This window comes from Methylobacterium sp. Leaf465 (assembly GCF_001424705.1).
Lineage (GTDB): Bacteria > Pseudomonadota > Alphaproteobacteria > Rhizobiales > Beijerinckiaceae > Methylobacterium.
The window spans coordinates 1-55092 of record NZ_LMRA01000048.1 but is presented as its reverse complement, the minus strand read 5'-3'; the positions used below and the strand labels follow the sequence as shown (position 1 = coordinate 55092).

Genomic DNA, 55092 nt, shown 5'->3' with positions numbered 1-55092 from the left:
AAGAGGCTGGCAAAGAACCCCTTGATGCTCTGCCCGTCGTCCTCGTCCATTTGCGCCACCTCGGTGACCCCAAGAACGGTTCCGCCGCGCGAGAGGATTTCGGAACGGGCCATTTCGTAGCCGGGCAGGGGGCGATTGTCCGAGGGCAGGTGAACGGTCTTTCCATCCGGAAATAAACGGGCCAACTGATCGTGCGTCATACGCGGCCATGAGCGGACCGAGCCAACGTCGAGGTGCACGAAGGGGGAGCCGGAGCGGGGATACCAACCGACGCCGCCCCTCTGCATTCGCATGCCGATGGCCCGGATTTGGTCGATCGACACATCCGGCAGGTAGAAATCCATCGCCTTGCCGAGCATGTGCTGACTGTACTCGGCGACCATCTTGGATCGCCGGCGCAGCATCGCGTTGGTGCCGGGCGAGCGATAGGCAGAGACGACGTTGATCGGTTCCTGCGAACCCACCGACCGGTAGGCTTCCCAGACCGTGTCGAACAGGCGAGGGTCCATCTTGATCGGCTCATCGGATCGCCAGTCGCGCAAGAGCCAATTCAATTGCTCCAGAGCCGCCCTGTCGTAGCGTCCGTCGCGCTTGAAGGTGACCGTCAGGCTTTCCTTGGTATGGGTGTGATAAATCGAAAGAGTCCGCGTATCACCGTTGGCGACGGCGTCCTGGGTGCCGCGGGTTCCACCCGCCAGAGCCAGACCGAAACTGGCACCGAAGACGGTCAGACGTCCGGCCCGCTTCCAAGAGCCGGGGCGATGGGTCGTCCGGCCGTTCCGCAGAAGCTTACCCACGGTGGTCTCACCCTCTATCCATTCGCGCGCGGGGCACGGATCATGGTGAACGCAAGGTTGCCGAAAACCGTAAACGTCCGGTTTACCGGGTCCTCGACACTTCGCCGCTCTACGTTCAACGGCTAAGTCTGAACCGTGGCGAAATCGTGCCAGGGTGTGCGAGGGCGCACAGGGCAGATTTTGTTCCTAACTCCTCTGGGGCAAAGGTAGGCGCTCCCGCTGCACGAAGCGATTCCTCCACGCCCGCCCGTGTCCAAGGTGTACCAAAGCCTAGGTGCGGCGTACGCGATTTGGGCAGAAACGTGGACGAAGGGCTGATCGATGCGACGGCCGCGCGCCGATGTGTCGAGATCGTCACGGAGGGTTCGCCGCTTCGCCCCCTTGGTTCGCCAGGAGAGGACATCCCCATCCGTCGATATCAACCGCTGGAAAGCCAACGCAAAACGTCGTCGCGCGAGCCAACCCGCACCAAGCAACCGATCAATCGGCCTCGTTCGGACCCTCGGCAAACGATGGAGAAGTTTTCATGCCGCTTCAGCGGCGTCGGATTCAGAAATCGGATGGAGCGGGTACCGGGAATCGAACCCGGGTATTCAGCTTGGAAGGCTGCTGCTCTACCATTGAGCTACACCCGCATCGCCGACCTTTGTAACAGGTCGCCGAGGCTAGAGACATCCCGGAGAGTTTCGGGATCTCGGTAAAGATTTGGTGGGGGAAGTAGGACTCGAACCTACGAAGCTTACGCAGCGGATTTACAGTCCGCCCCCTTTGCCGCTCGGGACATTCCCCCAAACCGACCGTCTTTCGACGGCGCGCCGTCCTTATGATGACCGCCCGGGCGGGAGTCAACCGCATCGCTCAATCGAAATATGCGAGATCGCAGATGCGCATTTGGGCACGCTCAGCGCCACGCCAGGTATCCACGGACAGCGTCCCAGCGACATGCACCTCTCGGCCGACGCTGGATAGGATTGCCTGTCCGAGAGGACCCTGTGCCGAACGGAATGCAATGGCGCCGATGGCCTGGCCATCCCGACTTCGCAGACGGGCTCGAACGTGCCCATGACCGACGACCGCGGCGTCCACGATGCGGTGTCGCGGCAGGACGAAGGTCGGCTCCGGGGCCGCGGATCCGAATGGGCCGGCCCGGTGAATCGTGCGCACGAGTTGGGCGGTGACACCGCCTGCGCTCATTGCGCCATCCACCTGAAGCGCTTCGACAGCGCGTGCTTCGGCAACGGTCTCGGACAGAACAGCCGTGAGGTGATCGCGAAAACCCGTAACGTTCGGACCAGGCAGCGTGACGCCCGCCGCCATAGCGTGGCCGCCACCCTTCAGGGCAACCCCTGCCTCGACCGCCGTGCGGACCGCGTGCCCTAAATCCACACCCACGATCGATCGACCCGAACCGGTTGCGGTGCCGTCCGGCCGGAGGGCGAAAGCGAAGGCCGGGCGGCCGAAGCGCTCCTTCAAGCGCGCCGCGATGAGCCCGACGACGCCGGGATGCCAGTCGGTGGACGCGACCACCAGCACCGGTTGCTCGGGATCGAGACTGAGCGCGTGGTCCATCTCGGACTCGGCGGCGGCGACCGCTGTCGCCTCGATGACCTGACGTTCGCGATTAAGCCGATCGAGTTCCGCCGCAATCCGTACAGCCTCGGCCGGGTCGGCCGTGGTGAGGAGGGTTGCCCCGAGAGCCGCATTCCCGATGCGTCCCCCGGCATTGATGCGCGGGCCGACAAGGTAGCCGAGGTGCCAGGCCTCTGGCGGCTCAGTCAGAGACGCAGCATCCAGAAGCGCTGCGAGACCAATGCGGCCGCGGGCGCGCATCACCTTAAGGCCTTGCACGACGAAGGCGCGATTCAGGCCAACCAGCGGGACGACATCCGCGACGGTGGCCAGGCCAACGAGGTCGAGCGACTCGGCGAGGTCAGGCAGCCGATCGACGAATTCCGGTTCTCGCCGAAGGCGCCGGTTTAGCGCAACGAGCGTAAGGAAGACGACCCCAGCGGCGCAGAGATGGCCGAGCCCCGACAAGTCGTCGAGGCGATTCGGGTTCACGAGCGCACGGGCCGGGGGCAGGTGCTCTGGGGCGCCATGATGGTCGAGGACGACGACATCGAGGCCGACTGCCGCTGCGGCCTCCAAGGGCGCGTGTCCGCTCGTGCCGCAATCGACGGTGATCAGCAGTGTAGCGCCGTCCTCCCGCAGAGCCTCGACGGCGGCGACGTTGGGGCCATAGCCTTCGGTGATTCGGTCAGGAATGTGGACTTGGACGATCAGGCCGAGGCTACGCAGGTAGCCGGCCAGGAGCGAGGCGCTGGCTGCACCGTCGACATCGTAATCTCCGAATACCGCCACTCGCTCGCCGGTCAGAACAGCGCGCGCGAGCCGCTCGGTAGCCGTCGCCATATCGACCAAGCAGTTCGGGTCCGGCATCAGGTCGCGCATTCGCGGCTGCAGATACGCCTCCGCTTCGGCCGGTCGGATGCCGCGCCCGGCCAGGACCCGGGCCAGCAACTCGGGCAGGCCATGCGCCTGCACCATCGTCGCCGCGTAAGCCTGGAGGGCCGGATCGGCGCAGCGGTCGCGCCAGGGCCGGCCGAGAACCGAGTGGGAGACGTCGAGGAACGCGCGAGGCGCGTCGAGGGCGAGGGCGGCTGACACGGGGGGATCATAGCGCCATCTGGGACGCAGGACTGCATCCGAAACGACAAAGGGGCCGGCGAACATGCGCCGGCCCCTCGAGGAAGGTCCCGCGGGCCATCGCCCGCGGTCGCATCAGAGATTCTTGAGGATGTTGTCGACCACCTTCTTGGCGTCACCGAACAGCATCATGGTGTTGTCGCGGAAGAACACCTCGTTCTCGACGCCGGCGTAACCTGAGCCCATGCCGCGCTTGATGAACAGGACGGTCTTGGCCTTCTCGACGTCCAGGATCGGCATGCCGTAGATCGGCGAAGCTTTGTCGGTCTTGGCCGCCGGGTTGGTGACGTCGTTGGCGCCAATCACGAAGGCCACGTCGGCTTGCGGGAACTCGCCGTTGATGTCCTCCAACTCGAAGACCTCGTCGTAGGGCACGTTCGCCTCGGCGAGCAGCACGTTCATGTGACCGGGCATGCGGCCGGCGACCGGATGGATCGCGTACTTCACGTCCACACCTTCCTTCTTGAGCATATCGACCATCTCGCGAAGGCTGTGCTGGGCCTGGGCTACAGCCATGCCGTAGCCCGGCACGATGATGACGCGCTCGGCGTTCTTCATGATATAGGCCGCGTCGTCGGCCGAGCCCTGCTTGACCGGACGGGTCTCGACAGCGCCACCGGCGCCGGTTGCTGCGGCGTCACCGCCGAAGCCACCGAGGATGACGGAGACGAACGAGCGGTTCATCGCCTTGCACATAATGTAGGACAGGATCGCACCGGACGATCCGACCAGCGCACCCGTGATGATGAGCGCGAGGTTGCCCAGGGTGAAGCCGATACCAGCCGCGGCCCAGCCCGAGTAGGAGTTCAGCATCGAGACGACGACGGGCATGTCCGCGCCGCCGATCGGAATGATGAGGAGGCCGCCGAGTACGAAGGACAGCAGCACGATCAGCCAAAAGATCGCCTTGCTCTCGTTGCCGATGAAGATTGCGATTAGCACCACCAGGGCGACGCCGAGGCCGATGTTGATGAGGTGCCGCTGCGGCAGCATGATCGGCTTGCCGGACATACGGCCATCGAGCTTCAGGAACGCGATGACCGAGCCCGTGAAGGTGATGGCGCCGATGGCGACGCCGAGCGCCATTTCGAACAGCGATTCCTTGTGAATGTGGCCGTTCTCGAGGATTCCGACCGCCTGCGGCGCGTAGAGCGTTGCCGCCGCGCCCATTACGGCCGCAAGGCCGACGAGGGAGTGGAAGGCGGCCACGAGCTGCGGCATCGCCGTCATCGGCACACGCTTGGCGATGACTGCGCCGGCACCGCCGCCGATGGCGAGTCCTAAGATGACAATGACCCAGGCGCCGAGCCCGGCTGGCGGATGGCCGACCAGGGTGGTGAGCATGGCGAGGCCCATGCCGATCATGCCGTACAGGTTGCCCTGTCGCGAAGTGGTCGGGTGCGAGAGCCCCCGCAGCGCCATGATGAACAGGACGCCGGAGACGATGTAGAGAAGGGATGAGACGTTCTGGGACATGTCTCAGGCCTTCTTCTTGTACATGCCGAGCATGCGCTGAGTGACAAGGAACCCGCCGAAGATGTTCACGCTGGCGAGGATGATGCCGACGAAGCCGAAGAAGCGGGCCCAGCCGGTGCCGTGCTCGACGTAAGGCACGCCGGCGGCGAGCAGGGCGCCGACGATGATGACCGACGAGATCGCGTTGGTGACGGACATCAGCGGCGTGTGCAGGGCCGGGGTGACTGACCAGACAACATAGTAGCCCACGAAGATTGCCAGGACGAAGATCGCGAGCTGGAAGACCGTCGGGTCGACGGCTCCGTGAGTCACGGCGCTGAGGCCGTGACCGAGGCCGTCGGCGTATTTCTGCGCCTGGAGCGCGTGCTGCTGCGCGATGTCAGCGGCAGTTCGGGCCGCGGCGGCGGCGGCGCGCGCCTGCTCGGCGGCCTGATCGGGGGGAAGCATAGCCATCGTATCCTCCGGCGGGATCAGGATTGGGGCTGGAACGAGGGGTGCGAGACCTGACCGTCGCGGGTCAGGTTGGTCGCCTTGACGAGTTCGTCGTCCCACTTCACCGCCAGGGCCTTGGACTCCTTGTCGACCAGGGTCTCGACGAAGGCGTAGAGGTTGCGGGCGTAGAGGCTGGAGGCCGTCGCCGCGAGGCGGCCGGCCACGTTGAGATGGCCGACGATCTTCACCCCCTTGTCGGTCACCACGACTTCGCCGGGCTTGGCGCCCTCGACGTTGCCGCCGCGCTCGACTGCAAGGTCGACCAGGACCGAGCCGGGCTTCATGGAGGCGACCATCGCCTCCGAGACAAGCTTCGGCGCCGGCCGGCCCGGAATCAGCGCCGTGGTAATGACGATGTCCTGTTTGGCGATGTGGGTTGTGACGAGGTCGGCCTGCTTCTTCTTGTACTCGGTCGACATCTCCTTGGCGTATCCGCCGGAAGTCTCGGCCTGCTTGAACTCCTCATCTTCGACCGCGACGAACTTGGCACCGAGGGATTCGACCTGCTCCTTGGTGGCCGGGCGCACGTCGGTGGCGGTGACCACCGCGCCCATCCGGCGGGCCGTTGCGATAGCCTGGAGGCCGGCAACGCCGACGCCCATGACGAAGACGCGGGCGGCCGGTACGGTTCCGGCGGCGGTCATCATCATGGGCATGGCACGACCGTATTCGGACGCGCCGTCGACCACGGCGCGGTAACCCGCAAGGTTGGCCTGGGACGACAGCACGTCCATCACCTGCGCGCGGGTGATGCGGGGCATCAGCTCCATAGCAAAGGCGTCGAGACCGGCCTCCGCCATGGCGCCGAGTTCGGCCTCGTGGCCGTACGGATCCATGATGGCGATGACCGTGGCGCCGCGCGGCAAGAGGGCGATCTCCTCGGCCGAGGGACGCCGGACCTTCAGAACAAGGTCTGCGGACCCGGCGGCCTCGGAGGCCGATCCGGCGATGGAGGCCCCGGCGGCCTCGTAATCGGCATCCCGAACGCCGGCCTTCAGACCGGCACCAGACTGGACGGTGACGTCGGCCCCGAGGCCGATGAACTTTTTGACCGTCTCTGGCACCGCCGCGACCCGCGGCTCCGCGGGATCGGTTTCCGATAATATAGCGATGCGCATGCAGGAATGCTCCTTAAAGGACGGCCCGAAGGCGACCCGCAAATCAGTCAAGTTGTGGTTGGAGAGGGATCAGGCGAAAGCGAGGTACAGCGCCAGCAGGATGCCGACCGCCAGGGGGGCCTTCCAGCCGATCGCGGGGGCGAGAGCACCCACCGCACCGGCGATACCGGAGAGGATCACACCGAAGATCGCCGTCAGCCAGGCCTCGCGGATACCGCCGACCGCCAGGGCCAGAACCCAACACAGCACGACACCGGTGCCGATCTCTACGAATCGAACGAAGCCGCGATAGGTCTGCTCGTGGGTCTTCTCATCCATCGCCGGGCTGTAATGTGCGCCGGACACGGTCTTGGTATCAGCCATCTTGTGGGCGTCCCCTTGGGCATCATCTTGATTTGTTCCAAGGGGATTTAGCGCAAGCCAAGGTCGCTCGCAATCGACATGCGGGCCCGGCAATCGCCTCGAACGGCTTTTTGTGGCCACGCTTTCAAGCCGGAGAAGCAAGTCCTGCCTTTGCCAGTGCCTCGCCCTGTCGCTCTTCGAGATCCGCGAGGGAGAAACGGTCGATCTCGGCCTCGAACAACTGGTGATAGTTCAGCTCCGACCGGAGATGCAGGAAGACGGCGCCGAGGCCGACCGCCGCCCGGTCCATGAAGACGAATTCCTGCGGGATCGTAACCGGACCGCGTGCCTTCAGGGCCTGATGAACCTCGAAGGCTTGTCGGCGCCCATACTCGCCGGGCTTGACCCCGTCGGCCACGGTTCGCGTGCGATCTTCCAGGATCGGCCCATAGATAAAGCGCGCCCAGATATTCAGGATTTCGACGAGTTCCTTGTTGAGATTCTTGAACCCCCAGGTCTCGTAGGCATGGACGATGCGTGCGTTGTCGTTGGTGAGCAGGCCCCGATACAGGTCGACGACACCGCCGACGAAGCGTGGATGGAAGATGCGGACGCAGCCGTAGTCGAGCAGGTTGATCCCCCGCGCTTCGCCCCCTTCTGAGAAGACCGTGTAATTGCCAAGGTGTGGATCGCCGTGAATGACGGCGGCACGGCTGAACGGATGCCACCAGGCCTTGAACATCGACCGGGCCAGACGATTGCGGACGTCTACTGGACTCTCGGCGAAATCGAGGATGCGCTGCCCGTCGAGCCAGCCGAGCGTCAGGAGACGCTTCGTCGAGAGATCCTTGTGGATGGCGGGCACGCGGACCGCATCGACGTCGCGAAGGACGTCGCCGTAGAGGACGGCATGCTTGGCCTCGCGCTCGTAGTCGAGTTCCTCGCGGACACGGGCACCGATTTCTTTTGCGATCTCACGGGTATCGAGCCACGAGGACATCCGCCGATGCAGGGCGAATGCGACTTCAAGCTGTTTAAGGTCGGCCTCTACGGCCGATTGCATATCCGGGTACTGAAGCTTGCAAGCGAGGTGCGTGCCGTCGAGGGCCGTGGCGCGGTGGACCTGACCGAGGGAGGCAGCTGCCGCCGGTTTGAGGTCGAAGGTCCGGAATCGGGTCTGCCAATTGGCCCCCAGTTCGGCGATCATGCGTCGCTTGACGAAAGCGGCGCCCATCGGAGGCGCATCGGCCTGAAGCTTCTGCAGTTCGGTGGCGTAATCGGGCGGCAACAGGTCCGGCACCGTCGCCAAAAGCTGCGCCACCTTCATGATCGGGCCCTTCAAACCGCCTAGGGCCTGCGCCAGGGCTGCCGCATTGGTCGGAGCCTCCTTTCCGCCGAACAGCTTCGCGCCGGCCATGCGCGCCGCCACCCCTCCGACATTGGCGCCGACGCGGGCATAGCGACTTGCGCGGGCGGAGAAGCGGTTGGCTTCACGATCGGTGTCGGCCATCGGGATCAATCAACTCGTCGGGAGAAACTTTTTTCGGAGATAAGCGCAGTGATCGATCACGCCAGGGCAGCGGGCTCATGGGTCGCGGCTCGACAGTCCAGTGCCGGGCCGATCGTCGAGAATTGGGCGTTTCAGTCAGCCGACGTCACTCTCACCGGTGGCGAGCTCGCGAATTACCCTTACAGCTCCGGCATGTTCCACTTGGATCGCCCTTCGCGATGCCACGGGACGAGTTGGTCAGCCCGGGACGAGCGAGGCGCCGGGTCCACCGACGAACCACCCCCCGTTTGTCCAGGACGAACACCGAAAGGCGTCCTCCTTCCATCGCTCATATCGTTGAGCGCTTATGCAGCCTCCATCCCTTCAAGTTCGACTATCATGCCCTCGATCATCGAGAGTCCGATCTGCCAGAAGCCAGGGTCGCGGGCGTCAAGGCCGAAGGGGCCCAGGAGTTCGCCGTAGGGCTTGGCACCGCCAGCCGACAGGAGGGCGAAGTAGCGCTCCACGAACCCGTCTTCCGCCTTGGCGTAGACGCCGTAGAGCGAGTTCACGAGGCAATCGCCGAAAGCATAGGCATAGACGTAGAATGGCGAATGGATAAAGTGAGGGATGTAGGCCCAGAACGGCTCGTAGCCCGCATCAAGCGCGATCGCCGGACCAAGGCTCTCGGACTGAACCGACATCCAGAGGCCGTTGATCTGCTCGGCGGTCAGCTCGCCCTGTGCCCGGGCGAGGTGGACCTTCCGCTCGAAGGCGTAGAACGCGATCTGGCGCACGACCGTGTTGATCATGTCCTCGACCTTCGCCGCCAGCATGGCGCGGCGCTGGTTCGTGTTCGTGGTGGCGGCTAGGAGGCGGCGGAAGGTCAGCATCTCACCGAAGACGCTGGCAGTCTCGGCTAGGGTCAGAGGCGTAGGCGCCATCAGGGCGCCGTTCGGGCCGGCGAGAACCTGATGCACGCCGTGGCCGAGCTCGTGCGCCAGGGTCATCACGTCCCGCGGCTTGCCCTGGTAGTTGACCAGGACGTAGGGGTGGGCCGAGGGCACGGTCGGGTGCGCGAAGGCGCCGGGCGCCTTTCCGGGGCGGGTCGGAGCGTCGATCCAGTTGCGGTCGAAGAACGTCCGGGCGATGTCGGCCATCTGCGGAGAGAACGCCTGGTAGGCGTCGAGGACAGTGTCACGCGCTTCGCTCCACGGAATGGTGCGCTGATCGACCTTGGGGAGAGGAGCGTTTCGGTCCCAATAGGGCAGAGCCTCGACGCCGAACCACTTAGCCTTCAGGCGATAATAGCGGTGCGACAGCCGCGGATACGCGGCCTGGACAGCCTCCACCATCGCGGCGACCACCTCGGGCTCGACGCGATTCGAGAGATGACGCGCATCCGCGACGTCCTTGAAGCCACGCCAGCGGTCGGAAATTTCCTTGTCCTTGGCGAGCGTGTTGGTGATCAGCGTAAAGGTGCGCAGGTTCGCACGGAAGACTTCGCTGAGAGCGCCCGCAGCGTCCTGTCGAATGACGCCATCCGGATCCTGAAGCTTGTTGAGGGTCGGCTCCAAGGTGAGCTGCTCACCCTGCACGGGAAAGCGGAGTGCCGCGATCGTACCGTCGAAGAGCCGATTCCAGGCCGAGCGCCCGGTGACGGACTTTTCAAGGAAAAGTTTCTCGGTGCGATCGTCGAGTTGGAACGGTTTCTCGCGCCGCAGGTCTTCCAGCCAAGGCGCGTAATGGTTGAGCGGCCCATCCGCCATGGCCCGATCCATCGCCTCGTCGGAGATGCGGTTCAGTTCGAGGGCAAAGAACAACAGATGGCTGGAGGCCGCCGTCAGCCGCTCCTGCGTGTCTCCGTAGAATTTTTCCCTGAGCTCATCGGTGGTGTCGCCGGAATAGACCAAGCCCGCGAAAGACATCAGGCGTCCGAGCAGATCTTCGATGCCTTCGTATGTCGCGACCGCCTCGGCTAGCTGGGCCGAGGCATCCGGCGCGGCCGCCATCTCGGCGAGGCGACCGGCGTAGCGCTCGTAGAACCGGGCACAATCCGCTTCGGCTCGGACCAGGTCAGCCGAGAAATCGGCAGAATCGATCCCAGCATACAGGTCGGCAAGGTCCCATTCCGGCAAAGCCCCCAGATCGGCCGCATGCGCGGCGGCTCTGGCAGCGCTGGCCCCTTCCGCATTCGCGACGATGCCCGAATGACTGGCAGTGGCGACGGCTCGGCTCGGCATGATGATCTGGTTCCCTCTCGGACCGGTCAGGTCCGTGCGCGGTGATATCGAGTGCAAAGGCCGTCCGATCAATCTGAGTCGATCAGAATCCTGCGGGTCGGGACAGTTTGTCAGCGGGTGTGGAAGTGGGGGCGTGCCGAACGCTCTCCGCTACGCAAAAGTCGGATCGTCGTTAAGCACGGCTTTACGCTCTTGGGGCACCCTGCGGTTCGAAACGAAACACGCCAGCGACGATGACGCCCGGAGGACCCTCGTGTCGCCGGATGCCGTCCGCTTGCGAACAGCGAGGCTGCCCCATGTCGACAACGGTCCTGATCGTCGACGATGATCCCGTGCAGCGCCGCCTCGCCGAAACGATGGTTCGGCGCCTCGGCTTCGAGGCGCGGGTGGCCGAGAGTGGCGAGCAGGGCCTCGAGGCGTTGCGCGCCGGCGATGCGATCGATGTGGTGCTTCTCGACCTCGTCATGCCCGGTGGCCTCGATGGACTGGGCGTCATGTCCGAGATGCGCAGAACCGGCCTCGACGTGCCGGTGATCGTTCAGACCTCGAACGGCTCGATCGATGCCGTTGTCACGGCGATGCGTGCGGGCGCCACGGATTTCGTGGTCAAGCCAGCCGGTGCCGAGCGTCTGCAGGTCTCGATCAAGAACGCTCTGAAGGTCGATCAGCTCGAGGAAGAGGTCCGCCGCATGCGCCGGCGCGCCTCAGGCGCGCTGAGCTTCAAGGATCTGACATCGCGGAGCCCGGATATGGAGCGCGTGATCCGCCTCGCCGAGCGCTCGGCCAAATCGAACATCCCGGTGCTGATCGAAGGGGAGTCCGGCGTCGGCAAGGAGGTGCTGGCACGGGCGATCCAGGGGTCCGGCGATCGACGCGGCAAGGCCTTTGTCACCGTCAACTGTGGCGCGATCCCCGACAACCTCGTCGAGTCCACCCTGTTCGGCCACGAGAAGGGCGCCTTCACGGGCGCTACCGAGCGTCATGTTGGCAAGTTTGTCGAAGCCTCGGGTGGAACGCTTTTCCTTGACGAGATCGGCGAACTGCCCCTCGATGCACAGGTGAAGCTTTTGCGCGCTCTCCAGGAAGGTGAGGTCGATCCGGTGGGCGGAAAGCGCAGCGTACGGGTGGACATCCGTCTGATCTCGGCGACGAATCGCTCGCTCCTCGACTTGGTCAAGCAGGGCCGATTCCGCGAGGACCTGTATTATCGCCTGAACGTCTTCCCCATGACGCTGCCGCCGTTACGGGCTCGCCGCGAGGACATTCCTGATCTGGTGCGCTCCTTTTGCGCGCGCTTCGCGGCCGAAGAAGGCAAGAAGGTCAGAGCCATCACACCCGAGGCGATGGCGCTCGTAACCCGGTACGGCTGGCCGGGTAACGTCCGCCAACTGGAAAACGCTCTGTTCCGCGCGGTGGTGCTGGCGGATGGCGACGAACTCACGGTGTCCGAATTCCCGCAGATCGCCGCCCAGGTAGAAGGCTTCGACATCCGGATTCCCGCCGCACCGATCCAGCCGATGGTGCAGGGCGGCGCGCCGCAGCCCGTGAGGGAGATCGTCCGGGTGGAAGTGCGCGATCCGCATGCCATGAGTCTGGTCGCGGAAGAGACCGGCGAGATGAAGACGATGGACGGCTTGGAAGCAGAGATCATTCGCTTCGCACTCCAATTCTATCGCGGCCGAATGTCCGAGGTCTCACGCCGCCTCGGAATTGGCCGATCTACCCTTTACCGGAAACTCAAGGATCTTGGTCTCGCGGAAGAGGACAAGGTCGACGAGGCTGCTGCCTGAGACCTCTCATCGGCGATCGTGCGATTGCGCACGCGGCCGCCTGGTCCGATTATCCTAATGCTATCGGCCGGTATGGTCGGTCCCGAGGAGTTGCCATCATGGGCGTTTTGCGCTCTGCCTCCGTCGCGCTGTCCGCACTGCTGGCGGGCTGCTCAGCCTATGGGGCCCAGGCCCAGGTTTCCGACATGCGGCAGCAAGAGGGTCGCGCATCCGACGCTCAGAAATCGCAGGCCCAGCCTTCACACGCACAGGCTCCGGATGCAGCCTCCGCGACCCCGGTCACGCGGAACGCCTCGGTCGATCCGGGCGCGCCCGAGGCAGCCAGGCCCGATCCGTCTGCCGATAGCGCGGGTCCGATTGCGGCGAGGGGACCGGACGCGAACGCGTCCATTCCGGGAACGCCTTCTGCGAGCGAAGCAACGGCACCGCCGCCCCTGCCGACCGACCCGCAGGCCGCTGCCATCGCCACCCGGCTTGCCGATCCGACACCGCTCCTCTTCCGGCTCTCGACGAAGGATCGCGAGGCCATTCAGGCGTTCTATGCGTTGGGTGCCTTCAAGCCGGTCTGGATCGTCGATGGAGCACTCACGCCTGCGGCAAAATCCGCGGTCGCCCGTCTGGCCTCCGCGGGGGAGGACGGTCTAGCGGCGTCCGCCTATCCTGTGCCGGTTCTTGGAACGCAGGGCGCCACCGAAGCGCAGATCGCGGATGCGGACCTGAAGCTCTCGGCCGCCGTCGTGCTCTATGCACGGGATGCGCGCGGTGGTCGCATCCATCTTGCCAACCTGTCTCGCTTGATCACGCCGGTCCTCGATTTGCCGGCACCGGATGCCGTCCTCGCCCGCATCGCATCCGGCGGCGCGTCGGCCGGTTCGCTGCTGCAGGGCTACAATCCGGCTCAGTCGGGCTACCTCTCCCTGAAGGCGCGCCTCGCGGTGTTGCGAGGTAACGGCCAGACTCCGTCCGCGGCCGGTGTGCATCTGCCGCCGGGGCCAGTGCTCAAGCTCGGCATGACGGACCCGCGCGTTCCGGCCCTGCGTAGGCGATTTGGACTCGAAACCCGGACGGCCCGCACCCTCGATGCCGGACCGGGCAATCCAGAATTCTACGATGCCGGCGTGGTCGCGGCCGTGACGGCGTTCCAGCGCGCGCGAGGTCTAGCCCCGAATGGCACATTGACCCTGCAAACAGTGTCCGCTCTTTCCCGGCCCGAATCCGCAGCCCGCACCGACGACGCGGAGGCCGCGCTCATCGTGAACATGGAGCGCTGGCGCTGGTTGCCCTCCGACCTCGGCCGCGACTACGTAATGGTCAACATCCCGGAGTTCCGCCTACGGGTCGTCCGGGATGGGCGTCAGCGCGACGAAGCACGCGTGATCGTCGGCAAAACGGAATCGCCCACACCGATCTTCTCGGGGATGATGGAGTACGCCGTCGTCAATCCCTCTTGGAACGTCCCGCCTTCGATCCTGAAGAACGAGTTCCTGCCGGGTCTCGCCCGCGACCCGAACTACGCGGCCCGTCGGGGCTACGAAGTGGTCTACCGCAACGGCAACGTCTCGGTGCGTCAGCCGCCCGGGGAGCGCAACGCTCTTGGCTTCATCAAGTTTATGTTCCCGAACAACCACGCCGTCTATCTGCACGATACGCCGAACCGAACCCTCTTTTCCTCCGCTCACCGTGCCCTAAGCCATGGCTGTGTGCGCGTGGAGGATCCCTTCCGGTTCGCCGACGCAGTTTTGCCTGAAGCCTGGTCGAGTGAGCGCTTGAAGAAGCTGATCGGGAAGGGCGAGCGCCAGATCCGCCTGAGTGAAAAGCTGCCGGTACACCTCGCCTATTTCACGATGTCGGTGGACGAGGCCGGCACGGTGCGGACCCTACCCGACCTCTACGGGTACGACTCCCGTATGAAAATCGCCCTCGGCCTGAGCCCAGGAAACCTATTGGTTGCGCGCGGGGCGGACGGCAAAACCCCGGAAGCCCGGCGGTCGGCGCAGAAGAAGCCCGCGGTGACGGCGCGAACTGTGCCCGCCCTGACGGCGGCACCTAAACCCCTGGACGAAGGGCAGCGGTCGCGGATCCGGGAGGTGAATTCCGAAGGTCCCGCCTTGCGCGCCACGGCCGAACGCCCGCCCGCCGGTTTTGGCGAACCCGACCTATGGACCCCTCGACCCGGCCGGCCCCTAAACGGTTGGTGGTAGCACTGGACCTTGGCGCGACTGAGCGACCCAACTGAACGGATCGTCGGCGGAGGCTTCTTTCCCGCAAGTTTCGTGGATGGACGCAAGAAGGTTCGGGAAATCGAGCAACGTTCGGCCGATCTTCAGCATGAGCTGAGTGTACTTCTCCCTTCCCGAAAGTATCCGTTCGCTGCCGGCTCAGGACTGCCGACAGGCTCGAAAACGTGTTGAGGGATGCATTCAGATGTGCCCAATTAAGGGCGCAGGATCCGATTGCGCAACGACCTGCAGAATTAGCGGCGCAGCAACGTACCGGATTGCAAATGTCGACGTGTGTGCCGTAATGGCACGCCAGGATTTCGGAAAGGTCAGACCGATCCTGCGGATGTCGTCCATCACATGAGATGACGAGCATCGACCTGTCCCCCCGCGCCAATCCCGAAGGAACACGACACTCGAAAGTTGCGGTCGAGTCGGCCTGGTGGGTAAGCCTGAGCGATGAGTAGGCGCCCATAGACCCGTGGGGGGCACCGACCACGCATGACGCCGGGCTCTGCATGGCATGTGCAACCATCGGCTTTGTCACCCTGATGGGCCAGGCATTTGGCGGATCATCGACGTCAACATGCACTTCCTTAGTGAAGTACAGGGGGCGGGAGCACGAATTTGAATATCGATGGTTACTTCAGATAGTACCATTTCAAATAACTGAAATATGTTTCAATATGCCGGCAAATATACTGCCAAACCTGTATTTTCGTGCATGCTGCTGCCTTCGGTTTGTCGTAATTCAAGGGTATGGTTTACAAGGAATTTAGCCTAATTCCTGCTATTGATGCTTTCCGTAGTCATTGTTCGCTGCAGTACGGGATGGACCTGGCCTGTTTCGCTTCAGCGCCACGGGCTGATGGGAATCGATGTCTGCTTATTCTGAGGGCACTGTCACGATGGACACCACTTCTGCTCGGAAGGGCCTTCCCGTCGGCACCACCACGACCGCGCTGACCCCATCCCATCCCGGCCTTGCCCGTCCCAGCCTCGCCCGTCCCAGCCTGGCGGCCCTCCGCCCCGCCCTGGACCAGACCCTGGCCGCCCTGGCCCTGTTCCTGGTCGCCCCGCTCCTGGTCCTGGTCGCCCTCCTGGTGCGCCTCGACAGCAAGGGCCCGGTCCTGTTCCGCCAGACCCGTACTGGCAAGGACGGGCACCCGTTCCAGATCTACAAGTTCCGCACCATGCGCGTGCTGGATGACGGGGCGGTCGTGCACCAGGCCACCCGGGGCGACGCCCGGGTGACCCGCGTCGGCGCCCTGCTGCGCCGGACCAGCATCGACGAGCTGGCTCAGGGCGTTCAGCAGCGTCACATGGCCCTGGTCGGCCCGCGCCCCCATGCCCTGGCCCACGACCTCTACTACGGCGCCGAGATCCCGACCTACCGCCACCGCTTCGCCGTCAAGCCCGGCATCACCGGCTGGGCCCAGATCAACGGTTCGCGCGGGCCCACCCCCACCCTGGCCGACATGCAGCGCCGCGCCGCCCTCGACCTCTGGTACATTGAGCACCAGAGCCTGCGCCTCGACCTCCAGATCCTCCTGCGCACCGTCCTCGCCGAAATCACCCGCCGCACCAACGCCTTCTGAACAGAGCCGCACGCCCGACCTCGCGCGTGACCTGACGGGGCCTCGACTGCGCCGAACGAGCAGGGACGGAACGGGACAGCCGAAGCATCCTCCCGGGGCCGCCCTTCACCAAGCCGATGCGCTTGCGATAGGCTGATGGGTGGCCGATTCACCACCCGCCTTCACGCAGAGCGGCGTCCGATGCACGGTTCCAACATTTTCGGCGCCTGGATCGAATCCCTCCGGGGTTCGATCCAGAGGAACATCCATGGGGTCCGCCTGGCCGCCGCCGTGGAAATGAACAAGCCGCGCACCCGCGGCACCGGCTATGCGCTCTTCGCCCTGGGCATCGCACTCGGCGTCCTGATCGCGTTCCTGCTCCAGTTCCTGGCCGTTCTGGTCATGATCGCACTGGGATTTGCCCTCGGCTACGCCGCTCGGTCCTACGTCTCGAAGCGCCGCAAGGACCGCTTCCTGCAGGAGCGACTGATGCGCTGAGGCAAGGCGGAGGAGCCGTCCCCCTGCGTGATGCTCATGCGAAGCGCCGCCCGGCGCGGGATTCTTCTCGCACGGGTCGTAACGTGGGTGAATGCCGCCCCCCCCCGGCGCGCCGGTCATAGTCGAAGGGCTGGCCGCGTCCCCCCGATGGCCAGTGTGGCCCCGCTCCGCGTTCCCCCCAATCGACCGCGGGTGGGGCCACCCCAGGGGAGAGGTCCGTCGGAACGCGATCTGCGGCCGGGGCTGCCCGCGGGGGCGCTGCCCCCCAACTCGGGCCTCGGCGCGTGTCCTCAGAGCGGGCGCGAAGCGCGCATGCGGGCCAGTTCCATCGCGGCCAGCGCCATGGGGATGCCGATGAGGAGGAGGGCGAAGAGGAGGGCCATGCGTCACCGTCCGGATGCGTCGGGTTGAGGCAGGCTGTCCGGGCACGCAGGGAGCCCGAGGCGAGACCCTGCCCGAGGGATCAGCATCAACGCCGCATCCGGCGCGAGGGTTTCGCGGTTCCGCGAACGCGCGACTCCGACGGGCATGCCCGCCAGGATCCGGTGCGCGTACATCCGGCGTCACCCGATCCGGCGGCATGGCCGTCGCCGGTCTGGCGCCCCACGGGCGCCACCGGCTTGAGCACACCCTGACGCATCATGGTTAAGGATCGATGAAGACCCCGGCGTGACGCGGCGCCAGAGGCCGCTGAGCCCGGCCGTCGCTCGGTGCCGCACCCCATCTGGGGGACATGGCCGGCCGGGCCGCAAAAAACGCGCGCCGCCCGGTTGCCCCGGGCCTGCCCCTAGAGAACCTGGCCTTCCTGGCGGAGGTCGAGGGTCCGGTGATCCGGGCCCTAGAGCAGAGAGCCGCCACTTCAAGAATGTCGCCGCCGCGCAAGCTTTGCTATTCGCCCGCCTACAGGAACGGGACGGGGACGAATGACGGCAGAAATCGACACGCGGGTCGGCAGCGCCCGGACCGAGGAAACCCGGGCCGACAAGGCTCGGGCCCTGCGGCTCCGGCGGCTCTGGCGGAGTCACGACACCACGCTGCAATCCAGCGGCCTCGCCCTCGGGCGACCGATCCTGACCACGAAACCCGCGACCGCCCGGCCGGATGCCTCCGAAATCCCGGCACGCGGCCTCACCGCCCGTGAACTCATCAACATGGCGCGCGCCGCGCGGCGCGACCGGGCCTGCCCGGCCGGCCTCGGGTCCTGCACCCCGTCCTGAGGGCCGGAACACCGCCTCGCCGCTCCCGTTGACGTGGCAACAGGGAGTGATGCCGATGGTCGATGTCTCGCAGATCCAGGAACATGCCGACGTGGTCGGCTCGGACGGCGCCCATGTCGGCACCGTCGATCACGTCGATAAAGGCGAGATCAAGCTGACGAAGACGGACGCGGAGGCGGGGGGCCTCCACCATTTCATTCCGGTGGACTTCGTCCAGTCCGTCGAGGGCAACACCGTGCGCCTCGACCGGCCGGCCGACGAGGTCAAGCGGGAATGGTCGACCTCCTGATCGCCCGACCTGCCTGTGCTCAGTCCGTCGGCGACCGGGTCCGCGCATCCGCCCCACCGGCCGGAAGGAAGAGAACGCATGGCTGACGTCATCACGGGCGATTTCGGCACGAGCCGAGAGGCCCTCGCGGGCCTGGAGCGCGTCTTCGGGGAAGCGGCGGGCCTGCGCGTGGGCCTGCGCCGCATCGAGGCCCCCCACGGCGACGAGCTTCAGGTCACGGTCGGGGCGCAGGCCCTGTCGGTGCCCCGCCCCGTGGCCGTCGTCCTGGCCAATGCCGCCGGCGAGGACGAGGCGGACCGCATCGGCAAGGCCGTCCTCGAGGCACTCCAGTTGTCCGAGGGCCTGCGCAAAGGGCCCTTTTCTGAATAAGCGACCGTTCTGGCCAGGCGCCACCGATCATGGGACGCTTTTGATCTTGCCAGCCGGCGCCCGAACCGCTTTCATTCCCGGGCTGCCCGTGCTGGTCCTCGGGTGATTGGCAACAACCTTCAGCGCCCGCGGCCCACCGGCCTGCGGGCGTTTCTTCTGTCAGGTCGAAGGGCTGCGCTTAATCCACGGCCGCGCCATGCAGCTCCGCGCGGGTGAAGCGCTGCTGCTCGGCCATCACCAGCCCGGCAAGCTCGCGCTTGAGGGCGTTGAACTCGCCCGAGGCCGTGTCGCGCGGGCGCGGAATTTCGACCGTGATGTCGCGCTTGATGCGCCCCGGCCGGTAGGTCATCACCAGGATGCGGTCGGCGAGGTAGATCGCCTCCTCGATCGAGTGGGTGACGAAGATCACCGTCTTGCGGGACTCGGCCCAGATCCGCAGGAGCTCGTCCTGCAGGGTGCGGCGGGTGAGGGCGTCCAGCGCACCGAAGGGCTCGTCCATCAGCATCACGGGCGGGTCCAGCGCCAGGATGCGCGCGATGGCCACGCGCTGGCGCATGCCGCCGGACAGGTCCTTCGGGTAGCGCTTGCGGAAATCCGAGAGGCCGAGGGTGGCCACGATGCGGTCCACCGTCACTGTGGCGTCGGCCCGCGGCACGCCCTGGATGTCGAGACCGAAGCGGACGTTGTCCTCCACGTTCATCCAGGGGAACAGGGCGTATTCCTGGAAGACCATACCCCGGTCCGGCCCCGGCTCCGTCACCGGGCGCCCGCCCATGCGGATCTGCCCGACGCTGAGGGGCGTGAAGCCCGCCACCGCGTTGAGCAGGGTGGACTTGCCGCAGCCGGACGGCCCGAGGAGGCAGAGGAACTGCCCCTCCGGCACCGTCGCGGTGATGTCGTCCAGCGCCGGCACGGCGCCGGCGCCCGTCCCGAACACCTTGCTGGCGTGGGCGATCTCGATGTGCGCCGACATGGTGAGGCGTCCCGGTTCAGCGTTCAAGGCCGCGATGCCAGCGCAGGAGGTGGTCGTTGAGGCGCGACATCGCCCCGTCGATGATGAGGCCGAGGATGCCGATGGTGAGCATGCCGCCGATGATCTTGTCCGACCACATGTACTCGCGCGCCTCGAGGATGCGGTAGCCGAGCCCGTCCGAGACCGCGATCATCTCGGCGACGATGACCACGATGAAGGCAGTGCCGATTCCGATGCGCATGCCCGCGAGCACGAAGGGGCTCGCCGCCGGCAGGATCACCCGGCGAAACATCGTCCAGGGCTTCGCCCCGAGGTTGCGGGCCGCGCGGATGTAGATCGAATCCACCTGCCGCACCCCCGCGATGGTGTTGACCAGCACGGGGAAGAAGGTGCCCAGCGCGATCAGGAACAGGGCCGGCGGATTGCCGAGGCCGAACCACACGATGGCTAGGGGAATGTAGGCGATGGGCGGGATCGGCCGCAGGATCTGGAGAAGCGGGTTGAACAGCGCGTAGAGCCGATCGCTGGTCCCGAGGACGAGGCCGACCGGCACCGCGAGCCCGGCCCCGACGCAGAACCCCATGATCACGCGGCCGAGGCTCGCCACCGCGTCGTGCGGCATCTCGCCGGAGAGCATCCAGCGCCAGTGGCTCTCGATCGCCGGGTCGTAGGGCAGGCCGGGCAGGAGGCCGTGATACCATTTCACCGCCACCGCGCTCGGCGGCGGCAGCACGATGGGGGAGAACACGCCGGCCCGGCTGAGGATCTCCCACAGGACGAGGAGGACGAGGGGGACGATGGCGCCGCGAAGCCGGTTCATGCTGCGGTTCAGTTCGTCTTGAGCTCGGCCTTGGCCTTGTCGAGGAGGTCGGTCTTCACCCACTCGGCATCGGATTTCGGCGGGTTCACCATCTTACCGAGGCCGTACTTCATCATGTAGTCGGTCGTCGTCTGCATGTGCCCGGCCGGGACGTCGTAGGTGTACTTCGCGTTGGCCATGCCGTCGCGAAAATCCTGGCTCGAGAGCTGGCCCTTGAACACGGTCTCGCGGACGTACTTCTCGGCCAGCGCCGGATCGTCGATGAAGGCCTTGGTGGCGGCCACGAACAGCTTCAGGACCTTGGCGGCGACCTCGGGCCGCTCGTTGTACATCTTCTCGGTCATCACCAGCGGGCGCACCGGCACGCCGATGGGGGTATCGTAGGGCTTGACCACCTCGGTGGCGTAGCCGGCGCTGATGGCCTGGGTCGATTGCGGCTCGCTCTGGCAGATCACGTCGACGTATTTCTGCGACAGCGCCTGGTTCAGGTCGGCGTAGTTGTTGAAGTAGATCAGCTGCACGTCCTTGCCGGCGCGCTCGGACCAGGTCATCCCGTGCTTGTCGAGCTCGGCCAGAAGCATCAGGTCCTGGGTGCCGCCCCGGACGGTGGCGACCTTGAGACCCTTGACGTCCTTCAAGGTCTTGACGGTGTCGAGGTCGGGCCGGCGCAGGATGCGCACGCCGCCATTGGCGAAGCCCGCCACCACGTAGAGCTTCACGCCGTTGCCGCGCGCGGCCACCGCGCCGTCGGCGCCCGAGGCCGAGATGTCGATCTGGTCCACCGCCATGGCGGGATAGATGTCGGCGCCCTTGGCGAAGACCTTCTCGTCGATCTTCAGGCCGTATTTCGGCGCGATCTCCTTCATGTAGGAGATGGCGCCGTAATGGGCGAATTTCAGGTTGCCGAGGCGCACCACGTCCTCGGCCCGGGCGCTGCCGAGGGCCCCCAGGGTCGCGAGAACGAGCAGGGCTGCGCGCGCGGTCGCATGACGCTTGAACATCGGCTTCCTCCGGTCGCGGGTCGTGTCGCCCGCTTCGTCCGCCGCGAAAACGGTCGGTACGGGCTTGAATAAGCGTATTCTGGATTCGAAAGTAAACCCGCCCGGGAGAGAGTTTTGACGGCCATCGAAGCGGATGAAATCGAACGGGTCACCGTGCTGGGCTGCGGCACCCTGGGCGCCAGCTGGGCGGCCCTGTTCCTCGCCCACGGCCTCGACGTGGCGGCCTACGACCCGGCGCCCGGCTTCGCGGCGGCGGCCCTCCGGGCGGTGGAGGCGGCGCGGGCGCAGCTGTCCGAGCTCGGCCTGAACGGGCAGGGCACGCTGCGCTTCCACGACCGTCTGGAGGACGCGCTCGCGGACACGGATTTCGTGCAGGAGAACGCGCCGGAGAACGAGGCGGTGAAGCGCGCGCTGCTCATGGAGGTCGATCGCCGGCTGCCCCCCTCGATCCTCGTCGCCTCGAGCACTTCGGCGATGCTGCGCAGCGCCCTCGTGGCCGATTGCGCCCGGCCGGAGCGGATCCTGGTGGCCCACCCGTTCCACCCGCCCCATCTCGTGCCCCTGGTGGAGATCGTGGCGGGCGACCCCGCCACGGCGGCCCGGGCCGCCGCCTTCTACGCCCGGCTCGGGCGCCGTCCGGTGGTGCTCGCCCGCGAGATGCCGGGCCATATCGCCAACCGCCTCGCCTCGGCCCTCTACCGGGAAGCCGTCAACCTCGTGGCCGAAGGGGTGGCGAGCGTCGCCGACATCGACGCCGCCCTGTGCAACGGCCCCGGCCTGCGCTGGGCCGCGATGGGGCCGCACATGACCTATCATCTCGGGGGCGGGGCGGGCGGCATCCGGCACTATCTCGACCATCTCGGGCCGAGCCAGGTCCGGCGCTGGGCCAGCCTCGGGACCCCGGAGCTCACCGAGGACGTGAAGGACCGGATCGTGGCCGGGATCGCGGCGGAGGCCGCCGGCCGCTCGCTCGCGGTCCTGGCGGAGCGCCGCGACCGTGCCCTCATCGAGATCCTCAAGGCCCGCATCGAGGTGGCGGAACAGGACCCCTGAGCCACCGCACGCCGCCCGATCCCGGATCGGCCCCGCCCGCATTCCCGAAGGCAGACAGAGCGTGAGCGCATCCCGGTCCGAACGATCGCCAGACCTCCGCCCCCTGGTGGTCCTGACCAATCCCATCCATCCGGAGGCCGTCGCCCGGCTCACGGGCGAGGCCCGGGTGGTCGCCGCCGCGGACACCCGACCCGAGACCCTGCGCGCCCTGGCGGCCGAGGCGGCGGGCCTGATCGTGCGGGCGCAATTGCCCGACGACATCCTCGACCACGCGCCCCTCCTGCGCGGCATCGTCCGCCACGGCGTCGGGCTCGACTTCGTGCCCCTGGCGGCGGCGACCGCCCGCGGCATCCCGGTGGCCAATCTGCCCGGCAGCAACACCCAGGCGGTGGCCGAGTACGTCTTCGCGGCCCTGTTCCACCTGCGCCGCCAGCTCGGGCCCCTGGACCGGACCCTGCGCGAGGCCGGCTGGCTCCCGGCGAAATCCCGGGCGAGCGATCTCGGCGAGATCGGCGGGACGACCCTGGGCATCCTCGGCACCGGCGAGATAGGCCGCCGGGTCGCCGCCATCGCCCGCCACGGCTTCGGCCTGCGGGTGCTCGGCCATTCCCGAAGCCCGCACACCGCCGGCGGGCTGATCGAGCCGGTGGACCGGGAGACGCTGTTCTCGGATAGCGACGCCGTCGTCGTCGCCTGCCCGCTGACCCCGGAGACGCGCGGGCTCGTCGATGCGGCGCTGATCGGCCGGATGCGGCCGGGCGCGGTGCTGATCAACGTGGCGCGGGGGCCCATCGTGCGGTCCGACGCCCTGGCGGCGGCCCTGCGGGCGGGCGCCATCGCGGGCGCCGCCCTCGACGTGTTCGAGACCCAGCCGTTGCCCGAGGACCACCCCTACCTCGCCTGCCCGAACCTGCTCCTGACGCCGCACGTGGCCGGCACCAGCGCCAACAGCCTGCGGGTGATGGGCCTCGGCGCCGTCGAGGCGATGCTGTGCATCCTGCGCGGCCAGCCGCCGCGCAACCTCGTCAATCCGGTAGTGCCGGCAGCGCCGGCGGTCCGCTGACCCTTCCGTTCCTCGCCCCCCACCGCCCCCCAAGGAAGACACCATGGCTCTCACCAGCGCGATCAAGGGGGTGATCCCGATCGCCCCGACGCCCTTCCACCCCGATGGCCGGGTCGACGAGACCTCCCTCGACCGGATGTCCGAGTTCTTCCTCGGCGCGGGCATCGACGGCCTGACCATCCTGGGCCAGCTCGGCGAGGCGCCCAAGCTCGACCATTCCGAGGCGGTGGCCATCGCCCGGCGGGTCATCGGGCGCGTGGACGTGCCGGTCCTCGTGGGCGTCTCGGCCCCGGGCTTCGCGGCCATGCGGTCGCTCGCCCGGGAGGTGATGGAGCTCGGCGCCGCCGGCGTCATGATCGGGCCGCCCAACACCCTGCGTACCGACGACCAGGTGGTGGCCTACTACCGCAACGCGGCCGAGGCGATCGGCCCCGACGTGCCCTTCGTGATCCAGGACTACCCGCTCACCTTCTCGGTGGTGATGACGCCGGCCGTCATCCGCCGGATCGTCACCGAGAACCCGTCCTGCGTCATGCTCAAGCACGAGGACTGGCCGGGCCTCGACAAGATCACCGCCCTGCGCGGCTTCGAGCAGGACGGCTCGATGCGCCACATCGCGATCCTCACGGGCAACGGCGGCCTGTTCCTCGATTTCGAGATGGAGCGCGGCGCGGACGGGGCCAACACCGGCTACGCCTTTCCGGAGATGCTCGTCGACGTCGTGCGCCTGTCACGGGCCGGCGAACGCGACGCGGCCCACGACCTCTTCGACGCGCACCTGCCGTATCTGCGATACGAGCAGCAGCAGGGTCCCCTGGGCCTGGCCGTGCGCAAGTACGTCTTCCAGAAGCGCGGGATCTTCGCCTCGGACGCCCAGCGCAAGCCGGCCGCGAGCCTGTCGGCGCAAGGGCGGCGGGAAGTCGACTACCTCCTGTCGCGCATCGCCCGCGTCGACCCGCGCGCCCGCGTGGCCCCCTGACACCCGGAACCGGACGCGCATCATGAGCAAAGGTCTGCGCAAGGGCCTCACCAGCTACGGCGACGCGGGCTTCTCCCTGTTCCTGCGCAAGGCCTTCATCAAGGCGGCGGGCTACTCGGACGACGCCCTCGACCGGCCGATCGTCGGCATCACCAACACGGCGAGCGACTACAACCCGTGCCACGGCAACGCCCCGGCCCTGATCGAGGCGGCCAAGCGCGGCGTGATGCTCGCCGGCGGCCTGCCCATGGTATTCCCGACGATCTCGATCCACGAGAGCTTCGCGCATCCGACCTCGATGTTCCTGCGCAACCTCATGGCGATGGACACCGAGGAGATGCTGCGGGCCCAGCCGATGGACGCCGTCCTCGTCATCGGCGGCTGCGACAAGACCCTGCCGGCGCAGATCATGGCGGCGGCGAGCGTCGACCTGCCCACCGTGGTCATCCCCGTCGGTCCCATGGTGGTGGGCCATCACAAGGGCGAGGTCCTGGGCGCCTGCACCGATTGCCGCCGGCTCTGGAGCGCGCACCGCGCCGGCGAGATCGACGAAGACGAGATCGAGCGCGTCAACGGCCGCCTCGCCCCCTCGGTGGGCACCTGCATGGTGATGGGCACCGCCAGCACCATGGCCTGCGTGACGGAGGCGCTCGGCCTGTCGCTGCCGATGAGCGCCACGGTGCCGGCCCCCCATGCCGAGCGCATCCGCATCGCCGAGGCGAGCGGTCGCCGTGCCGCCGAGATGGCGGTTTCGGGCGGTCCGCGGCCGAGCGAACTCCTGACGCCGGCCGCCTTCCGCAACGCCCAGATCGTCCTGCAGGCGATCGGTGGATCGACCAACGGCCTGATCCACCTGACCGCCATCGCCAACCGGACGCCGCACGGGATCGACCTCGATGCCTTCGACGCCCTCGGGCGCGCCGTGCCCGTGCTCGTCGACCTGAAGCCCTCCGGCCAGCACTACATGGAGCATTTCCACCATGCCGGCGGCGTGCCGGCCCTGCTCCGGAACCTCGGAGCCCTGATCGACCTCGACGCCGCCACGGTCGCGGGCGGCACCCTGCGGGACGTGGTGGCGGCGGCCGAAGCGGTGCCGGGCCAGACCGTGATCCGCTCCGCCGACGATCCGATCAAGCCGGTCGGCGCCATGGCGGTGCTGCACGGCAACCTCGCCCCGCGCGGCGCCCTGATCAAGCACAGCGCCGCGAGCCCGGCCCTGCTCCAGCACACCGGCCGGGCGGTGGTGTTCGGCTCCATCGCCGAAATGACCACCCGGATCGACGACCCCGACCTCGATGTCGGGCCGGACGACGTCCTCGTGCTCCAGAACGGCGGCCCGAAGGGCGCGCCCGGCATGCCGGAGGCGGGCTATCTGCCGATCCCGAAGAAGATCCTGGCGCGCGGGATCAAGGACATGGTGCGCATCTCCGACGCCCGCATGAGCGGGACGGCCTTCGGTACCATCGTGCTCCACATCACGCCGGAATCCGCCGTCGGCGGTCCCCTCGGGCTCGTCCGGACCGGCGACCGCATCCGCCTCGACACCGCCGGCCGGCGCATCGACGTCCTCGTGGACGACGCGGTCCTGGAGGCCCGCCGCACCGCCCTCGGCCCGACGCAACGACCGGACTGGGCGCGGCGCGGCTACGCGCACCTGTTCTACGGATCGGTGCTGCAGGCGGACGAGGGCTGCGACTTCGATTTCCTGCGCGCCGAGCCCCCGCCGGACGGCGAGGGCTAGGGCCGCCATCGTCAGGCCGCGGGGGCGACCGCGGGGGATGCCGGCTGCCGCGTGAGGACGAAGAAGCCGAGGGCGGCGGCGGCGATGACGGCGCCGAACGCCGCCGCGATTCCCAGCACGAGGCCGAAGCCGCCCCGGTCGTGCAGGAGGCCGATCAACGGCACCACGAACCCGCTGACGGTGAAGCCGAGGAAGTAGCGCGCGCGGTAGAGCGGGGGCACGTAGCGGGCCACCATCGCGTCGTTGATCACGACCTGTCCGTAGAGCGCCGCCATCGTCAGCACGAGGCCGGCCAGGAGCGGCACGCCCGTGCTCGCCGCTGCGAGGCCGAGGCCGAGGGGCTGCAGGATGGACAGGCCGAGGAAGAGGACCGGCAGGCTGTAGCGATCGATGAGGCGGCCCATCAGCAGTTGGGTCAGGGCACCGAAGGCGAAGACGAGGGTGGCCACCGATCCGATCAGGAACAGGGGCAGTCCGGCGCCGACGCGCTCGTCGACCACCTTGGGCAGGGCGATCGTGGTGATGTTGAAGGTCATCCCGCCCGCCACGACCGCGAAGGCGAACACGCAGAGGAGCGGGATCGGGCGCGCGACCGGGAGGACGGGCTTGCCCCCGGCCCGGCCCTGCGATCCGGCGCCGTCGCCCGGCACGAGGGCCAGGAACGCCGTCCCGCAGGCGAGGCAGACCAGGCCCGGCACCACGAAGGCCGCCTGCCAGCCGAACGCCGTGGCGAGGAGCGCCGTCACGCCCGAGGCGGTTGCGGCCCCGAGATTGCCCCAGACGCCGTTCACGCCGAGGTCGCGCCCCAGGCGCCGGGCATGGCTCACCAGCATGGTGGAGCCGACCGGGTGATAGATCGCGGAGGCGAGCCCGAGCATGCAGAGCCACACCAGGAACGCCGTCGGACTGCCCGCGCTCGCCACGCCGAGGCAGGACAGGCCGTAGCCGAAGAAGAAGATCGCCAGCAGGGTGCGACGCCCGAACCGGTCGGCGAGCCAGCCCATCGGCAGGGCGCAGAGCCCGAAGGCCACGAAGGCGCCGGTGGCGAGCGGGATCAGTTCGCCGTAGCTCCGGCCCGTCTGCGCCGCGATCGCGATCACCGCAGTGGGGTAGATCAGCAGGACGAAGTGGTCGAGGGCATGCGCCACGTTGACGAAGCGCAGGGTCCGGCGGGACAGGGTCTCGGCGTCCATCGGTCGGTCCTCTCCTCCGGCAAGCATCCGCGTCGGCTGCGCCTCGTGCTCAGACACCGGCAGCCTTCCGCAGGGACTTGCCTCCCGTTTACCTGACCCGTTGAATGGCGTCGGGCCGAAGGCGTACGCGATCGGGCCAGGGAGACGCCGATGCGTTCGATCCGGGCGGAGGATTACCAGGCTGTCCCGCGCGCGGTCGCGGTGATGCCCAAGACCTTCGCGGCCGGCAGCGGCACGGACCGGCACCACCATCCGCGAGCCCAGCTTCTCTACGCCACCGCCGGCCTGATGATGGCGACGGCCGAGGACGGGACCTGGGTCGTGCCGGAAGGCCATGCCCTGTGGATTCCGCCAGGCCTTCCGCACGCCGTCGTCATGCACGGGGATGTGGCGATGTGCTCGGCCTATCTCGCGCGGGAGGCGATCGCCGGCTTTCCGAGCCGGGCCCGGGTCATCGAGGTCTCGGCCCTCCTCGCCGCGGCGCTGGCCGCCCTGACGAACGAGCCGGTGCTCTACGACGAGGCCGGCCGGGGTGGGCACCTGGCAGCCCTCATCCTCGACGAGATCGGACGCGCCCCGGAGACACGCCTGACCCTGCCCCTGCCGCGCGATGCCCGGCTCCGGCGGGTCTGCCTCGGCGTGATCGACGACCCGGCCGGAGCGCTCGATCTCGATGCCTGGGCCGCGCGGGCGGGCCTGAGCCGCCGGACCCTGACGCGGGGATTCCGCCGGCAGACGGGGCTCACCTTCGGGCAATGGCGGGCCAGGGCCCGGGTCGTGCGAGCCCTGGCCCTGGCGGCCGATGGGTGGGCGCCGCGCCAGGTCGCCGCCTCGGTCGGCTACCGCAGCCTCCAGGCCTTGCGGGACCGGACGGCAGCCCTGGTCGGGAGCGCGCGGGATACCTGACGGGATCTCCCGTCCCGGAGGCGGCGTCCGGTCCCGCCCGCGAAGCGCACGAAAACGCCCGCCCGGGCGAGACCGGGCGGGCGTCCTGATGGTGCCGTTGGCGTCAGGCGATCAGCAATCGTCGCCCTTCTTGCCGATCTCCTGGTTGGCGCCGGCATTGTTCATGGCGCCCACCGTCCCGGGCGAGGCCGGCTGCTGGCCGCCCGCAAGGTTCTTGCTGGACGTGCCGACACCGCCGCCCTGGTCGTTCTTGCCCTCCGAACCGGGCTTGTCGCCGACCATCTGGTTGGCGCCCACGTTGTTCATCGCGCCGACCGTTCCGGGGGAGGCGGGCTGCTGGCCGCCCGCGAGGTTCTTGCTGCCCTGGTCGGCCGTCGAGCTCTTGTCGTTCATGGTCTGCTGACCCGGGCTGGTGCCCTTCGTCGAGCCGGTGTTGCAGGGCGCGGCGAGCGCGGTCCCGGCCGTGATCGCGAAAATGGCAGCGGCGCCGGCAATCGTCGAGAATTTCACGTGGCGTTCCTCCGGAGATGTTATCGAGAAGTATAATTCTGTGCCCTGGGATCGGTTCCCCGACCGGATGGATCGTCCGGCAATAGAAATTGCCAACATATCTCTGCCCGCCCGTGTGAGATCGCCCGAACTCCGGCGCCGACCGCCCCAGATCCTGTCGACGGTGCCGCTCTATGTTCGCAGCCAAGATCCTTTCGCAGCCAAGATCGTTCGACCGGCGGCTCGGCCGACGCGCCTGTCGAGGCCCCCCGCGGAGCCGCCCCTCCGTTCTGTCTCCACCGATCGATCCTGTTTTCGGGACCGGAGCGGTGCCGGCGGCGCGGCGCCCCCCCCGGATGAGGCGGGGAGCCGGGCCAGCCCGATCCGGCGGAATCGCCCACCGGCCGACGCAAAGATCCGCTAGAGCCTGGGCATCCGGCCCGACGCCGCGAAGAGGTCCGCCATGTCAGAGTTCCTGCCCGAAGCCGTGCTGAAAGCCTACGATCCCCAGCCCGCCGCGGACCTGCTGCTGGCGGCCTATCGCGCGGGGCGGCAGCTCGGCGAACTGCCCGAGGCCGTCCGTCCGCGCACGATGTCCGAGGGCTACGACGTCCAGGACCGGCTCGTGGCGGCGCTCGGCGCAGACTCCGCCGGCTGGAAGCTCGCCATCGGCAGCCACAAGGGCAAGCGCAGCTCGGGGGTCGGCCGCTCCATCGCCGGGCGGGTGCTGCGGGACCGGCTCCATGGCGACGGGGCCGAACTCCGGATGCCCCATGCCGGGGCGGTGACGATCGAGTTCGAGATCGCCTACGGGATCGCCCGCGACATCGCCCCCGACGCCCCCGTGGTTCCGGCGGCCGAGGTCGTCGGCGAAACCCGCGCAGCGTTCGAGCTCGTGCTGTCCCGCTACGTCGATCGGCGTGCCGTCGGCTGGCCGAGCTTCGCGGCCGACAATTCGGCCTTCCAGGCCCTGGTGCTCGGCCCCGTGCTGGCCACGGGAGACCTCGCCGAAGTGGCGCGCGGCCTCGTGGTCGAGGTCGACGGCGTGGAGCGGGTGCGGGCCGTGACGGGGGAGGACGAGACCGATCCCCTGGCCGCGCTCACGGACCTGATGGCCGTGGCGCGCGAGCGCGGCACGACGATCCCGGCCGGCAGCCTCGTCTCCACCGGCACGCTCTCGGTGCCCTTCGACCTGACCGGCCCGGGCCGGATCACGGCTCGGTTCCTCGGCCAGAGCCTCGGGTTCACCCTCCTGCCGGTTTGACCGGGTCGCCCGAGGGGCGCTCGGCCTCCGCCGCGCGCCGCGCCGCGCAGTCCGCCCGGATCTCGGCGCTCGACGCTCCGAGGGCCGGCGGCATGCGGCGGACGGGCAGGCGCTCCCCGTCGAGGCGGTAGGGCGGGGCGAGGACGTAGGCGGTGGGATCGGCGTCGCCGCCCTGGGGCAGCACGAGGTTGCCGGCCCGGGCCCTGTCGGAGGTCAGGGCCTCGTGCAGGCCCAGCACCTCGCCGCAGGGGATGCCGGCCGCGTCCAGCCGGGCGATGAGATCGGCACGGGTCCAGCGGGCGAGCTCGGCCTCGATCGCCGGCAGGAACTGCGCGCGGTTGCGGGAGCGCTCCAGGTTCGTGGCGAAGCGCGGGTCCGCGGCGAGGTCCGGCCGCTCCAGGACCCCCTCGCAGAGGCGGCGATACTGCCCGTTGTTGCCCACCGCCAGCACGATGGGTCCGTCGCCGGCCTGGAACACGCCGTAGGGGGCGATCGACGGATGGGCGTTGCCGGCGCGGGCGGGGTCGTGCCCGCGCACCATCACCTCCAGACCGCAATAGGCGGTGAGCGCCAGGCCGCAATCGAACAGGGCGAGTTCGATGTGGCGTCCGCGCCCGGTGCGCTCGCGCTCGAACAGGGCGGCGAGCACCCCCTGGGCCGCGTATTGCCCGGTGAAGAGATCGACCGCCGCGAGGCCGAACTTCAGGGGCGGGCGGCCGGCCTCGCCGTTCAGCGCCATCAGGCCGGCCTCGCCCTGGACCACGATGTCGTAGCCGGGCCGCGTCGCCTCAGGCCCATCCGAGGCGTAGCCGGAGATCGAGCAGTAGATCAGGCGCGGGTTCTCGGCGCTCAGGTCCGCGTAGCCGAGGCCGAGGCGGTCGGCGCCGCCGGTCTTGAAGTTCTGCACCACCACGTCGCAGGTGCGGGCGAGGTCGCGCGCCACGGCGAGGCCCTCCGGGGTGGCGAGGTCGAGGGTGATCGAGCGCTTGTTGCGGTTGGCGGCGTCGAAGTACGAGGTGTTGGTGGCCCCCGTGCGCAGGCCCCAGTCGCGGGTGTCGTCGCCGCGCTCCGGGTGCTCGACCTTGATCACCTCGGCGCCGAGGTCGCCGAGGCACATGGCGCTCCAGGGCCCGGCGAGCACGCGCGAGAGGTCGAGCACGCGGATGCCGTCGAGCGGCAGGGGCTGCGCAGGGGAGCGGGAGCCGTCGTCGCGCGCCGTCGTCTCGGCCATGATCGGTTCTCCCTCTCGTGCGGGCGGCATCCGGAGCACCGCTTCAAGCCGCGCCTGTCTATCAGGTTTCGGTCCCGATCCCGGAACCGATTCCGGGCCGGACAGGTGGCCTCGCCGACGGAGCCTGTTAGGGTCGCGAAAACACAGAAACCCGAGGAACCGCCCATGAACGCCCCGACGCGCCCGCCCGGCTCCGCCGCGCCCACCGCCCCCGCCTCGGCGAGCTTTGCCTGGGACGATCCCTTCCTCCTCGACGACCAGCTCAGCGACGACGAGCGCGCCATCCACGAGGCCGCCCGGGCCTTCGCGCAGGAGGAGCTCCTGCCCGGCATCGTCGAGGCCTACGCGCAGGAGACCAGCAACCCGGAGCTGTTCCGGAGGATGGGCGAGCGCGGGCTCCTCGGCGTCACCCTGCCGGAGGCCTATGGCGGCGCCGGCGCGACTTACGTCGCCTACGGCCTCGTGGCCCGTGCCGTCGAGGCGGTGGATTCCGGCTACCGCTCGATGATGAGCGTGCAATCCTCCCTCGTGATGTACCCGATCCACGCCTACGGCTCGGAGGCGCAGCGCCAGAAATTCCTGCCCAAGCTCGCCTCGGGGGCGTGGATCGGCTGCTTCGGCCTGACCGAGCCCGATGCCGGCTCGGACCCGGCCGGCATGACGACGAAGGCCGTGAAGACCGACGGGGGCTACCGCCTGTCGGGGGCCAAGACGTGGATCTCGAACGCGCCCTTCGCCGACGTCTTCGTGGTCTGGGCCAAGTCCGAGGCGCATGAGGGCGCGATCCGGGGCTTCATCCTGGAGAAGGGCATGCCGGGTCTCTCCGCGCCCATCCTGAAGGGCAAGCTCTCGTTGCGCGCCTCCACCACGGGCGAGATCGTGATGGAGGACGTCGAGGTCGGCGAGGACGCGCTCCTGCCGAACGTCTCGGGCCTGAAGGGGCCGTTCGGTTGCCTGAACCGGGCCCGCTACGGCATCGCCTGGGGCGCCATGGGGGCGGCGGAGGATTGCTGGCACCGGGCCCGGTCCTACACCCTGGAGCGCAAGCAGTTCGGCCGACCGCTGGCCCAGACCCAGCTCGTGCAGAAGAAGCTCGCCGACATGCAGACCGAGATCGCCCTCGGGTTCCAGGCCGCCCTGCGCGTCGGGCGCCTGTTCGACGCGGGCCGGATGGCGCCCGAGATGATCTCGCTGATCAAGCGCAACAACTGCGGCAAGGCGCTCGACATCGCCCGGGTCGCCCGGGACATGCACGGCGGCAACGGCATCATGGGCGAGTACCACGTGATGCGTCACGCCCAGAACCTCGAGACGGTGAACACCTATGAGGGCACGCACGACGTCCATGCGCTGATCCTCGGCCGGGCGCAGACGGGCCTGCAGGCGTTCTTCTGACGGAGCGGGTCGGGACGCCGTGGGTCCACATCCGCATCACGCCGCGTCCCTGGTCTTCCCCGGAGAGGACTGGCATCGTTTCCCGGGGGGAGGACACCGCGCCGTGGCTCAGAGGGACGTGATGCCGTCGCCACCCCGGCGCCTCGGTCGCCCGCCGCGCGGGACCGAGGGCGACGTGCTGCTGCGCGTCCTCGACGCCGCCCGGGTCGTGTTCCTCACCGAGGGCTTCGAGGCGGCGAGCATCGATGCCATCGCGGGCTCGGCCGGCCTCTCGAAGAAGACGATCTACGCGCGCTTCGCCTCGAAGGTCGATCTGTTCGAGGCCGTGTGCGTGCGCTTCATCGAGGAGAACGTGCCCTCCATCGAGAAGGTGGCGGCGGAAGCCGGATCGGTGGAGGAGCGCCTCCACCGCATCGCCCTGGCGATCCTCGAGACCGTGGTGACGCCGGACTGCATCGCGTTCCGGCGGGTGATGGTGGCCGAGGCCGGACGCTTCCCGGAATTCGCCCGGGCCCTCCACGATTTCGGACTGGCGCGGGTGGTGCCCCTGGTGGAGCGCTGCCTGGAGGACGGCGTACGCTCCGGTGCGATCGCGGTGGACGACGTCCGGCACGCGGCCGATGCCTTCCTGGGCCTGACCATCCGGGGTTTCGTCGACCGGACGGAGCTGGGCCTGGAGCGGCCGGGCATGACCCACGTCAAGCGCGCGACGCTGAAGCGCTCGCTCGACTTCTTCCTGCGGGCGTGCCGGCCCTGACCCGGTCAGACGGCCTGCGGGGCGGGGCGCCGGAGGCCGGCCGCCAGGGGCAGCGCGCCCGCGCAGAGCGCCGCCATGCTCCAGAACGCATCCGCCCCGAACCGCCCGTAGAGCCACCCGGACAGGCCGGTCAGGACGGTGTTCGCGAGCCCGAGGCCGAGGGTCGCGTAGAGGGTCTGGGCGGTGGCGGCGCCACGGGCGGGTACGAGGTCGGCGAGGAGGCGCATGTTGGCCAGGTGCAGCAGCGCGAAGGTGAAGCCGTGCAGGGCCTGGCCGATCGCCAGCATCGGCACCGCCACCGTGGTCGCCAGGATCGCCCAGCGCAGGATCCCGGCGCCGGCCGCCAGCATCGCCGCCCCGGCGGTGCCGAGGCGCTCCAGCAGCCAGGAGCCGCACAGGACGAACACCACGACCTCCGAGAGCACGGCCAGGGACCAGAGCAGGCTGACGGTGCCGGGGCCGAGGCCCGCCGCCCGCCAGCGGATCACCGCGAAGGCCTCGTGCAGGGCGTGGCTGCCGATGACGAGGGCCGCCACCAGGAGCACCCGCCGGAAGAGCGGCACCGCGAGCAGGGCGCGCAGGGTGGTGCGGGTGGGCGCTTCCGGAGCCGGGGAGCTCGGGTGTCCGGTCCGCGGGGCCGCGGGCACCCGGCGGACGGCGAGGGCGGTGAGCAGGAACAGCAGCCCGCTCGAGACCAGGATGCTGGGCAGGCCGGCCCAGGCGACGGCCTGCCCGGACACCAGGGTCGCCAGGATGAAGGCGGCCGAACCGGCGCCTCGGACCCACCCATACGCGAAGGTCCTCTCCCGCTCCATCGCCGCGAGGGTGAGGGCATCGGACAGGGGCGCGAGGGCCGCGAGGGCGAGGGCCTGCGCAAGGCCCAGGACGAGGAGCGCGGGGAAGCCGTGCCCGAGGAGGGTGGCGAAGGCCAGGAGCCCGGCGGCGGCGGATCCGGCGGCGAGGACAGCCCGGGTGGCGTCGAGGCGATCCGCGATCCGCCCCGCCACCGGTCCGGCCACGAGGCGCATCAGCGTCCCGCCTGCGAGCACGATGCCGATCTCGGAGGCGTCGAGCCCGCGGTCGCCGAGGAAGCTCGGCAGGAACGGCGAGACCATCCCGTAGGCGGCGTAGAGGCTGCCCTGCAGGAAGACGAAGGCCGGGAAGGCGCCGAGGCCGGACCGGGCAGGGGGAGCGTGCATCCGTCCAGCCTCCCTTACCCACTCCGGGTCTCGGACGCCGCGTCCGGTTCCTCAGGGTGCCTTGATCCCTCAGGGTGCCTTGGCGGGCGGGAAGGCGGTGCCGGGGCAGTTGGCGGCCAGTCCCGTCTCGCCGATGCGGTCGGGCGCGCAGGCGGGGATGGCCGGACGTCCGCCATTCTCGATGCGCGCCTCCTGCAGGCGATCATACTTCCAGAACCCGAGGCCGATCACCACCAGGATGGCGAGGAGGGCGGCGCCCGCCAGGGGCAACCAGCGCGGCATCAGCGGGCGCTCGCGCCGGCTTCCGGCACCGGCTGGGTGTGGGCGGTGTCGCCGTGCTTGACGAAGGTGAACAGGATCACCCCCGCCAGGAGAGCGACGGCGGCGATGAAGACGGGGAACAGGCGACGCATCGGGAGGAGACCACTTTGGTAGGACGACCCGTCGGAATCGCGCCGGCGGGTGTGGGTAACGCGCGGGCCGGGCCCGGGGTCGCAGGGCAGGGCATCACAAATTCGGCGAAGCGCGGCGGGGCGCCCGTCAGGCCAGGGTCGCGACCCGCTGGCCGGCCTCGCCGTAGCCGAGCCGCGCCCCCTCGCGGTTGACGATCCCGAAGCGCAGGGTCGCCTCCTCGAGATAGTCGATGGCCGCCACGAGGGCGCTTCGCGCCGGCTCCACGGCCTCGGGCTCGTCGTCGGGCGGCGTCTCGGCGAAGTTGACGGCGGCGATGAGCACCCGGTCGCGCTCGTCCTCGATCCGGCGGTCGCGCTCGACGCGGCCCCGGATGTCGGCGTCGAAGGCCGCCACCACGGCGAAGGGGAAGTCGTCGCGGCGCGATCCCCGCGGATAGGCCAGGGTCAGGCGACGGGCGAGGTCGGCCGCACGCCGGACCTGATCCGCGAGCTTGGCCTCAGTAAACTTGCCGTCCATGGGACTCTCCGGCGCCGACGGGGCCGTCGGCGCGGGGGCAACGCACCGCATCCGGTCCCCGGTTCCGGCCGTGCACCAATGCCGCTTCGCCGCGTTATCGCCCCATGACCGATCCAGCCTCGACCGATTCCGCACCCCGCCTCGGCTTCTGCTGCAAGTTCATCCTCGAGCCACCGTCCGAGCCCTTCAAGACCCTGAAGGCCGCCCGCGAGGCGACCCTGCAGATGAACCTCACCCACGCCACCATGGCGCACCTGAAGACCCTGGCGCCCAGCGCGCGCCGGGACAAGCTGGAGGGCCTCGTGCGCCACAACCTCGGTGCCCTGGAGCGGCAGGTGGCCTGGGTCGCCGCCCGGCCCGCGATCGAGCGCCTGCTGCGGATCGCCAGCAACGTCCTGCCCGGCTACACCCACGCGGTGGCGCGGGACCTCTATGCCGAGCCCGAGATGCGCCGCCTCGTCCAGGACGGCCTCGCCCGGATCGGCGCGATCGCCCGGGCCGGTTCGGTGCGCCTGAGCTTCCATCCCGGCCCGTTCTGCGTCATCGCCTCGCAGAACCCGGCGGCCCAGCGCAACGGCATCGAGGAGCTGGAGCACCATGCCGAACTCATGGCGATGCTCGGCTACGGCCAGGGCTGGCATCCGCACGGGGCCCACATCAACATCCATGTCGGTGCCCGCGACCCCGGCATCGCAGGGTTTCGCGCCAGCCTGCCCAAGCTCTCGCAGACGGCGCGCGATCTCCTCACCGTCGAGAACGACGAGAATTTCTTCGGATTGGACACGGTGCTGGAGCTGGCCGACGTCGTGCCGGTGGTGCTCGACCTGCACCACCACTGGGTCGAGAGTCGGGGTGCGTACATCGAGCCCGACGATCCCCGCGTCGCCCGGGTGCGCGAGTCCTGGCGGGGCGTGCGCCCCGTGGCCCATATCAGCGTCTCGCGCGAAGCCCTGCTGGAGGGGCATACGCCCGACGCCCTGCCGGACTTCGCCGCCCTGACCGAGGCCGGTCACAACTGGCGCGATCTGGCCGCCCATTCCGACATGATGTGGAACCGGGCCGTGAACGCCCTGGTGGCCCGCCACATGGCCTGGGCGGATTTCGAGATCGAGGCCAAGTCCAAGAACATCGCCTCGGCCGGCATCGCCGCCGAGATCGCCGCGACCCTGCCCACGGCGCAGATCGAGGTGGCGGCCTGACGGGGCCCTCGGCCGCGCAGCGCGCGTTTCAGCGCGCCGCTCAGTGCCCGTGGTCGTGCCCGTCGGGCTCCGGCAGGGTCAGGCCGAAATGGCTGACGAGGTCCTGCACCTGCCCCGGCGAGAGGTGGCGCGGGTTGAGGTTGCGCAGGAGCAGGTAGAGCTTGGCCGTCTCTTCCAGCTCCTCGGTCGCGAAGACCGCGTTCTCCAGGGTGGAGCCAGCCACCACCGGGCCGTGGTTAGCCAGCAGCACCGAGGCGTAGCGGCCGGCCAACCCCCGGATCGCGTCCGCCACCGCCGGGTCGCCGGGCCGGTAATACGGCACCAGGGCCGTGGCCCCGGCCCGCATCAGGTAATACGGCGTCAGCGGCGGCAGTACCGCCTTGGGGTCGATCTCGGGCAGCATCGACACCGCCACCGCATGGGTCGAGTGCAGATGGACGATGGCGCGCGCCTCCGTGCGGCTATCGTAGAGCGCCGCATGGAGCGGGATCTCCTTGGTGGGCACGTGGCCCGAGACCAGGGCGCCCTTCGCGTCCAGGCGTGAGATCGTGCCTGGGTCGAGGAAGCCCAGCGACGCGTTGGTCGGCGTCACCAGCCAGCCGCCGTCGTCCAGGCGCAGGGAGATGTTGCCCGACGAGCCCGGCGTCAGGCCGCGCTCGAACAGCGAGCGGCCGAACCGGCAGATCTGCTCGCGAAGCTTCGATTCGCTCATGAAATCCCTTCAGGTCACGGGAGGAGGGGGCGATCTCAGGCGGTGGCGCCCGCGATCAGTTCGTAGCCGAGATCGACGGTCTCGGCCGGGCCGTCGGCGGCGAGGCGCTCGGCGGCGGCGGCGCCGATCTCCAGGCGCGGCGTGCGGATGGTGGTCAGCGGCTGCGGCAGGGCGGCGGCGATGTCGAGGGCGTTGAAGCCGAACAGGGCGAGGCGTCCCGGCACCGCGATCCCGTCCGCGAGACAGTGGAAGTAGCCGCCCAGCGCCATGTCGTCGTTGGAGAAGTAGACCGCATCGAGGTCGGGCCGGCGGCCGACCAGCCGCGCCAGGGCCTCCCGCCCGGCAGCGGCCGAAGAGGGTCCGGACGCGATCTCGCGCTCCGCCAGGGGGCAGCCCGCCTCCCGAAGGGTTTCGCAGAACCCCGCGAGCCGCTTGGCGGCGCGGAGATCCTGCGTGATGTCGTGGCCGACAAAGCCGATGCGGCGGTAGCCCCGTGCCAGCAGGTGCCGGGCGCTGTCGCAGCCCACCGCCCGGTTGGAGAATCCCACCACGATGTCGAGGCCGGCCCCGTCGGTGTCGATCATCTCGACGATGCGAATGCCGCTCGCCCGCAGGCGAGCGAGCGCGCCGGGCGTGTGTTCCAGGCCGGTGACGATGAGGCCGGCGGGACGCCAGGAGAGGAGGGCGCCGATCAGCGCCTCCTCCCGCTCCGGGTCGTAGTCGGAGACCCCGATCACGCTCTGGAAGCCGCCGCGGTCGAGGACCGCCGTGGCGCCCCGCAGGAGGTCCGGGAACACGATGTTGGTGAGCGACGGGATCACGATCCCCACGAGCTTGGCCCCCGCCGTGGAACCGGAGCCCGCCAGCATGCCGGCCAGCCGGTTCGGCACGTAGCCGAGACGCGCCACCGCCTCCGCGACCCGGTCCTGCGTGCGCTTCGAGAACGAGCCCTGGTTGCGCAGGACGCGCGAGACCGTGCTCTCGCCGACTCCGGCTTCGCGGGCCACGTCGGACAGGGTCACGAGCCGGCGCTCCGGCTCGTGCAGGGACCTCTGGACGTTCATCGTCGACCTTCATCTCCGGTCCCGGGCTGCACAGCCCATAGCAAGCTTAGTTGGCCGCAACAATGAGATTGGCAGCGCTGCCATCATCTGTTACGCAAGATGCAAGCGCTGCCACAACGAGTAGTGCCGCAACAAGATGGTGCAACGCCAGAACGGCGACGTGCAACGCGCGCCGGCAGGAGGAAACATGAGCGTTCAGGCCGCAACCGCGCGGGGCGTCGATGCGCCCGCGGCGGATTTCGTCGAACAGACCTATCGCAAAGTGTTCTGGCGGCTCGTGCCGTTCCTGATGCTCTGCTACGTGGTCGCCTATCTCGACCGCGTGAACGTCGGCTTCGCCAAGCTGCAGATGTCCCAGGAGCTGGGCTTCAGCGAAACCGTCTACGGCCTCGGCGCCGGCCTGTTCTTCATCGGCTACTTCCTGTTCGAGGTGCCCTCGAACGTGATCCTGCACCGGGTCGGCGCCCGGGTCTGGATCGCCCGCATCATGATCACCTGGGGTATCATCTCCGCCGGGTTCATGTTCGTGAACTCGGCCACCTCGTTCTACATCATGCGCTTTCTGCTCGGCCTGGCCGAGGCGGGCTTCTACCCGGGCGTGATCCTCTACACCACGACCTGGTTCCCGGCCCATCGCCGCGCCCGCGTGATCGCCGTGTTCATGTCGGCGATTCCCGTCTCGGGCATCTTCGGCAACCCGCTCTCCGGCTGGATCATGGACGCCTTCAACGGCACCTACGGCCTGTCGGGCTGGCAGTGGATGTTCCTGATCGAGGCGGTGCCGGCGGTGCTGGTGGGTCTCGCGGTGTTCTTCTACCTCGACAACCGCCCCTCCGAAGCCAAGTGGCTCACCGCCGCCGAGAAGCAGGTCATCGAGCGCGACATCGCCGCCGACGGCGCCGGCAAGGAGCAGAGCCCCCACTCCATCGCCACCGTGTTCTGCAACGGGCGGATCTGGTTCATGAGCCTGATCTACTTCGCCTTCGTCACCGGCCAGTACGGACTGACCTTCTGGATGCCCACCATCGTCAAGGCGTCCGGCATCCAGGGCAACCTGAACATCGGCCTCGTCAGCGCGATCCCGTTCCTGTTCGCGGTCTTCGTGATGATCCTGCTCGGCCGCAGCGCCGACCGGATGCGCGAGCGCCGCTGGCACCTCATCGTCCCGGCCCTCTGCGGCGCGGTGGGCTTCGTGGTCGCCGCCAGCACGGGGAGCACCGTCGTGGCCATCGCGGCGCTCGCCGTGGCCGCCGGCGGCGTGCTCACCTGCGCACCCCTGTTCTGGTCCCTGCCCACCGCCTTCCTCAGCGGCGCGGGGGCGGCCGCCGGAATCGCGCTGATCAACTCGGTGGGCAACCTCGCGGGCTTTGCCAGCCCCTACGTCATCGGCGCCCTGCGCGATTCCACGGGCAGCACCGCCGCCGGCATGTACGCGCTGGCCGGCATGCTGGTGATCGGCGCGGTCTGCGTGTTCGTCACCCCGAAGCAGGTGGTCAACCGCTGAGACGGCTGCGCCGACGGCCGGCGGCTCCGAAGCCCGCACCGTCATCCCGGGGCGCCGCAGGCGAGCCCGGGATGACGGGATGGGTCGCAGCACCGTCGTTTCGATTTGCCCGCTCCGATCCCTCCCTCCCATGAACAGGTCCCCATGAGCATCAACACCCAGACCCAGCGGGCCGCCGTGATCGGCCTCGGCTCCATGGGCGCCGGCATGGCCGGTTCGCTCCTCCGGGCCGGCTTCGCCGTCGCGGCCTGCGACGTGGACGCGGACGCCGTCGCGCGCTTCGCCGCGACCGGCGGGCAGGCGGCGGCGAACCCCGCGGCGGCGGCGGAGGGCGCCGATGTCGTGGTCTGCGTCGTGGTCAACGCCGCCCAGACCGAGGCCGTGCTGTTCGGGCCCGGCGGCGCTGCAGAGAACATGCGGGCGGGCGCGGTGTTCGTCTCCTCGGCCACCATGGACCCGGCCGTCGCCCGGCGCCTCGCGGCCCGCCTGGAGGAGACCGGCCGCCACTACCTCGACGCGCCGATGAGCGGCGGCGCCGTCCGCGCGGCCGAGGGCGAACTCACCTTCCTGGCCTCCGGCACGCAGGCGGCCTTCGACGCGGCCCGCCCAGCCCTTCACGCCATGGCCGGCAAGCTCTACGAGCTCGGCGACGCGGCCGGGCAGGGTGCCGCCTTCAAGATGATCAACCAGTTGCTTGCCGGCGTGCACATCGCCGCCGCCAGCGAGGCCATGAGCTTTGCCGCCAAGCAGGGCTTGGATCTCCGCAAGGTCTACGAGGTCATCACGGCGTCGGCCGGCAATTCCTGGATGTTCGAGAACCGCATGCCGCACGTCCTCGACGGCGATTACAGCCCGAGAAGCGCGGTCGACATCTTCGTCAAGGATCTGGGCATCGTGCAGGACATGGCGCGGGCGGAGACATACCCCGTGCCGGTGGCCGCCGCCGCGCTACAGATGTTCCTGATGGCGTCCGGCTCCGGCATGGGCCGGGACGACGACGCCTCGGTGGCCCGCCTCTACGCCCAGGTGGCCGGCGTCACCCTGCCGTCGCCCAAGGCCTGAAGGGAGAAGAGCCGATGCCGCGTTTTGCCGCCAATCTCACGCTGATGTTCACGGAGCGGCCGTTCCTCGACCGCTTCGCCGCCGCCGCGGAGGCGGGCTTCACCGCCGTGGAGTTCCTCTTCCCCTACGATCATCCGCCCGAGGCCATCGCCGAGCGCCTGGCGCGGTTCGGGCTGACCCAGGCCCTGTTCAACCTGCCGCCGGGCGACTGGGCGGCGGGCGAGCGCGGCCTCGCCGCCCTGCCGGACCGGTTCGCCGAGCTGCAGGCGGGCGTCGAGACCGGCCTGACCTACGCCAAGGCCACGGGCGTCGCCCGGCTCCACCTCATGGCCGGCATGGCGGATGCGCGCGATCCGGCGGCGCAGGACGCCTATCGCCGGGCCGTGGCCTGGACCGCCGAGCGCGTCGGCCGCGAAGGCCTCGACCTCGTGCTGGAGCCGATCAACGCCCGCAACATGCCGGGCTACTTCCTCAACGACTTCGACATGGCCGCCGACCTCATCCGCGACCTGGCCCTGCCGAACCTGAAGCTGCAGTTCGACCTCTACCACTGCCAGATCCTGCACGGGGACGTGACCACCCGCCTGCGCGACCTGATGCCGATGGTCGGGCACGTCCAGACCGCCAGCGTCCCCGCCCGGAACGAGCCCGGCACCGGCGAGATGAACGACGCCTTCCTCTTCGCCGAACTGGACTACCTCGGCTACGCGGGCTTCGTCGGCTGCGAGTACAACCCGGCCGGCGGCACCGGGGAGGGCCTGGGCTGGTTCGAGCCCTACCGCGCCTCGCAGGTCCGGGAGGGCACCCGATGAGCCTCGCCCTCGGATCGGTGGCCGACGACTATACCGGCGCCTCGGACCTCGCCAACACGCTCAGCAAGGGGGGCCTGCGCACGGTGCAGACCATCGGCATCCCCGCCGACGACCTCGATCTGGCCGGTGTCGAGGCCGTGGTGGTGGCCCTGAAGAGCCGCTCCATCCCGGCCGCGGAAGCCGTGGTGCGCACCCGCGCGGCCGAGGCCTGGCTGCGCGGACGGGGCGCCGCCCACGTCCTGTTCAAGATCTGCTCGACCTTCGATTCCACCGACGCGGGCAATATCGGACCCGTCCTGGACGCCCTGCGGGGCGAGGCGGGCGAGGCCATCGCCCTCGTCACCCCCGCCTTCCCGGAAACGGGGCGCACCGTCTACCAGGGCAACCTGTTCGTCGGCGCGATGCCGCTGAACGAGAGCCCGCTCAAGGACCATCCCCTCAACCCGATGCGGGACGCCAACCTCGTGCGGGTGCTGGGCCGCCAGAGCGCGTCGCCCGTGGGTCTGGTGGATTTCGCCACCGTGGCGAAGGGGCCGGACGCCGTCGCCGCGCGCCTCGACGCGCTCGCTGCCGAGGGGATCGGCGCGGCCATCGCGGATGCGGTGGTGGAGGCCGACCTCGAGACCCTGGGCACGGCGGCGCTCGGCCAGCGGGTGTCGGTGGGCGCCTCGGGCCTCGGCCTCGGCCTCGCCCGGGCCCTGGTCGCGACCGGGCGTGCCGCCGCGCCGGACAGCGCGGCGGATCTCGGCGCGCCCGTGGGGGGGCTCTCCGCCTGCCTCGCCGGCAGTTGCTCACAGGCGACCCTCGGCCAGATCACGGCGGCCGAGGCCCTGATGCCGGTGCGCCGCCTCGACCCCGAGCGGATGCTCGTCGGCGAGGCCGAGACCGAGGCCGAGATCGCGGCCGTCCTGGCCTGGGCCGGCGAGCACGTCGGCGCCGGCCCCGTCCTCATCGCCAGCAGCGCCGAGCCCGAGACCGTGCGGGCCCTCCAGGCGCGCCACGGCGGCGACCGGGTCGGCCACGCCCTCGAGGACGCGCTGGCCCGCATCGCGGAAGGCCTGGTGGCGCACGGCGTGCGCCGCCTCGTAGTGGCGGGCGGCGAGACGTCGGGGGCGGTCGTGGACCGGCTCGGGCTGAAGGCCTTCCGCCTCGGGCCCGAGATCGCCGCCGGGGTGCCGGTGCTGCGCACGATGGGGCAGGGTGAGCCCATGCTGCTCGCCCTCAAATCCGGCAATTTCGGCGGCCGCGACTTCTTCTCCCGCGCCCTCGACCTGATGCGCTGAGCCTGAAAGGACGACCCATGCACGCACTGATCCTCGGCGCCGCCGGCATGATCGGCCGGCGCCTGACCGACGCCCTCGCCACGCAGGGCGATGCCCGCGCCCTCACCCTGGTCGACGTGGTGGAGCCGACCGCCCCGGCGGGCTTCACCGGCTCCGTCGTCACGGCTGCCGCCGACCTCTCCGTGCCCGGCGCGGCGGAGGCCGCCATCGCGGGCCGACCGGACGTGATCTTCCACCTCGCGGCGATCGTCTCGGGCGAGGCGGAGGCCGATCTGGAGAAGGGCTACCGGGTCAATCTCGACGCCACCCGGCTGCTCCTCGAGGCCATCCGGCAGGCCCACGTCGCCGAGGGCTATCGTCCCCGCGTGGTCTTCACCTCGTCGCTGGCCGTGTTCGGGCCGCCGCTCCCGGGCGTGATCCCGGACGACATGATCCTGACGCCGGCCACCTCCTACGGCACTCAGAAGGCGATGGGCGAACTGCTGCTCGCTGACTACAGCCGGCGCGGCTTCCTGGACGGCATCGGCCTGCGCCTGCCCACCATCTGCGTGCGGCCGGGCAAGCCGAACAAGGCGGCGTCCGGGTTCTTCTCCGGGATCATCCGCGAGCCGCTGGCCGGCAGGCAAGCGATCCTGCCGGTGCCCGATACCGTGCGCCACTGGTTCGCCAGCCCGCTTTCGGCCACGCAATACCTCCTGCATGCCGCCCGCATCGACCTCGCGCCCCTCGGCCTGCGCCGCAGCCTGACCATGCCGGGAATCTCGGCGACGGTGGCCGACGAGATCGAGGCCCTGCGCCGCGTGGGCGGGGACAGAGCGGTGGCGCTGATCCGGCGCGAACCGAATCCGGCCATCCAGGCCATCGTGGAGACCTGGCCGGAGGCCTTCGACACGCGCCGCGCCCTGGACCTGGGCTTCGAGGGCGATGCCAGCTTCGATGCCCTGGTGGCGCTGCATCTGGCCGAGACGCAGGGCTGAGCGAACGACGCCCTTTCGGCGACGACGCGTGTCCCGATCCCTTGCGGGGGAGGGACACGCGAGCGGCCTCGGGGGGATCCCTGCGGAACGCCCTCAGCCCCGCACGCGGCCCTCGATCGGGTAGGCCGGGTCGTTGTAGCCCGGCGTCGAGGAGTGGCCGGTGACGACGTGGGCGTCGACGAGGGCCTCGTCCTCGTCCGTGAAGGTGTAGCCCAGCGCGCCCAGATACGCGTCCCACTGCGCCTCCGTGCGCGGCCCGGCGATGACCGAGGTGACGGTGCGGTTGGCCAGCACCCAGTTCACTGCGAACTGCCCCGCCGTCAGGCCCCGCGCGGCCGCATGGGCCTGGAAAATCCGGGCGATCACCAGGGATTCCGGGCGCCACTCCGTCTGCATCATGCGGGTGTCCTGGCGCCCCGCGCGGGTGCCCTCGGGGGGCGGGGCATCGGGATCGTATTTGGCGGTGAGCACGCCGCGGGCCAGCGGCGAGTACGGCACCACGCCGAGGCCGTAATGGGCGCAGGCCGGCAGGTGCTCGGTCTCGGGCATCCGGTTCAGGGCGTTGTAGTAAGGCTGGCTGACCACGGGCCGGTCGATACCGAGGTCGTCGCACAGGCGGCAGATCTCGGCGACCCGCCAGGCCCGGTAGTTGGAGACGCCGAAGTAACGGATCTTGCCCTGGCGCACGAGGAGCGCGATGGCGCCGATGGTCTCGGAGAGCGGCGTCGTGTGGTCCTCCTTGTGGAGGTAGTAGATGTCGATCACGTCGGTGCCGAGCCGCTTCAGGCTGGCCTCGGCGGCGCGCAGCACGTGGGGGCGCGACAGGCCCCGGTCGTTGGGGCCCGGTCCCATCGGGTTGGCGACCTTGGTGGCGAGCACCCAGGCCTCGCGGTCCCGGCGAAGCGCCCGGCCCACCACCTCCTCGGAGCGGCCCTCGTTGTAGACGTCGGCGGTGTCGAGGAAGTTGATGCCGGCGCCCCGGGCGCTGTCGATGATGCGGCCGGCGGTGGCCTCGTCGGTGGGGCCGCCGAACATCATGGTGCCGAGGCAGAGCGGCGAGACCTTGAGGCCCGAGCGGCCGAGATTGCGGTACTGCATCGTGGCATTCCACTCCATCAGGGGCGCTCAGGCCCCGTCGCGTATCCATTGCACCACGCCGGCGGGCTGGCGAAAGTCCTCCAGCGCATGAACCCGCGCCTCGGGCAGGGCCGCGCGGGCCATGGTGGCGAGGGCGTGGCCGGGGCCGAGTTCGAGCACCCGGGTCGCGCCGAACTCACCGACGCCCTCCAGGCAGGCGGCCCAGTCCAGGGTCTGCGCCACCTGCGCGGCAAGCTTGGGCAGGCCCGCCTCCGGCCGGAACACCGCCGCTCCGTCGAGGCCGCTGAGGAGGCGCGGGGCCGGACGCGGCGGGGTCGCCAGGGGAGCCTGCGCCAGCCGCTCGGCGAAGCGCGCCGAGGCCTCGGCCAGGAGCGGCGTGTGCGAGGGAATGTGGACGGGCAGGCGAACGGCCCGGGCCGCGCCCGCCGCAAGGGCCTGGGCGCAGAGGGCGTCCAGCGCCGCGACGGGGCCGCCCACCACCACGCTGTCGGCGGCGTTGCGGATCGCCGGATGGCACCCCTGCGCCTCGGCCAGGGCGAAGGCCCGCGCGGCAGGCAGGCCGCGCAGGCCGGCGAGGCCGTAGCCGGGACCGGCCGCCGCATCCATCGCCTCGGCGCGGGCGGCGGCGAGGTGCAGCACCGTCTCGGGCGCGAACAGGCCGGCGCAGCCGAAGGCCGCGAGATCGCCGATGCTGTAGCCCACCACCACGACGCGGGCGGCCTGAGCCCTCCGCACCAGGGTCCAGGCGGCGAGGCCAGCCACGCAGCACAGGATCTGCCCGATCCGGTTGGCGTGCAGGTCCTTCCCTGAGCGCACGAGGTCGCGCGGATCCTGACCGAGCAGGGGGGCCGCGGCCGCGAAGACGCCCTGCGCCTCGGGCAGGGCGGCCGTGAGGTCGAACATCCCGGGATGCTGGCCGCCCTGGCCGGAGAGGAGGACCGCGAGGGTCATGGGCGATCGACGCTCATGGTCGCTCCCAGGCGTCGACGAACAGCGTCATGGCCAGCAGGTCGGCCGCTCCGCCGGGGCTGAGGCGGCGGGCGACGAAGGCGCGGTGCAGGTCTTCCGCGTGTGAGACCCAGTCGTCCCGGGCAATGCCGCCCTCGGCGAGGAAGCGGGCGGCTTCCGCCCGGGCGAAATCGAACCCCTCCGGGCCGCCACGATGCAGGAGGTTGGTGTCCTCGAGGGCCGCGACCAGGGCGAGGCAGGCCTCCACCCGCGCCGCCTCGGGCGACTTGGGACGGCGGGCACGGGCCCGGCGCAGGGCCGGCAGGCCGGTGCCGTAGAGGGTCGGGAAGCCGGCCGCGGCCTCGGCCGGCGCGCCCCCGACCCCGTGCCGCCGCCGCGCCCGCGCACCCGGCGCGTGCAGCAGTTCGGGGCCGTCCAGAATGGCACCGGCGTAGCGTGCGCGGACATGGGCGCCGAGGCTCCCGGCCGCCGGACGCCGCCCCAGGGCGCCGGCCGCCGCGCCGAGGAGGCCCAGGCCGAAGATGGCGCCCCGGTGGGTGTTCACGCCCCCCGTGGCCGCCCGCATCGCCGCCTCCGCCGCGAGGCCGATCCGGCGCAGATGCGCCATCCCGGCCCCGGCCGCGCCGGCCTCGGCCAGATCCGCGAAATAGGGCTCCAGGGCGGAGGCACTCGCCCGGAAGGTGCCCGCATCCATGTCGGCATGGCTGCCGCTGTCCACGTGGCTGACGAGGCCGGGCTTGGGATAGGTGGCGAGCTCCAGGCGCAGGCAGTGCGTGGCGAGGCGGGCGATTGCGTCCGGGCCGCCGACAGTCGCAGCGGGGACCCGGGTCTCCGACGGAGCCGCGGGCATCGGCGAGAGGGCACGCATCGGCATGGCTCAGGCCGCCAGCGTCAGGGCGGCGCGAAGGGCCGAAACGGGCCGGAGCTCCAGCCGCTCCAGGCCCTTGGCCAGGACGGTGTCGCCGGGGCCGGCCGCCTGCAGCTCGCGCCAGCTTACGGCGAAGCCGTCGGCGACGCCGATCTCGCCGTCGAGGCGCATCGGCGCCTGTGCCGCGAGATCGGCGAGGCCGTCGAGGAAGGCCGGGCCGACGGGACCGGGCCAGAGCAGGTCGAGGTCGGAGGTGGCGGAAAGGTAGGGCAGACCCGTCAGGGCCTGCCAGAGCAGACCACCGAACACCCGGGGCACGCGACCATGGGCGGCCCCGTGCGCCAGGAGCGCGTCGAGGGCGGGCTGCCAGGCGGCGGGCGCGGCCGCCCGCGCCTCGGCCAGGGTCAGGCCGGGGCGCGGGCGCAAAGCCGCGGGCGGAAGCGTGAGGCCGATGCGGCGCTTGCCGAGGGAGGGCGGCAGCGGCAGCCCGGCCGGAACCAGGGTGACATCCTCGCCGGGCCCGCGGCGGCGCACGATCACGGGCCAGCCGCACGCGGCCCAATCGGCGAGATGGGGAATCCCGTCGAGGTCCGGCCGCTGCGCCAGCAGCGGGCCCCAGGCGGCGGGCGCCACCGTGAGCAGGTCGTGGCGCGCGGCATCACGCACCCGGCGCCTCGCGCAGCACCCGGTCCTGCGCCTCGCGCACCACCTGAGCGGCGATGTCGTGGGCGAGGGGGCGCCCGCCCCGTTCATGGCCCAGCGCGTCGCGGGTATCGGCCGCCGGGCTGTCCGCGATCAGCGCGGCGACCTGGAGGCCGAGGGGCTTGTCGGGGTCGAGGACCGCCTGCACGGCGCCGGTCTGGACCATGTTGTCGAGCCCCGGCGCGAAGACCGAGGTCGAGCGGGCCATGTCCTGCAGCGTCTTCAGGGGCAGCTTGGTGACGCGGGCCACGGAGGGGAGGTCCATCACGCTCGGATGGGCGCCGGGCAGGGCCGCGAGCACGCGGGTGGCGAGCGCCGTGGCGATGAAGGCCCCGGCCGCGCTGTGGCCGTAGAGCAGGCCGAGGGTCGGGTGCCCCTGCGCGTCGGCCAGCAGCAGCGCCTTGGCCAGATGGGCGAGGTACTCGTTGAGGCCGAGAAGCTCGTCGCGCCGGCTCATGCGCTGGCTGTCGGAATCGATCAGGACGAGGATGGGCGTGCCGCCGCCCGCCCGCACCACGTCGAGGACGCGCCCCGCCAGGAAGCAGGCGCCCTCGATGCCCAGCGCCGCCTCGCCGTCGATGCCGATCACGGCGAGGCGGCCGCCACCGAGGGGGCCATCGCCGGATATCAGGCCGTCCGCCACCGTGACGGCGTGGCCCGCCGGAAAGAGCGAGGCGAGCAGGGCGTCGAGGGGCATCTTATCGGGCATGGTGCGGCCCCTCCGGGAGGCGGGCGAGCAGGGCGTCGAAGCCCTCGGTGGTCAGGCCCGGCACGGCGGCGGGGTCGTTGACGCCGAGGCGCCCCCAGATCTCGGTGGCGTCCCGGGCGTCGCCGAAGCGGTCGAGGCGGGCCTCCAGCCGGGCCTGCTCGGCCTCGAGCGTGGCGAGGTCGAAGGCCGGGGCCGCCGGGATCGCCGCCAGGGCGGCCCGCCGAAACGCCCCGATCGTGTCGTCCACGAAGGCGTCGGCGGCGCCGATGAGACGCCGGTGCTTTCCGCCCATGGTGCGCCACACCAGCGCCCGGTCGCGGGAATCGAACTCCTCCGCGCCCTTGTTGGTCTCGATCACCTCGGGGCCGGAGACGCTGAGGCGTCCCCCTTCGGAGATGATCAGGCGCGCGCAGGTGCCGGCGACGAGGCCGCCGCCGCCGTAGCAGCCGGCCCGCCCCCCGATCAGCCCGATGACCGGGATGCCGGCGGCCCGCGCGACCGTGATCGCCCGCATGATCTCCGCGATGGCGGTCTCGCCTGCATTGGCCTCCTGCAGGCGCACGCCCCCGGTGTCGAACAGGATCAGCAGAGCGGCAGGCTTCACGGCCAGCGCCGCCCGCAGCAGACCGACGAGCTTGGCCCCGTGGATCTCGCCGAAGGCGCCGCCCATGAAGCGGCCCTCCTGGGCGGCGACCAGCACGTCCTGTCCGTCGAGGCGGCCGCGCCCGACGATCATGCCGTCGTCGAAGGCGCGCGGCAGGTCGAACAGCGGCAGGTGCGGGCTCATCCTCCGCTGCTCGGGGCCGACGAACTCCTGGAACGTGTCCGTGTCGAGGAGGCCGGCGAGGCGGGCGCGGGCGCTGGCCTCGTACCAGCTCTGGTCGAAGGGCGAGGAAGAGAGGGAGACGGGCTTCCAGTCCATCACGGCATCTCCATCAGGCGGGCGCCCTGGGCGAGGCGCAGGGACACGGTGTCGGGGCGGGCGCCCCCGTCGTTGATGGTGATGGTGAGCCCGCCGGGCTGCCGGCGGGCTACGAAATCCGCGACCACGGCGGCCCAGACCTCCCCGTACCCGGCGATGGCGGTATCGATCTCGACGTGGCACGCGTCGGGGGCGAGGTTGCGCTCCAGCAGCACCTCGAGGTTGCCGGAGGCGACGACCCCGGTGATCGCGCTGGCCCGCGTGCCGGGGAGCGCCGTCCGGGTGGCGTGGCGGAAGCTCAGCTTCTCCATGACGCGAAAATCCTCACCAGTTCCGGAACTTGGCCGGCGGCTCGTAGAGGCCGCCCGACCAGTGTACGAGGTCCTTGATCGAGCGCGCGGCGAGCAGCGAGCGGTCGGCGTCCAGGGGCTCGATGCCGAGATCCTCGGGGCGCCGGATGATCCCCCTGGCGCGCAGGCGCTCCACCTCCGCGTGGTCGCGGCCCCGGCCCACCTCGGTGTAGCCGGCCACCCCGCGGATCGCCTGCTCCCGCTCGTCCGGGGTCCGGCACAGCAGCAGGTTGGCGATGCCCTCCTCGGTGACGATGTGGGTGACGTCGTCGGCGTAGACCATCACGGGGGCGAGCTCGAGCTTGAGCTTGCGCGCGAGTTCCAGGGCGTCGAGCCGCTCCACGAAGGCCGGGACCAGCTTGTCGCCGAAGGTCTCGACGAGCTGCACCACGAGCTTGCGCCCGCGCCGGAGCGCCGGGTCGCCCGTGCCGCCGGCCTCGCGGCCCGCCTTCATCCAGGTGTCCGAGGGGTGGCGCCGGCCGTGCGGATCCGAGCCCATGTTCGGGGCGCCGCCGAAGCCCGCCACCCGGTTGGTGGTCACGGTGGAGGAATGGCCGGCCAAGTCGATCTGCAGGGTCGAGCCGATGAAGAGGTCGCAGGCATAGAGGCCGGCCGTCTGGCAGAAGGCGCGATTGGACCGGAGTGAGCCGTCGGAGCCGGTGAAGAACACGTCCGGCCGGGCGCGGATGTACTTGTCCATGCCCACTTCGGAGCCGAAGCAGTGGATTTGGCTGACCCAGCCGGATTCGATGGCCGGGATCAGGCTCGGATGCGGGTTGAGCGCCCAGTGGGTGGCGATCCGGCCCTTCAGGCCGAGGCGCTCGGCATAGGTGGGCAGCAGCAGCTCGATCGCCGCGGTGCCGAAGCCGATGCCGTGGTTGAGGCGGCGGATGCCGTATTCCGCGTAGATCCCCTTGATCGCCATCATGGCCATCAGGATCTGCGTCTCGGTCACGGCGCCGGGGTCGCGGGTGAAGAGCGGCTCGACGTAGAACGGCCTGTCGGCCTCCACCACGAAGTCCACCCGGTCGCCGGGGATGTCGACGCGGGGCACCCGGTCGACGATCGCGTTCACCTGGGCCACCACCACGCCGTTCTTGAAGGCGGTCGCCTCCACCACGGTGGGCGTGTCCTCGGTGTTGGGGCCCGTATAGAGGTTGCCGTCCCGGTCGGCCGAGACGCCCGCGATCAGGGCCACGTTCGGTGTCAGGTCGATGAAGTAGCGCGCGAAGAGTTCGAGGTAGGTGTGCACCGCCCCGAGCTCGATCTGGCCGCCATACAGCATCTTGGCGATGCGGGCGCCCTGGGGACCGGAATAGGAATAATCGAGCCGCTTGGCGATGCCCTGCTCGAAGATGTCGAGATGCTCGGGCAGGACGATGCCCGACTGCACCATGTGCAGGTCGTGGACCCGGGCCGGATCGCAGGCGGACAGGCCGCGGGCGAGGCAATCGGCCTGCTTCTGGTTGTCGCCCTCCAGGCAGACCCGGTCGCCCGGCCGGAGGATCGCCTCGAGGAGGTCGACGACCCGGGCCGCCGGCACGACCTTGCCGTCCGCATGCGGCCGCGCCCTTTCGAGACGCGCCTCGCGGGCGGTGCGTTCCTGACGCCAATCCGTCATCCTGTCCGCCCCCTCGTCCCAGCCTGCGTATACGGCATTCCGCGATCGACACCCTACGACATGCCGAACCCGATTCATTCCCTCGATCAGTATTCCAAATTGCGAAACTGTCAATCAACGGTATACTGAGAGCAATCAAAAACGAATCGCCGAATACGCAGGAGGAACGCTCCATGCCCCGTGCATTCCGATCGCCGTCCCCCGTCACGACGACGCGGAGCCACGCCCGATGACCATCCTCGGCGTCGCGCTCCTGGCGCTCTGCACCCCGATCGGCGTGTTCCTCGGCGACCGGCTGGGCATCGCCCTCGGGGTCAAGGCCAATGTCGGCGGGGTCGGCCTCGCCATGATTCTGCTCATCGCCGCCCGGTCCTGGCTCCTCGCCCGGGGCAAGCTCGGCGGCGGCATCACGCTTGGGGGTCGAGTTCTGGTCGACCCTGTACATCCCGATCGTGGTGGCGATGGCCGCGCAGCAGAACGCGATGGCGGCCGTGCGCGGCGGGGCCCATCGTGCTCATCGCCGCCACGGTCCCATGACCCCATGCTGGCCATGATCGAGCACGTCTTCGTCGAGCAGGGGCTGGTGGCCGCCTTCGCGACGGTCGGCGCCCTGATGCCGGCCTCGAACCTCGCCAGCCGTTGGCTCACCGCCGGCCGGGTCCACGGCTCGGCCATCGCCATCGTCCTCGGGCTGGTGCTCGCCTATGTGCGGGCCTCTATACCGGTGGCAGGAAGGGCGTCGCCGACCGGCCGGCCTTCGACGGCATCGGCCTGATGGGCGGGGCGATGCTGCGCGACTTCGCCATCGTGGCCACCGCCTTCGAGGTCGACGTGCCGGAGGCCCGCCGCGCCGGGCTCCTCGGCGTCCTGGCCTTAGGCCTCGGCCCCGTGATCCCCTTCATCCTCGGCGCCCTGACGGCGGTGGCCTTCGGCTACACCGACGCCGTCGGCATCACGACGATCGGCGCGGGGGCCGTGCCCCACATAGTCGGGCCGGTGACGGGGGCGGCGCTCGGCGCGGACTCGGCCGTGATGGCGCTCTCCATCGCCACCGGCGTCACCAAGGCCGTGATGGTCATGGTCGCCCCCCCGTCGCCCAGCTCATCGGTCTCGACAATCCGCGCTCGGCCATGGCCTTCGGCAGCCTGATGGGCACGGTGAGCGGCGTCGCCGGGAGCCTGGCCGCCACCGACCCGAAGCGCGTGCCCTACGGCGCGCTGACGGCGACCTTCCACACCGGAATCGGCTGCCTCGTCGGTCCGTTGCTGTTCTACCTCACGGTTCGGGCCATCGTGGGATGATGGATGGGGTCTCGCGCGTCCCGGGCAGGGAGCGAACCGGGGGAGAGCGGATGATGGACGCGGGCACGATGGACGAGCCGGTGGCGGAGCGCGGACTCCTGTCGGACCAGATCCGCAACGCGCTCACCGACGAGATCGCGGCCGGGCACCTCGCCGCCGGCACCGCCCTCGACGAGCAGGATCTCGCCGACCGCTTCGGCGCCTCGCGTACGCCCGTCCGCGAGGCGCTCCGCCAACTCGCCTTCAACGGGCTGGTGGAGCTGCGCCCGCGCCGGGGGGTCGTGGTCACGCGCATGACGCCCGAGCGGATCATGGACATGTTCGAGACCACCGCCGAGTTCGAGGCGATGTGCGTGCGGCTCGCCACCTACCGGATGACGCCCCTGGAGCGGTCCCACCTGATGGACCTGCATGCGCGCTCCGGCGACATGGTCGCGGCCGGCGACGTCGACGCCTACGATGGCTTGAACCGCAGCTTCCACGAAGCCCTCTACGGCGCCACGCATAACGGCTTCCTCAAGGAGCAGGCGCTGGCCCTGCGCACCCGCCTCTCGGGCTTCCGCCGGACGCAGCTGCGCTACGGGGACCGCATCCAGGGCTCCCGCGCGGAGCACGGGGCCATCCTGGCGGCGATCGCCGAGGGCGACGGCGAGGCGGCCGCCCGGCGGATGCGCGCCCACATGCTCAATGCGGCCAGCGCCTTGCGTCATTACATCGACGCCCACTCCGACGTGTGATGCAACACACACATAGGCGAGACCATATTATCCGAGAGAAATGCACCAAACGCATGCACTGGGTGTTGCAGCGCACGCCGTTCCAGAGGGGCGGGTCCTATATCACGCTCATACCAACAAGAACGGCCCCCGGACATCTTGGACATGATCCTCGCATGTTTGACGGAGACCGGACCTGTACTGCTGGATACGACGACTATGAACACCCGTCTTGCTTCCGCCGCCGTCGCCCTGGTCCTGACCCTCGGCGCCCCCGTCACCTCCGCCCTCGCGCAGAGCTACAACGCCCCGGCCGGTATTCCCGCCGCCGCCGCGCCCGGCAGCCGCGTCGTCGGCGCCTTCGATGACGTGACCACCGGCTCGCTCCGCCGCCGCGCCGACGACTCGGCCAAGGCCGGCAATGCCGAGCAGAACAACAAGCCGACGGCCAATTACGGCACCACCTCGGGCGGCCCGGCCTACTGAGGCCACGCCCGAGGGACGGCGCGCCGGTCCGAGGCCGAGAACTACCTGAGCCGATGACGGCGGGGCGCGAGCCCCGCCGTTTTCGTGCGTCGGGGGGGTCAGCGCCCGAGGGAATCGGTCAGTGTCATCCCGAACAGGATCGCGACCCAGAAGAACCCGACCCCGGCGAACAGGCGCACCAGGGGCGGCTCGTGGCGGACCGCCATCGTCACCCGGATGATGATCGCCGCCATGCACCGACCACCCCGAGCTCGACGAGCCAGACCTGTTCGAAGGGGCGCGTCGCCCCGAGCGCGACGTTCACGGCAAGCAGCGCCAGGAGCGCCAGGACGGTGCGCACCGACGTGAGCAGGCTGTGCCGGAGGAGGACGGGCCGAGGGTCCGGAAGGGCTTGCGCAGCGCCGCCTCCTACCGGTTGACCCGGTGGAGGGCCGCGAAGGCGACGATCCAGAACCTGAGATGCCCGGCCGCCGCCTGCACCGCCTCCGGATGGAGCAGGCGCAGGATCAGCGTCGTGCGGAACAGCCCGGCGAAGAGCAGCCGTTCCGTGAGCAGCCAGGCCCCCATGCCCAGCGTCGCGGCGCAGCGCTGCTGACCAAAGGTGGCGAAGGGCTCGGCGCGCGTCACGCCGACGGGTTCGGCGGCGGGGTTCGCGCTCACGTGTGGTGGCTCCCGGTCTCGGGGGCCTGGATCGGGCAGTCCTACGGGACCTTCGGCACCGGCGGAGCCTCGGAGAAGTTGTGCGGCGGAGGCGGGGAGGCGGCCTCCCATTCCAGCTCGTTGGCGTCCCAGGGTCTGAACGGCCGCGACCTGCGCCTGGCCTGATCGAGGCGGGAGAGGGGCGAGGCAGCACGCTGGCCGATCGGCCCACCCCGCTCTGTGACGGCTACGACGCCGTACGGGGCGTCTCCGCGCCCTTGATCGGGCGGATCCTGAGCCTCGCCGCCGCCGCAACGGTTCGGGAGATCAGTCTTGGGCGTCGTCCTGCCGCACCGATGCGGAAAGGGCGCGGCCGGCTTCGGAACGTCGAAAGCCCGCCCTGGATTTCACCGGGGCGGGCTTTTTGTTGAGTTTGGTTGCGGGGACAGGATTTGAACCTGTGACCTTCAGGTTATGAGCCT

54 protein-coding genes, 2 tRNA genes and 2 pseudogenes (1 of these 58 only partly in view) are annotated in these 55092 nt (G+C 69.8%); 26 read left to right on the top strand and 32 right to left on the bottom strand.

The genetic code is table 11. The features are described 5' to 3' along the window. From ASG51_RS22145 to ASG51_RS22090, 10 genes are all read right to left on the bottom strand, one after another. On the bottom strand, nt 1–731 hold the 5' portion of the coding sequence (locus tag ASG51_RS22145; protein WP_056383262.1) for a DUF882 domain-containing protein. It extends 688 nt beyond the left edge of the window; 731 of the gene's 1419 nt are visible here — the first part of the coding sequence; its start codon is at nt 729–731; its stop codon lies off the left edge, out of view. Between the two features lie 627 nt (nt 732–1358). Next, nucleotides 1359–1432 (bottom strand) — tRNA-Gly (locus ASG51_RS22140). Between the two features lie 71 nt (nt 1433–1503). Further along, nucleotides 1504–1587: transfer RNA gene (locus ASG51_RS22135), tRNA-Tyr, on the bottom strand. A gap of 68 nt (nt 1588–1655) precedes the next feature. Beyond that, nucleotides 1656–3464, bottom strand: coding sequence for a single-stranded-DNA-specific exonuclease RecJ (recJ, locus tag ASG51_RS23740; protein WP_244480231.1), 1809 nt, complete (start codon nt 3462–3464; stop codon nt 1656–1658). A 114-nt stretch (nt 3465–3578) separates the two neighbouring features. Beyond that, nucleotides 3579–4979 carry an NAD(P)(+) transhydrogenase (Re/Si-specific) subunit beta gene (locus ASG51_RS22115; protein WP_056219333.1) on the bottom strand — a complete coding sequence of 467 codons (1401 nt, stop codon included), beginning with the start codon at nt 4977–4979 and terminating at the stop codon, nt 3579–3581. Nucleotides 4980–4982: 3 nt separating this feature from the next. After that, nucleotides 4983–5432 (bottom strand): proton-translocating transhydrogenase family protein, encoded by a 450-nt coding sequence (locus ASG51_RS22110; RefSeq protein WP_056219337.1) that lies wholly within the window; start codon nt 5430–5432, stop codon nt 4983–4985. A 17-nt stretch (nt 5433–5449) separates the two neighbouring features. After that, nucleotides 5450–6589 (bottom strand): Re/Si-specific NAD(P)(+) transhydrogenase subunit alpha, encoded by a 1140-nt coding sequence (locus tag ASG51_RS22105; protein ID WP_056383072.1) that lies wholly within the window; start codon nt 6587–6589, stop codon nt 5450–5452. 69 nt (nt 6590–6658) lie between these two features. Continuing rightward, nucleotides 6659–6952 (bottom strand): aa3-type cytochrome c oxidase subunit IV, encoded by a 294-nt coding sequence (locus ASG51_RS22100; protein WP_056219345.1) that lies wholly within the window; start codon nt 6950–6952, stop codon nt 6659–6661. Between the two features lie 124 nt (nt 6953–7076). Next, nucleotides 7077–8441, bottom strand: coding sequence for an AarF/ABC1/UbiB kinase family protein (locus ASG51_RS22095; RefSeq protein WP_056383069.1), 1365 nt, complete (start codon nt 8439–8441; stop codon nt 7077–7079). A gap of 344 nt (nt 8442–8785) precedes the next feature. Continuing rightward, nucleotides 8786–10663 carry a M3 family oligoendopeptidase gene (locus ASG51_RS22090; protein WP_056383067.1) on the bottom strand — a complete coding sequence of 626 codons (1878 nt, stop codon included), beginning with the start codon at nt 10661–10663 and terminating at the stop codon, nt 8786–8788. A gap of 296 nt (nt 10664–10959) precedes the next feature. Here ASG51_RS22090 and ASG51_RS22085 point away from each other — a divergent pair, with 296 nt between their 5' ends. The 7 genes from ASG51_RS22085 to ASG51_RS22055 all read left to right on the top strand — a co-directional run bounded on the left by ASG51_RS22085 (nt 10960) and on the right by ASG51_RS22055 (nt 18622). Beyond that, nucleotides 10960–12453 carry a sigma-54 dependent transcriptional regulator gene (locus ASG51_RS22085; RefSeq protein WP_056383064.1) on the top strand — a complete coding sequence of 498 codons (1494 nt, stop codon included), beginning with the start codon at nt 10960–10962 and terminating at the stop codon, nt 12451–12453. Between the two features lie 98 nt (nt 12454–12551). Further along, nucleotides 12552–14654: a L,D-transpeptidase family protein gene (locus ASG51_RS22080; RefSeq protein WP_056383063.1), complete on the top strand. Its 2103-nt coding sequence runs from the start codon at nt 12552–12554 to the stop codon at nt 14652–14654. Between the two features lie 926 nt (nt 14655–15580). Beyond that, nucleotides 15581–16270 (top strand): sugar transferase, encoded by a 690-nt coding sequence (locus tag ASG51_RS22075; protein ID WP_082514196.1) that lies wholly within the window; start codon nt 15581–15583, stop codon nt 16268–16270. Nucleotides 16271–16450: 180 nt separating this feature from the next. Beyond that, entirely contained in the window at nt 16451–16747 is a 297-nt protein-coding gene (locus ASG51_RS22070; protein ID WP_156389827.1) for a hypothetical protein, read from the top strand. Nucleotides 16748–17670: 923 nt separating this feature from the next. Then, a complete protein-coding gene (locus ASG51_RS22065) occupies nt 17671–17964 on the top strand; it encodes a hypothetical protein (protein ID WP_056216580.1) in 294 nt (97 codons plus the stop codon). Nucleotides 17965–18019: 55 nt separating this feature from the next. Then, complete coding sequence (locus ASG51_RS22060; protein WP_056216583.1) at nt 18020–18253, top strand: DUF2171 domain-containing protein; 234 nt, start codon at nt 18020–18022, stop codon at nt 18251–18253. A gap of 78 nt (nt 18254–18331) precedes the next feature. Next, nucleotides 18332–18622 (top strand): hypothetical protein, encoded by a 291-nt coding sequence (locus ASG51_RS22055; RefSeq protein WP_056216586.1) that lies wholly within the window; start codon nt 18332–18334, stop codon nt 18620–18622. A gap of 178 nt (nt 18623–18800) precedes the next feature. Here the strand turns inward: ASG51_RS22055 and ASG51_RS22050 are convergent, their stop codons facing one another. From ASG51_RS22050 to ASG51_RS22040, 3 genes are read right to left on the bottom strand one after another with little or no spacing between them, the layout of a single operon-like run. Beyond that, nucleotides 18801–19595 carry an ABC transporter ATP-binding protein gene (locus ASG51_RS22050; RefSeq protein WP_056383058.1) on the bottom strand — a complete coding sequence of 265 codons (795 nt, stop codon included), beginning with the start codon at nt 19593–19595 and terminating at the stop codon, nt 18801–18803. Between the two features lie 16 nt (nt 19596–19611). Continuing rightward, a complete protein-coding gene (locus ASG51_RS22045; RefSeq protein WP_056349457.1) occupies nt 19612–20415 on the bottom strand; it encodes an ABC transporter permease in 804 nt (267 codons plus the stop codon). A gap of 8 nt (nt 20416–20423) precedes the next feature. Further along, nucleotides 20424–21416: an ABC transporter substrate-binding protein gene (locus ASG51_RS22040; RefSeq protein ID WP_082514194.1), complete on the bottom strand. Its 993-nt coding sequence runs from the start codon at nt 21414–21416 to the stop codon at nt 20424–20426. Between the two features lie 114 nt (nt 21417–21530). Between ASG51_RS22040 and ASG51_RS22035 the strand changes: the two genes are divergently transcribed. The 4 genes from ASG51_RS22035 to ASG51_RS22020 all read left to right on the top strand — a co-directional run bounded on the left by ASG51_RS22035 (nt 21531) and on the right by ASG51_RS22020 (nt 26252). Further along, nucleotides 21531–22469: a 3-hydroxyacyl-CoA dehydrogenase NAD-binding domain-containing protein gene (locus ASG51_RS22035; protein ID WP_244480230.1), complete on the top strand. Its 939-nt coding sequence runs from the start codon at nt 21531–21533 to the stop codon at nt 22467–22469. Nucleotides 22470–22530: 61 nt separating this feature from the next. Then, nucleotides 22531–23532, top strand: a complete 1002-nt coding sequence (locus ASG51_RS22030) for an NAD(P)-dependent oxidoreductase (RefSeq protein ID WP_056383056.1) — start codon at nt 22531–22533, stop codon at nt 23530–23532. 43 nt (nt 23533–23575) lie between these two features. Next, nucleotides 23576–24511, top strand: a complete 936-nt coding sequence (locus ASG51_RS22025) for a dihydrodipicolinate synthase family protein (RefSeq protein ID WP_056383054.1) — start codon at nt 23576–23578, stop codon at nt 24509–24511. 22 nt (nt 24512–24533) lie between these two features. Further along, a complete protein-coding gene (locus ASG51_RS22020) occupies nt 24534–26252 on the top strand; it encodes an IlvD/Edd family dehydratase (protein ID WP_056383052.1) in 1719 nt (572 codons plus the stop codon). 11 nt (nt 26253–26263) lie between these two features. Here ASG51_RS22020 and ASG51_RS22015 read toward each other — a convergent pair whose 3' ends face one another. Next, nucleotides 26264–27445, bottom strand: a complete 1182-nt coding sequence (locus ASG51_RS22015) for an MFS transporter (protein ID WP_056383050.1) — start codon at nt 27443–27445, stop codon at nt 26264–26266. Between the two features lie 150 nt (nt 27446–27595). Here ASG51_RS22015 and ASG51_RS22010 point away from each other — a divergent pair, with 150 nt between their 5' ends. Further along, a complete protein-coding gene (locus ASG51_RS22010) occupies nt 27596–28351 on the top strand; it encodes a helix-turn-helix transcriptional regulator (RefSeq protein WP_056383048.1) in 756 nt (251 codons plus the stop codon). Between the two features lie 111 nt (nt 28352–28462). Here the strand turns inward: ASG51_RS22010 and ASG51_RS22005 are convergent, their stop codons facing one another. After that, on the bottom strand, nt 28463–28861 hold the full coding sequence (locus ASG51_RS22005; RefSeq protein WP_056216603.1) for a hypothetical protein: 399 nt from the start codon (nt 28859–28861) through the stop codon (nt 28463–28465). Nucleotides 28862–29303: 442 nt separating this feature from the next. Here ASG51_RS22005 and ASG51_RS22000 point away from each other — a divergent pair, with 442 nt between their 5' ends. Next, entirely contained in the window at nt 29304–30104 is an 801-nt protein-coding gene (locus ASG51_RS22000; protein ID WP_056383046.1) for a fumarylacetoacetate hydrolase family protein, read from the top strand. Here ASG51_RS22000 and ASG51_RS21995 read toward each other — a convergent pair. Beyond that, on the bottom strand, nt 30085–31335 hold the full coding sequence (locus ASG51_RS21995; RefSeq protein WP_056383045.1) for a CoA transferase: 1251 nt from the start codon (nt 31333–31335) through the stop codon (nt 30085–30087). The two genes, ASG51_RS22000 and ASG51_RS21995, sit on opposite strands and share 20 nt — an antisense overlap. Nucleotides 31336–31500: 165 nt before the next feature. On the opposite strand from ASG51_RS21995, the gene ASG51_RS21990 reads away from it, so the two are divergent. Then, complete coding sequence (locus ASG51_RS21990; protein ID WP_056383043.1) at nt 31501–32730, top strand: acyl-CoA dehydrogenase; 1230 nt, start codon at nt 31501–31503, stop codon at nt 32728–32730. A gap of 103 nt (nt 32731–32833) precedes the next feature. Beyond that, nucleotides 32834–33487 (top strand): TetR/AcrR family transcriptional regulator, encoded by a 654-nt coding sequence (locus ASG51_RS21985; protein ID WP_156389826.1) that lies wholly within the window; start codon nt 32834–32836, stop codon nt 33485–33487. A 5-nt stretch (nt 33488–33492) separates the two neighbouring features. Here ASG51_RS21985 and ASG51_RS21980 read toward each other — a convergent pair whose 3' ends face one another. The 4 genes from ASG51_RS21980 to ASG51_RS21970 form a co-directional block, all read right to left on the bottom strand. Beyond that, nucleotides 33493–34686 carry an MFS transporter gene (locus ASG51_RS21980; RefSeq protein ID WP_056383040.1) on the bottom strand — a complete coding sequence of 398 codons (1194 nt, stop codon included), beginning with the start codon at nt 34684–34686 and terminating at the stop codon, nt 33493–33495. A 69-nt stretch (nt 34687–34755) separates the two neighbouring features. After that, entirely contained in the window at nt 34756–34968 is a 213-nt protein-coding gene (locus ASG51_RS21975) for a hypothetical protein (protein ID WP_056271132.1), read from the bottom strand. Next, nucleotides 34968–35099: a hypothetical protein gene (locus ASG51_RS25435; protein WP_274533606.1), complete on the bottom strand. Its 132-nt coding sequence runs from the start codon at nt 35097–35099 to the stop codon at nt 34968–34970. The genes ASG51_RS21975 and ASG51_RS25435 overlap by 1 nt, the downstream gene beginning before the upstream one ends. Before the next feature lie 127 nt (nt 35100–35226). Then, nucleotides 35227–35616, bottom strand: coding sequence for a hypothetical protein (locus ASG51_RS21970; RefSeq protein ID WP_056216618.1), 390 nt, complete (start codon nt 35614–35616; stop codon nt 35227–35229). A 104-nt stretch (nt 35617–35720) separates the two neighbouring features. Between ASG51_RS21970 and ASG51_RS21965 the strand changes: the two genes are divergently transcribed. Then, entirely contained in the window at nt 35721–36815 is a 1095-nt protein-coding gene (locus ASG51_RS21965) for a UV damage endonuclease UvsE (protein WP_056271138.1), read from the top strand. Nucleotides 36816–36855: 40 nt separating this feature from the next. Here the strand turns inward: ASG51_RS21965 and ASG51_RS21960 are convergent, their stop codons facing one another. Together ASG51_RS21960 and ASG51_RS21955 are read right to left on the bottom strand one after the other, a co-directional pair. Beyond that, nucleotides 36856–37527, bottom strand: coding sequence for an aldolase (locus ASG51_RS21960; RefSeq protein WP_056383038.1), 672 nt, complete (start codon nt 37525–37527; stop codon nt 36856–36858). Nucleotides 37528–37562: 35 nt separating this feature from the next. Continuing rightward, on the bottom strand, nt 37563–38573 hold the full coding sequence (locus ASG51_RS21955) for a LacI family DNA-binding transcriptional regulator (RefSeq protein WP_200917496.1): 1011 nt from the start codon (nt 38571–38573) through the stop codon (nt 37563–37565). 205 nt (nt 38574–38778) lie between these two features. Here ASG51_RS21955 and ASG51_RS21950 point away from each other — a divergent pair, with 205 nt between their 5' ends. From ASG51_RS21950 to denD, 5 genes are all read left to right on the top strand, one after another. Beyond that, nucleotides 38779–40095 carry an MFS transporter gene (locus tag ASG51_RS21950; protein WP_056383037.1) on the top strand — a complete coding sequence of 439 codons (1317 nt, stop codon included), beginning with the start codon at nt 38779–38781 and terminating at the stop codon, nt 40093–40095. Nucleotides 40096–40239: 144 nt separating this feature from the next. Next, a complete protein-coding gene (ltnD, locus tag ASG51_RS21945) occupies nt 40240–41157 on the top strand; it encodes an L-threonate dehydrogenase (protein ID WP_056271147.1) in 918 nt (305 codons plus the stop codon). 14 nt (nt 41158–41171) lie between these two features. After that, on the top strand, nt 41172–41969 hold the full coding sequence (gene otnI, locus ASG51_RS21940) for a 2-oxo-tetronate isomerase (RefSeq protein WP_056271150.1): 798 nt from the start codon (nt 41172–41174) through the stop codon (nt 41967–41969). Next, the gene (gene otnK, locus ASG51_RS21935; RefSeq protein ID WP_056383035.1) at nt 41966–43252 is read left to right on the top strand and encodes a 3-oxo-tetronate kinase; all 1287 of its coding nucleotides are present in this window, start codon (nt 41966–41968) and stop codon (nt 43250–43252) included. Before otnI ends, otnK begins: the two co-directional genes overlap by 4 nt. A gap of 17 nt (nt 43253–43269) precedes the next feature. Then, the gene (denD, locus tag ASG51_RS21930; RefSeq protein ID WP_056349499.1) at nt 43270–44229 is read left to right on the top strand and encodes a D-erythronate dehydrogenase; all 960 of its coding nucleotides are present in this window, start codon (nt 43270–43272) and stop codon (nt 44227–44229) included. A 93-nt stretch (nt 44230–44322) separates the two neighbouring features. Here the strand turns inward: denD and ASG51_RS21925 are convergent, their stop codons facing one another. Genes ASG51_RS21925 through mdcA form a run of 8 tightly spaced genes read right to left on the bottom strand, consistent with a single transcriptional unit; the run spans nt 44323 to nt 51468 of the window. Then, nucleotides 44323–45327 (bottom strand): aldo/keto reductase, encoded by a 1005-nt coding sequence (locus tag ASG51_RS21925; RefSeq protein ID WP_056383255.1) that lies wholly within the window; start codon nt 45325–45327, stop codon nt 44323–44325. A gap of 27 nt (nt 45328–45354) precedes the next feature. Further along, nucleotides 45355–46278, bottom strand: coding sequence for an acyltransferase domain-containing protein (locus tag ASG51_RS21920; protein ID WP_056216638.1), 924 nt, complete (start codon nt 46276–46278; stop codon nt 45355–45357). 13 nt (nt 46279–46291) lie between these two features. Continuing rightward, nucleotides 46292–47146: a triphosphoribosyl-dephospho-CoA synthase MdcB gene (mdcB, locus tag ASG51_RS21915; protein WP_244480242.1), complete on the bottom strand. Its 855-nt coding sequence runs from the start codon at nt 47144–47146 to the stop codon at nt 46292–46294. A gap of 27 nt (nt 47147–47173) precedes the next feature. Then, the gene (gene mdcG / locus ASG51_RS21910; RefSeq protein ID WP_056383033.1) at nt 47174–47830 is read right to left on the bottom strand and encodes a malonate decarboxylase holo-[acyl-carrier-protein] synthase; all 657 of its coding nucleotides are present in this window, start codon (nt 47828–47830) and stop codon (nt 47174–47176) included. Next, a complete protein-coding gene (gene mdcE / locus ASG51_RS21905) occupies nt 47823–48563 on the bottom strand; it encodes a biotin-independent malonate decarboxylase subunit gamma (RefSeq protein WP_056383031.1) in 741 nt (246 codons plus the stop codon). Before mdcE ends, mdcG begins: the two co-directional genes overlap by 8 nt. A gap of 1 nt (nt 48564) precedes the next feature. Beyond that, nucleotides 48565–49497, bottom strand: coding sequence for a biotin-independent malonate decarboxylase subunit beta (locus tag ASG51_RS21900; RefSeq protein WP_056383030.1), 933 nt, complete (start codon nt 49495–49497; stop codon nt 48565–48567). Further along, complete coding sequence (mdcC, locus tag ASG51_RS21895; RefSeq protein WP_056216648.1) at nt 49497–49808, bottom strand: malonate decarboxylase acyl carrier protein; 312 nt, start codon at nt 49806–49808, stop codon at nt 49497–49499. Before mdcC ends, ASG51_RS21900 begins: the two co-directional genes overlap by 1 nt. A 13-nt stretch (nt 49809–49821) precedes the next feature. Further along, complete coding sequence (gene mdcA, locus ASG51_RS21890; RefSeq protein ID WP_056216650.1) at nt 49822–51468, bottom strand: malonate decarboxylase subunit alpha; 1647 nt, start codon at nt 51466–51468, stop codon at nt 49822–49824. Between the two features lie 229 nt (nt 51469–51697). Here mdcA and ASG51_RS25430 point away from each other — a divergent pair. The 5 genes and pseudogenes from ASG51_RS25430 to ASG51_RS21870 form a co-directional block, all read left to right on the top strand. Next, nucleotides 51698–51808: pseudogene (locus tag ASG51_RS25430) on the top strand (malonate transporter subunit MadL); the annotation flags it as partial. Between the two features lie 112 nt (nt 51809–51920). After that, nucleotides 51921–52022: a hypothetical protein gene (locus ASG51_RS25425; RefSeq protein ID WP_277996221.1), complete on the top strand. Its 102-nt coding sequence runs from the start codon at nt 51921–51923 to the stop codon at nt 52020–52022. Next, nucleotides 52010–52769, top strand: a pseudogene (gene madM / locus ASG51_RS21880) (malonate transporter subunit MadM). Before ASG51_RS25425 ends, madM begins: the two are co-directional and overlap by 13 nt. Before the next feature lie 50 nt (nt 52770–52819). Further along, nucleotides 52820–53506 carry a GntR family transcriptional regulator gene (locus ASG51_RS21875; RefSeq protein WP_056216652.1) on the top strand — a complete coding sequence of 229 codons (687 nt, stop codon included), beginning with the start codon at nt 52820–52822 and terminating at the stop codon, nt 53504–53506. Between the two features lie 198 nt (nt 53507–53704). Then, nucleotides 53705–53971: a hypothetical protein gene (locus tag ASG51_RS21870; protein ID WP_056216654.1), complete on the top strand. Its 267-nt coding sequence runs from the start codon at nt 53705–53707 to the stop codon at nt 53969–53971. A 98-nt stretch (nt 53972–54069) separates the two neighbouring features. Here the strand turns inward: ASG51_RS21870 and ASG51_RS25420 are convergent, their stop codons facing one another. Both ASG51_RS25420 and ASG51_RS24530 read right to left on the bottom strand, forming a co-directional pair. Beyond that, complete coding sequence (locus ASG51_RS25420; protein ID WP_277996219.1) at nt 54070–54204, bottom strand: hypothetical protein; 135 nt, start codon at nt 54202–54204, stop codon at nt 54070–54072. A gap of 175 nt (nt 54205–54379) precedes the next feature. Continuing rightward, nucleotides 54380–54631 (bottom strand): hypothetical protein, encoded by a 252-nt coding sequence (locus tag ASG51_RS24530; RefSeq protein ID WP_162245260.1) that lies wholly within the window; start codon nt 54629–54631, stop codon nt 54380–54382. Nucleotides 54632–55092: the final 461 nt, after the last annotated feature.

Bases quoted from the DNA above. Each gene is read 5' to 3' on its own strand.
- ASG51_RS22115 (WP_056219333.1), bottom strand. From the start codon at position 4,979: ATGTCCCAGAACGTCTCATCCCTTCTCTACATCGTCTCCGGCGTCCTG.
- ASG51_RS22110 (WP_056219337.1), bottom strand. From the start codon at position 5,432: ATGGCTATGCTTCCCCCCGATCAGGCCGCCGAGCAGGCGCGCGCCGCC.
- ASG51_RS22105 (WP_056383072.1), bottom strand. From the start codon at position 6,589: ATGCGCATCGCTATATTATCGGAAACCGATCCCGCGGAGCCGCGGGTC.
- ASG51_RS22100 (WP_056219345.1), bottom strand. From the start codon at position 6,952: ATGGCTGATACCAAGACCGTGTCCGGCGCACATTACAGCCCGGCGATG.
- ASG51_RS22095 (WP_056383069.1), bottom strand. From the start codon at position 8,441: ATGGCCGACACCGATCGTGAAGCCAACCGCTTCTCCGCCCGCGCAAGT.
- ASG51_RS22090 (WP_056383067.1), bottom strand. From the start codon at position 10,663: ATGCCGAGCCGAGCCGTCGCCACTGCCAGTCATTCGGGCATCGTCGCG.
- ASG51_RS22085 (WP_056383064.1), top strand. From the start codon at position 10,960: ATGTCGACAACGGTCCTGATCGTCGACGATGATCCCGTGCAGCGCCGC.
- ASG51_RS22080 (WP_056383063.1), top strand. From the start codon at position 12,552: ATGGGCGTTTTGCGCTCTGCCTCCGTCGCGCTGTCCGCACTGCTGGCG.
- ASG51_RS22075 (WP_082514196.1), top strand. From the start codon at position 15,581: ATGGACACCACTTCTGCTCGGAAGGGCCTTCCCGTCGGCACCACCACG.
- ASG51_RS22070 (WP_156389827.1), top strand. From the start codon at position 16,451: ATGCACGGTTCCAACATTTTCGGCGCCTGGATCGAATCCCTCCGGGGT.
- ASG51_RS22065 (WP_056216580.1), top strand. From the start codon at position 17,671: ATGACGGCAGAAATCGACACGCGGGTCGGCAGCGCCCGGACCGAGGAA.
- ASG51_RS22060 (WP_056216583.1), top strand. From the start codon at position 18,020: ATGGTCGATGTCTCGCAGATCCAGGAACATGCCGACGTGGTCGGCTCG.
- ASG51_RS22055 (WP_056216586.1), top strand. From the start codon at position 18,332: ATGGCTGACGTCATCACGGGCGATTTCGGCACGAGCCGAGAGGCCCTC.
- ASG51_RS22050 (WP_056383058.1), bottom strand. From the start codon at position 19,595: ATGTCGGCGCACATCGAGATCGCCCACGCCAGCAAGGTGTTCGGGACG.
- ASG51_RS22045 (WP_056349457.1), bottom strand. From the start codon at position 20,415: ATGAACCGGCTTCGCGGCGCCATCGTCCCCCTCGTCCTCCTCGTCCTG.
- ASG51_RS22040 (WP_082514194.1), bottom strand. From the start codon at position 21,416: ATGTTCAAGCGTCATGCGACCGCGCGCGCAGCCCTGCTCGTTCTCGCG.
- ASG51_RS22025 (WP_056383054.1), top strand. From the start codon at position 23,576: ATGGCTCTCACCAGCGCGATCAAGGGGGTGATCCCGATCGCCCCGACG.
- ASG51_RS22020 (WP_056383052.1), top strand. From the start codon at position 24,534: ATGAGCAAAGGTCTGCGCAAGGGCCTCACCAGCTACGGCGACGCGGGC.
- ASG51_RS22015 (WP_056383050.1), bottom strand. From the start codon at position 27,445: ATGGACGCCGAGACCCTGTCCCGCCGGACCCTGCGCTTCGTCAACGTG.
- ASG51_RS22010 (WP_056383048.1), top strand. From the start codon at position 27,596: ATGCGTTCGATCCGGGCGGAGGATTACCAGGCTGTCCCGCGCGCGGTC.
- ASG51_RS22000 (WP_056383046.1), top strand. From the start codon at position 29,304: ATGTCAGAGTTCCTGCCCGAAGCCGTGCTGAAAGCCTACGATCCCCAG.
- ASG51_RS21995 (WP_056383045.1), bottom strand. From the start codon at position 31,335: ATGGCCGAGACGACGGCGCGCGACGACGGCTCCCGCTCCCCTGCGCAG.
- ASG51_RS21990 (WP_056383043.1), top strand. From the start codon at position 31,501: ATGAACGCCCCGACGCGCCCGCCCGGCTCCGCCGCGCCCACCGCCCCC.
- ASG51_RS21980 (WP_056383040.1), bottom strand. From the start codon at position 34,686: ATGCACGCTCCCCCTGCCCGGTCCGGCCTCGGCGCCTTCCCGGCCTTC.
- ASG51_RS21975 (WP_056271132.1), bottom strand. From the start codon at position 34,968: ATGCCGCGCTGGTTGCCCCTGGCGGGCGCCGCCCTCCTCGCCATCCTG.
- ASG51_RS25435 (WP_274533606.1), bottom strand. From the start codon at position 35,099: ATGCGTCGCCTGTTCCCCGTCTTCATCGCCGCCGTCGCTCTCCTGGCG.
- ASG51_RS21970 (WP_056216618.1), bottom strand. From the start codon at position 35,616: ATGGACGGCAAGTTTACTGAGGCCAAGCTCGCGGATCAGGTCCGGCGT.
- ASG51_RS21965 (WP_056271138.1), top strand. From the start codon at position 35,721: ATGACCGATCCAGCCTCGACCGATTCCGCACCCCGCCTCGGCTTCTGC.
- ASG51_RS21960 (WP_056383038.1), bottom strand. From the start codon at position 37,527: ATGAGCGAATCGAAGCTTCGCGAGCAGATCTGCCGGTTCGGCCGCTCG.
- ASG51_RS21950 (WP_056383037.1), top strand. From the start codon at position 38,779: ATGAGCGTTCAGGCCGCAACCGCGCGGGGCGTCGATGCGCCCGCGGCG.
- ltnD (WP_056271147.1), top strand. From the start codon at position 40,240: ATGAGCATCAACACCCAGACCCAGCGGGCCGCCGTGATCGGCCTCGGC.
- otnI (WP_056271150.1), top strand. From the start codon at position 41,172: ATGCCGCGTTTTGCCGCCAATCTCACGCTGATGTTCACGGAGCGGCCG.
- otnK (WP_056383035.1), top strand. From the start codon at position 41,966: ATGAGCCTCGCCCTCGGATCGGTGGCCGACGACTATACCGGCGCCTCG.
- denD (WP_056349499.1), top strand. From the start codon at position 43,270: ATGCACGCACTGATCCTCGGCGCCGCCGGCATGATCGGCCGGCGCCTG.
- ASG51_RS21925 (WP_056383255.1), bottom strand. From the start codon at position 45,327: ATGCAGTACCGCAATCTCGGCCGCTCGGGCCTCAAGGTCTCGCCGCTC.
- ASG51_RS21920 (WP_056216638.1), bottom strand. From the start codon at position 46,278: ATGACCCTCGCGGTCCTCCTCTCCGGCCAGGGCGGCCAGCATCCCGGG.
- mdcB (WP_244480242.1), bottom strand. From the start codon at position 47,146: ATGCCCGCGGCTCCGTCGGAGACCCGGGTCCCCGCTGCGACTGTCGGC.
- mdcE (WP_056383031.1), bottom strand. From the start codon at position 48,563: ATGCCCCTCGACGCCCTGCTCGCCTCGCTCTTTCCGGCGGGCCACGCC.
- ASG51_RS21900 (WP_056383030.1), bottom strand. From the start codon at position 49,497: ATGGACTGGAAGCCCGTCTCCCTCTCTTCCTCGCCCTTCGACCAGAGC.
- mdcC (WP_056216648.1), bottom strand. From the start codon at position 49,808: ATGGAGAAGCTGAGCTTCCGCCACGCCACCCGGACGGCGCTCCCCGGC.
- mdcA (WP_056216650.1), bottom strand. From the start codon at position 51,468: ATGACGGATTGGCGTCAGGAACGCACCGCCCGCGAGGCGCGTCTCGAA.
- ASG51_RS21875 (WP_056216652.1), top strand. From the start codon at position 52,820: ATGATGGACGCGGGCACGATGGACGAGCCGGTGGCGGAGCGCGGACTC.
- ASG51_RS21870 (WP_056216654.1), top strand. From the start codon at position 53,705: ATGAACACCCGTCTTGCTTCCGCCGCCGTCGCCCTGGTCCTGACCCTC.
- ASG51_RS25420 (WP_277996219.1), bottom strand. From the start codon at position 54,204: ATGGCGGCGATCATCATCCGGGTGACGATGGCGGTCCGCCACGAGCCG.